The sequence below is a fragment of the Verrucomicrobiia bacterium genome (assembly GCA_035946615.1).
In the GTDB taxonomy this organism is placed as follows: domain Bacteria; phylum Verrucomicrobiota; class Verrucomicrobiia; order Limisphaerales; family UBA8199; genus DASYZB01.
The window spans coordinates 1-57,671 of sequence record DASYZB010000072.1 but is presented as its reverse complement, the minus strand read 5'-3'; the positions used below and the strand labels follow the sequence as shown (position 1 = coordinate 57,671).

At 58.8% G+C, this 57,671-nt stretch carries 47 protein-coding genes, 2 pseudogenes and 1 riboswitch (1 of these 50 running past the window's edge); of the genes and pseudogenes, 24 read left to right on the top strand and 25 right to left on the bottom strand.

The window, feature by feature from the left end; genetic code table 11:
• Together VG146_10805 and VG146_10800 are read right to left on the bottom strand one after the other, a co-directional pair.
• Positions 1-898, bottom strand: partial view of a UbiA-like polyprenyltransferase gene (locus VG146_10805; GenBank protein HEV2392838.1) — the 5' portion only. Its footprint begins 23 nt before the window's first position; only the first 898 of its 921 coding nucleotides appear in the window; the start codon lies at positions 896-898; the stop codon falls past the left edge of the window.
• Positions 895-1,452, bottom strand: a complete 558-nt coding sequence (locus VG146_10800) for a UbiX family flavin prenyltransferase (protein HEV2392837.1) — start codon at positions 1,450-1,452, stop codon at positions 895-897. The genes VG146_10805 and VG146_10800 overlap by 4 nt, the downstream gene beginning before the upstream one ends.
• Positions 1,453-1,555: 103 nt before the next feature.
• On the opposite strand from VG146_10800, the gene VG146_10795 reads away from it, so the two are divergent.
• The 7 genes from VG146_10795 to VG146_10765 all read left to right on the top strand — a co-directional run bounded on the left by VG146_10795 (position 1,556) and on the right by VG146_10765 (position 9,676).
• Entirely contained in the window at positions 1,556-2,968 is a 1,413-nt protein-coding gene (locus VG146_10795; protein HEV2392836.1) for an N-acetylmuramoyl-L-alanine amidase, read from the top strand.
• 21 nt (positions 2,969-2,989) lie between these two features.
• Entirely contained in the window at positions 2,990-3,874 is an 885-nt protein-coding gene (locus VG146_10790; GenBank protein HEV2392835.1) for a hypothetical protein, read from the top strand.
• A gap of 106 nt (positions 3,875-3,980) precedes the next feature.
• Positions 3,981-4,114: riboswitch (TPP riboswitch) on the top strand.
• Positions 4,115-4,150: 36 nt separating this feature from the next.
• Positions 4,151-6,007 (top strand): phosphomethylpyrimidine synthase ThiC, encoded by a 1,857-nt coding sequence (thiC, locus tag VG146_10785; protein ID HEV2392834.1) that lies wholly within the window; start codon positions 4,151-4,153, stop codon positions 6,005-6,007.
• A gap of 79 nt (positions 6,008-6,086) precedes the next feature.
• Positions 6,087-6,860 carry a glucose-1-phosphate cytidylyltransferase gene (gene rfbF, locus VG146_10780; GenBank protein HEV2392833.1) on the top strand — a complete coding sequence of 258 codons (774 nt, stop codon included), beginning with the start codon at positions 6,087-6,089 and terminating at the stop codon, positions 6,858-6,860.
• Between the two features lie 135 nt (positions 6,861-6,995).
• Positions 6,996-8,225: a class I SAM-dependent methyltransferase gene (locus tag VG146_10775; protein HEV2392832.1), complete on the top strand. Its 1,230-nt coding sequence runs from the start codon at positions 6,996-6,998 to the stop codon at positions 8,223-8,225.
• 9 nt (positions 8,226-8,234) lie between these two features.
• Positions 8,235-8,786: a dTDP-4-dehydrorhamnose 3,5-epimerase gene (gene rfbC, locus VG146_10770; protein HEV2392831.1), complete on the top strand. Its 552-nt coding sequence runs from the start codon at positions 8,235-8,237 to the stop codon at positions 8,784-8,786.
• Positions 8,783-9,676 carry an NAD(P)-dependent oxidoreductase gene (locus tag VG146_10765; GenBank protein ID HEV2392830.1) on the top strand — a complete coding sequence of 298 codons (894 nt, stop codon included), beginning with the start codon at positions 8,783-8,785 and terminating at the stop codon, positions 9,674-9,676. Before rfbC ends, VG146_10765 begins: the two co-directional genes overlap by 4 nt.
• A 338-nt stretch (positions 9,677-10,014) precedes the next feature.
• On the opposite strand, the gene VG146_10760 is transcribed toward VG146_10765, so the two are convergent.
• Entirely contained in the window at positions 10,015-10,275 is a 261-nt protein-coding gene (locus tag VG146_10760; protein HEV2392829.1) for a hypothetical protein, read from the bottom strand.
• 27 nt (positions 10,276-10,302) lie between these two features.
• Positions 10,303-11,409, bottom strand: a complete 1,107-nt coding sequence (gene dprA / locus VG146_10755) for a DNA-processing protein DprA (GenBank protein HEV2392828.1) — start codon at positions 11,407-11,409, stop codon at positions 10,303-10,305.
• A gap of 228 nt (positions 11,410-11,637) precedes the next feature.
• On the opposite strand from dprA, the gene VG146_10750 reads away from it, so the two are divergent.
• Positions 11,638-11,952: a S26 family signal peptidase gene (locus tag VG146_10750; GenBank protein HEV2392827.1), complete on the top strand. Its 315-nt coding sequence runs from the start codon at positions 11,638-11,640 to the stop codon at positions 11,950-11,952.
• Here the strand turns inward: VG146_10750 and mutS are convergent.
• The 7 genes and pseudogenes from mutS to VG146_10715 all read right to left on the bottom strand — a co-directional run bounded on the left by mutS (position 11,942) and on the right by VG146_10715 (position 18,761).
• Positions 11,942-14,665, bottom strand: a complete 2,724-nt coding sequence (gene mutS, locus VG146_10745) for a DNA mismatch repair protein MutS (protein HEV2392826.1) — start codon at positions 14,663-14,665, stop codon at positions 11,942-11,944. The genes VG146_10750 and mutS overlap by 11 nt on opposite strands.
• Positions 14,666-15,047: 382 nt before the next feature.
• Positions 15,048-15,236: pseudogene (locus VG146_10740) on the bottom strand (redoxin domain-containing protein).
• A 97-nt stretch (positions 15,237-15,333) separates the two neighbouring features.
• Positions 15,334-15,498, bottom strand: a pseudogene (locus tag VG146_10735) (SDR family NAD(P)-dependent oxidoreductase).
• Between the two features lie 43 nt (positions 15,499-15,541).
• A complete protein-coding gene (locus VG146_10730; protein HEV2392825.1) occupies positions 15,542-16,135 on the bottom strand; it encodes a malonic semialdehyde reductase in 594 nt (197 codons plus the stop codon).
• A 79-nt stretch (positions 16,136-16,214) separates the two neighbouring features.
• On the bottom strand, positions 16,215-16,856 hold the full coding sequence (locus VG146_10725; GenBank protein ID HEV2392824.1) for an isochorismatase family protein: 642 nt from the start codon (positions 16,854-16,856) through the stop codon (positions 16,215-16,217).
• 381 nt (positions 16,857-17,237) lie between these two features.
• On the bottom strand, positions 17,238-18,317 hold the full coding sequence (locus VG146_10720; protein HEV2392823.1) for an NAD(P)-dependent alcohol dehydrogenase: 1,080 nt from the start codon (positions 18,315-18,317) through the stop codon (positions 17,238-17,240).
• Between the two features lie 300 nt (positions 18,318-18,617).
• Positions 18,618-18,761 (bottom strand): LuxR C-terminal-related transcriptional regulator, encoded by a 144-nt coding sequence (locus VG146_10715; GenBank protein HEV2392822.1) that lies wholly within the window; start codon positions 18,759-18,761, stop codon positions 18,618-18,620.
• Positions 18,762-18,934: 173 nt separating this feature from the next.
• On the opposite strand from VG146_10715, the gene VG146_10710 reads away from it, so the two are divergent.
• The 7 genes from VG146_10710 (at position 18,935) to VG146_10680 (ending at position 33,325) form a co-directional block, all read left to right on the top strand.
• Entirely contained in the window at positions 18,935-21,652 is a 2,718-nt protein-coding gene (locus VG146_10710; protein HEV2392821.1) for a tetratricopeptide repeat protein, read from the top strand.
• Between the two features lie 143 nt (positions 21,653-21,795).
• Entirely contained in the window at positions 21,796-22,839 is a 1,044-nt protein-coding gene (locus VG146_10705; GenBank protein HEV2392820.1) for a MoxR family ATPase, read from the top strand.
• A gap of 71 nt (positions 22,840-22,910) precedes the next feature.
• Positions 22,911-23,819 carry a DUF58 domain-containing protein gene (locus VG146_10700; protein HEV2392819.1) on the top strand — a complete coding sequence of 303 codons (909 nt, stop codon included), beginning with the start codon at positions 22,911-22,913 and terminating at the stop codon, positions 23,817-23,819.
• A 13-nt stretch (positions 23,820-23,832) separates the two neighbouring features.
• Positions 23,833-25,974 (top strand): BatA domain-containing protein, encoded by a 2,142-nt coding sequence (locus VG146_10695; GenBank protein HEV2392818.1) that lies wholly within the window; start codon positions 23,833-23,835, stop codon positions 25,972-25,974.
• 5 nt (positions 25,975-25,979) lie between these two features.
• Positions 25,980-29,975, top strand: a complete 3,996-nt coding sequence (locus tag VG146_10690; GenBank protein ID HEV2392817.1) for a hypothetical protein — start codon at positions 25,980-25,982, stop codon at positions 29,973-29,975.
• A gap of 21 nt (positions 29,976-29,996) precedes the next feature.
• On the top strand, positions 29,997-32,360 hold the full coding sequence (locus VG146_10685; GenBank protein HEV2392816.1) for a glutamine amidotransferase: 2,364 nt from the start codon (positions 29,997-29,999) through the stop codon (positions 32,358-32,360).
• Positions 32,357-33,325: a hypothetical protein gene (locus tag VG146_10680; protein HEV2392815.1), complete on the top strand. Its 969-nt coding sequence runs from the start codon at positions 32,357-32,359 to the stop codon at positions 33,323-33,325. The genes VG146_10685 and VG146_10680 overlap by 4 nt, the downstream gene beginning before the upstream one ends.
• Before the next feature lie 193 nt (positions 33,326-33,518).
• On the opposite strand, the gene VG146_10675 is transcribed toward VG146_10680, so the two are convergent.
• Positions 33,519-35,234: a right-handed parallel beta-helix repeat-containing protein gene (locus VG146_10675; GenBank protein HEV2392814.1), complete on the bottom strand. Its 1,716-nt coding sequence runs from the start codon at positions 35,232-35,234 to the stop codon at positions 33,519-33,521.
• A gap of 182 nt (positions 35,235-35,416) precedes the next feature.
• Here VG146_10675 and VG146_10670 point away from each other — a divergent pair, with 182 nt between their 5' ends.
• The 3 genes from VG146_10670 to VG146_10660 all read left to right on the top strand — a co-directional run bounded on the left by VG146_10670 (position 35,417) and on the right by VG146_10660 (position 39,454).
• Complete coding sequence (locus tag VG146_10670; GenBank protein ID HEV2392813.1) at positions 35,417-36,298, top strand: prepilin-type N-terminal cleavage/methylation domain-containing protein; 882 nt, start codon at positions 35,417-35,419, stop codon at positions 36,296-36,298.
• A gap of 160 nt (positions 36,299-36,458) precedes the next feature.
• Positions 36,459-37,778: a hypothetical protein gene (locus tag VG146_10665; protein ID HEV2392812.1), complete on the top strand. Its 1,320-nt coding sequence runs from the start codon at positions 36,459-36,461 to the stop codon at positions 37,776-37,778.
• A gap of 473 nt (positions 37,779-38,251) precedes the next feature.
• Positions 38,252-39,454 (top strand): class I SAM-dependent rRNA methyltransferase, encoded by a 1,203-nt coding sequence (locus VG146_10660; protein ID HEV2392811.1) that lies wholly within the window; start codon positions 38,252-38,254, stop codon positions 39,452-39,454.
• Positions 39,455-39,470: 16 nt separating this feature from the next.
• Here the strand turns inward: VG146_10660 and VG146_10655 are convergent, their stop codons facing one another.
• Both VG146_10655 and VG146_10650 read right to left on the bottom strand, forming a co-directional pair.
• A complete protein-coding gene (locus tag VG146_10655; GenBank protein HEV2392810.1) occupies positions 39,471-40,526 on the bottom strand; it encodes an HRDC domain-containing protein in 1,056 nt (351 codons plus the stop codon).
• A 7-nt stretch (positions 40,527-40,533) separates the two neighbouring features.
• Positions 40,534-41,445 (bottom strand): TIGR00730 family Rossman fold protein, encoded by a 912-nt coding sequence (locus VG146_10650; GenBank protein HEV2392809.1) that lies wholly within the window; start codon positions 41,443-41,445, stop codon positions 40,534-40,536.
• A 5-nt stretch (positions 41,446-41,450) separates the two neighbouring features.
• Between VG146_10650 and VG146_10645 the strand changes: the two genes are divergently transcribed.
• The gene (locus VG146_10645) at positions 41,451-42,002 is read left to right on the top strand and encodes a response regulator (protein HEV2392808.1); all 552 of its coding nucleotides are present in this window, start codon (positions 41,451-41,453) and stop codon (positions 42,000-42,002) included.
• Here VG146_10645 and VG146_10640 read toward each other — a convergent pair.
• The 4 genes from VG146_10640 to VG146_10625 all read right to left on the bottom strand — a co-directional run bounded on the left by VG146_10640 (position 41,999) and on the right by VG146_10625 (position 45,786).
• The gene (locus tag VG146_10640) at positions 41,999-42,685 is read right to left on the bottom strand and encodes a hypothetical protein (GenBank protein HEV2392807.1); all 687 of its coding nucleotides are present in this window, start codon (positions 42,683-42,685) and stop codon (positions 41,999-42,001) included. The two genes, VG146_10645 and VG146_10640, sit on opposite strands and share 4 nt — an antisense overlap.
• A 14-nt stretch (positions 42,686-42,699) precedes the next feature.
• Positions 42,700-43,155, bottom strand: a complete 456-nt coding sequence (locus tag VG146_10635) for a response regulator (protein ID HEV2392806.1) — start codon at positions 43,153-43,155, stop codon at positions 42,700-42,702.
• A gap of 174 nt (positions 43,156-43,329) precedes the next feature.
• Positions 43,330-44,166 carry a Fic family protein gene (locus VG146_10630; protein HEV2392805.1) on the bottom strand — a complete coding sequence of 279 codons (837 nt, stop codon included), beginning with the start codon at positions 44,164-44,166 and terminating at the stop codon, positions 43,330-43,332.
• 15 nt (positions 44,167-44,181) lie between these two features.
• Entirely contained in the window at positions 44,182-45,786 is a 1,605-nt protein-coding gene (locus VG146_10625; GenBank protein ID HEV2392804.1) for a YhjD/YihY/BrkB family envelope integrity protein, read from the bottom strand.
• 239 nt (positions 45,787-46,025) lie between these two features.
• Here VG146_10625 and VG146_10620 point away from each other — a divergent pair, with 239 nt between their 5' ends.
• Entirely contained in the window at positions 46,026-47,141 is a 1,116-nt protein-coding gene (locus VG146_10620) for a hypothetical protein (protein HEV2392803.1), read from the top strand.
• A gap of 105 nt (positions 47,142-47,246) precedes the next feature.
• Here the strand turns inward: VG146_10620 and VG146_10615 are convergent, their stop codons facing one another.
• Together VG146_10615 and VG146_10610 are read right to left on the bottom strand one after the other, a co-directional pair.
• Entirely contained in the window at positions 47,247-47,399 is a 153-nt protein-coding gene (locus tag VG146_10615) for a hypothetical protein (protein HEV2392802.1), read from the bottom strand.
• Between the two features lie 315 nt (positions 47,400-47,714).
• A complete protein-coding gene (locus tag VG146_10610) occupies positions 47,715-47,882 on the bottom strand; it encodes a hypothetical protein (GenBank protein ID HEV2392801.1) in 168 nt (55 codons plus the stop codon).
• 28 nt (positions 47,883-47,910) lie between these two features.
• Between VG146_10610 and VG146_10605 the strand changes: the two genes are divergently transcribed.
• A complete protein-coding gene (locus VG146_10605) occupies positions 47,911-48,672 on the top strand; it encodes a ThuA domain-containing protein (protein HEV2392800.1) in 762 nt (253 codons plus the stop codon).
• Positions 48,673-48,695: 23 nt separating this feature from the next.
• Entirely contained in the window at positions 48,696-50,453 is a 1,758-nt protein-coding gene (locus tag VG146_10600) for a DUF1565 domain-containing protein (GenBank protein ID HEV2392799.1), read from the top strand.
• Between the two features lie 22 nt (positions 50,454-50,475).
• On the opposite strand, the gene VG146_10595 is transcribed toward VG146_10600, so the two are convergent.
• From VG146_10595 to VG146_10575, 5 genes are all read right to left on the bottom strand, one after another.
• Positions 50,476-51,738, bottom strand: a complete 1,263-nt coding sequence (locus VG146_10595; GenBank protein ID HEV2392798.1) for an ABC transporter permease — start codon at positions 51,736-51,738, stop codon at positions 50,476-50,478.
• Between the two features lie 6 nt (positions 51,739-51,744).
• Positions 51,745-52,974 (bottom strand): ABC transporter permease, encoded by a 1,230-nt coding sequence (locus VG146_10590; GenBank protein ID HEV2392797.1) that lies wholly within the window; start codon positions 52,972-52,974, stop codon positions 51,745-51,747.
• Positions 52,975-53,221: 247 nt separating this feature from the next.
• A complete protein-coding gene (locus VG146_10585; protein ID HEV2392796.1) occupies positions 53,222-53,974 on the bottom strand; it encodes an ABC transporter ATP-binding protein in 753 nt (250 codons plus the stop codon).
• A gap of 11 nt (positions 53,975-53,985) precedes the next feature.
• Positions 53,986-55,353, bottom strand: a complete 1,368-nt coding sequence (locus VG146_10580; GenBank protein HEV2392795.1) for an efflux RND transporter periplasmic adaptor subunit — start codon at positions 55,351-55,353, stop codon at positions 53,986-53,988.
• A 55-nt stretch (positions 55,354-55,408) separates the two neighbouring features.
• Positions 55,409-56,218, bottom strand: a complete 810-nt coding sequence (locus tag VG146_10575; protein ID HEV2392794.1) for a YIP1 family protein — start codon at positions 56,216-56,218, stop codon at positions 55,409-55,411.
• Positions 56,219-56,617: 399 nt separating this feature from the next.
• On the opposite strand from VG146_10575, the gene VG146_10570 reads away from it, so the two are divergent.
• Complete coding sequence (locus tag VG146_10570; protein HEV2392793.1) at positions 56,618-56,800, top strand: hypothetical protein; 183 nt, start codon at positions 56,618-56,620, stop codon at positions 56,798-56,800.
• 602 nt (positions 56,801-57,402) lie between these two features.
• Positions 57,403-57,671, top strand: a 269-nt coding sequence (locus VG146_10565; protein ID HEV2392792.1) for a hypothetical protein, incomplete at its 3' end; no start/stop codon positions are given.

Genomic DNA, 57,671 nt, shown 5'->3' with positions numbered 1-57,671 from the left:
GGAACACTACCTCGGCTACCGTAACGGCCAGGAACACACAGCTTACCACGGCATTCAAGCGGAAAAAGGCCACATTAATCCAAGCCAGGCTGCGGCGCCGGGCAATCCAATGTTCGAGCACAAGGCACCCCACGATAATGAACCACCCCACCACGAACGCGATGCGAAATCGGCAAAGGATTCCGAACGCCAAGAGAAAGCCGCACATAAACATGTGCGCGAGAAATGCGGCTTTCAAAGCATTGGCGGGCCCCCAGGCGACCACCAACGAGCGCGAGCCATGAGCGCGGTCGAACTCGTAATCCTGCAAAGCGTAGATGATGTCAAAGCCGACCAGCCACAACACGACAGCGGCTGCCAGAACCAGCATTTGAACAATATCGAGCAGCGCCAGATGCCCGCCCTTGACTGCCAGCCATGCTCCCACTGGGGCCAGTGCCAGCGCAACACCCAGGTAAACGTGCGTATAATCGGTAAAGCGTTTGGTGAGTGAATAGAAACAAATCACCAATAACGCCAGAGGCGACAGGTAAAAGCAGAGGCGGTTGAGAAAAAAACTCGCGGCAACCAAGCCGGCCGCTGCCAGCACACACAGGCAAACGGCCCCAGCCAGACTGACTTGGCCGGCCGGCAGGTGGCGCCTGGCCGTGCGCGGGTTGAGCGCATCGAATTTGCGGTCCACGATTCGATTGAAGGCCATGGCGCAAGTGCGCGCGCAGACCATCGCCGCCAGGATGAGTCCAAAAACCCGTCCGCCAGGCCAACCCCGGTTATCCCGAGCCGCAACCACCATGGCGGCCAGCGCAAAAGGAAGAGCAAAGGCCGTATGGGAAAACTTAACAAACCCAGCCCATTTGCGCACCACGGCTGCAGGGGATTGTTGGGCGGCTGCGGTCACATTTCCTCCTGACCCCACCTGCCGACGAGCTGATGCGCGACCCCTAAATGGTCCAACACCCGCGCCACCACCGTGTCGGCCACTTGCTCGACAGTTTGGGGGCGGGAATAAAAGGAAGGATTGGCCGGAAGAATGAGCGCCCCGGCCAGGAGCAGCAACTCGATATTTCGGATATGAACCAGGTTGAGCGGGGCCTCGCGCGGGACCAGTATCAACTTCCGCTTTTCCTTTAACACGACGTCGGCTGCCCGCAGCAGAGCATCTTCGCTGGAGCCGTGGGCGATGCGCCCCAAGGTGCCCATGCTGCAAGGAATGACTACCATGGCGTCCGGTGGATTGGAGCCGCTGGCGAATGGGGCGTTCATGCTCTTGAGGTTGTGCGAGCGAACACCCGGCGGCAAACGCAAGCCATCAGCTAATTCCTCGGCAATGACGGTATGGGCGTAATTGCTCAGAATCACGTGGACCTCGTGCTGGGCGGGGTCAAGATTATCGAGCAGCCGCTGGGCATAAAGCGCGCCGCTGGCCCCTGTAATCGCAACCAGAAATCTCATTAGGCAAAGGATGATGGATGAAAGATGAAGGATGAAGCCTAAACTGAAGTGTTCAACACTTCCTCCTTTCCCAATCGCGTTTTGTTGGGCAAACTGCGTCCGCGTGTGGAGAGTTGCGAGAGCGCTGGCAGGTCTGTTGGCTATTGGTTTGGCGGGATGCACGAGCAGTTCCCATCCGAATGTGGCCCATGTGCCGGACTGGGAAGATGGAAATGCCCTATCTGCCCGGAACACCCCTTCAGCTTCCAATGGCTTCCAAGTCCATTCTCAATCAAACCTCCCGTTCTCTTCACAAACCACCAGCACAGCAACCTCCACCAAGTCTTCCGCGGAATCCTGGATTCCGCTCGCGCGCTGGGCGCATGAGAACACCTGGGCTAATATCGTCTCGCTGGGCACGGCCTCGGCGCCCAGTTTCGCCGTTCATTCGAGTAACGGCGTGCTGGTTCTGAGCGCAGGGAATGTGGTCGCGCACTGGAACGGGATTGAACTGCACCTGGGCTTTGCTCCGCAAATGATTAATGAGGAGCCGTTCATCCATGCAGTCGATTTGAACAAAACCATTCTTCCCCTTTTAAAGACGCCCCCGGAGGCGAGTGGTCCGGATAACCCGGTGATTGTCATCGATCCGGGGCATGGGGGCGAGAATGCCGGCACCAAGAGCGTTTTGAACGAACAATACGAGAAAGAGTTCACTCTCGATTGGGCATTGCGCCTGCAGAAGCTCCTTGCGGCCCGTGGTTGCCGCGTCTGGCTGACGCGCTCCAATGATATGGACCTGGCCATATCCAATCGCGTGGCGTTTGCCGCCAGCCACAAAGCGGATTTGTTCCTTAGTCTGCATTTCAATTCCGCTGCTCCCAACCAAAATGAGGCCGGGCTGGAGACCTATTGCCTCACCCCGCCTGGTATGCCATCGAGCATCACGCGCGGGTACATGGACCAAACCGATGCGGTCTTTCCCAATAACGCCTTTGACGAGCAGAACCTTCTTTTTGCGGCTCGAATCCACGGAGCATTGTTACAGGTCAACGGCCACCTGGATCGCGGGGTGCGCCGCGCGCGCTTCCTGGGGGTGCTCCGGGGACAGCAGTGCCCTGCGATTCTGATTGAAGCGGGTTACCTGTCGAACCCTGAGGAAGCCCGGCTGATTGCCGAGGCCGATTACCGGCAAAAGCTGGCAGAGGCCGTCGCCGGTGTTTTGTTAATCAGCCCCAGCCACGATCGGCTCAACAGCGGCCCATCGCCCGGAGCGGCTCATCGCGTGCCGGGTCATCGCGGGTGTGCCAAGGCATGCCAAGAAAAGTCAGCGGGACACATTTCTTGCTCCTGCTCTTCCTCGCTCGGTACTCCCCCGACAATCGAGCAAGAGCAAGAGCAAGAGCAGGAGCAGGAGCAGGAGCAGGAGCAGGGGAGGGCGCTGTTCATGGCAGATGGGTCAAAACAAGAGCCTCGCAGCCGCATTTTCGGCATCGCATTTGCTCCGCTTTTTAGTCCGTGTGGCAAATGCCGGTAACTCAACAATGATCTTGTGACCATGAAAACCGCCAAAAACCTGGCCAAAACTTATCTGTTCGTCCTCCTGACCCTCCCGGTTAGCGCGGACGCGCAATCCCGCGACAAATCCCAGACACCCCTTCGCGCCAGTGTCGGCGAGGTGAGCGACAACCGCACCACGGGCGCTTTTAATTCCGAGTGCAAAATCGAACTGAAATTCACCGGCGACCCTGCGGCCGATGCCGGCAGCGTCAGACGTGTCCGCGTCACTGAGGCCACCGACGAACTGGGCCGCGACCTCATCATCAAAAACGAGGACGAGTTGTCTTCCGCCTCGTTCAACTCAGGGCATTCGAGCGGCGCCCTCAAGACTGACGTGAAGCTGCGCAATCCTTCCCGGAATGCCACGACCATCAAAATCATCAAGGGCGAGGTCGAGCTGTTCAACCCCACGGAAGCCAATGGCGGGCTGCTGACTATCAAGAACGTCCTGCAACACCCCGCCGAGCCAATCCGCAACCCTGGCCTGGCAAAACTCGGCATCCAGGTGATGTACCTTACCAAGGAAACTTACGAAGCCAAAAAAAAAGAAATTGACCAAAAAGCTGCCGGCGATCCTGCCGGGCAAAAGCTGGCCGAGGCCTTTGGCGGCTTGTTTAAGGGCATGTTCGGAGGAATGATGTCCGATTCTAAAAACTCAATTCAACTCTACATCCAGGACCCGCAAAAGCGCGTCATGGACCTGAAGTTTATCGACGGACAGGGCAAGCCCTTGAAGAGCCGCGAGCGCTGGAGTTCCGGCGATTTCAACACCACCGGCCTCGACGCGCCGCCGCCGCAGGACACCCAGTTGGTTATCCAGCTCGCCACGCCTGAGTCCGTCAAGTCCTACCCCTTTGTGGTCGAGAACATCCCTCTGCCGTAAGTGGGCAGTCGTTTGAAGCGGTTCATCGGCTGTTTTGCGCTGCAGCCGGAACACAATATAGCGCCAGGGCATCCGCTTGACCGCCCCTTACCCCCGGTTTAAAGTCTTCTCATTACAGGGGAGCCAACCGGCTGCCGGTGTATCCGGAGCAAAGGCTGAGAGTGCTGTGCGGGAGCCCGGCAGACCCGTCGAACCTGATCCAGGTAATGCTGGCGAAGGGACAGTACTTCACCACGCCCTGGCTGGTTCCGTTAGTTCAGAAATCCTTTATCATTTATGAGCCAGACCAGCACGCTGCCTTCCAGCAGGGAACCCTTGCCTCGTTCGCGCAGGATTTACATCTCAGGCAAAATCCATCCCTCCGTCCAGGCCCCTTTGCGCGAGGTGGGCATGAGCGCCGTCGGCAAAAGCAACGGCGCGCCTGCACCCGCTCAATACGTGCGCTTGTACGATTGCTCGGGCCCCTGGGGCGACCCCGCATTCGAAGGCGATGTTCTTCACGGCCTGCCGCCGCTGCGCCGGCGCTGGATTCTGGACCGCGCCGATGTCGAGGAGGTCGAGCCCTCCTATCGGCCCATCCCCGGGCGTTCCGATGCGCCCTTGCCACCCTCACTGCGCCGCAAAGCCCTTCGGGCGCGCAGCGGCAACGTCGTTACCCAACTCGAATATGCCCGCCGGGGAATGATCACGCCCGAAATGGAATTCATTGCCCTGCGCGAGAACCTCGGACGCGAACGTCCGGCCTCTGGCTTCTCGAAGCCGATGCCGGGTTATCGTCCGCTGGGCGGTGAATCGTTCGGGGCCGCTATCCCGGAACAAATCACGCCGGAATTTGTGCGGGCCGAAGTCGCCCGCGGCCGTGCCATCATCCCCGCCAACATCAACCATCCCGAATCCGAGCCGATGATCATTGGGCGCAATTTCCTGGTAAAAATAAACGCCAACATCGGCAACTCGGCGGTGGCGTCGAGCATCGAGGAGGAGGTCGAAAAGATGCGCTGGGCCTCCAAATGGGGCGCCGACACCGTGATGGACCTTTCCACGGGCAAAAACATCCACGAAACCCGCGAATGGATTCTACGCAATTCACCCGTGCCCATCGGCACCGTTCCCATTTACCAGGCGCTCGAAAAGGTCGATGGCAAGGCCGAGGAATTGACCTGGGAGATTTACCGGGACACGCTGATCGAGCAGGCCGAACAAGGGGTGGATTATTTCACAGTGCATGCGGGCGTCCTGCTGCGCTATGTGCCGCTAACGGCGCGCAGGGTAACGGGCATCGTGTCGCGCGGCGGCTCGATTATGGCCAAGTGGTGTCTGGCCCATCACCAGGAGAGCTTTCTCTACACCCACTTCCGCGAGATTTGCGAGGTCATGCGCGCTTACGACGTGAGCTTCAGTCTCGGCGATGGCCTCCGCCCCGGGTCGATTGCCGATGCCAACGACGAGGCCCAATTCGCCGAACTGCGCACGCAGGGTGAGTTGACGAAGATAGCGTGGGAAATGGGCTGCCAGGTCATGAACGAGGGTCCGGGCCATATCCCCATGCACCTGATCAAAGAGAACATGGACAAGCAACTCGCCTGGTGCGATGAGGCCCCGTTCTATACCCTCGGCCCCCTCACGACTGATATCGCGCCCGGCTACGACCATATCACCAGCGCCATCGGCGCCGCGATGATCGGCTGGTACGGCTGCGCCATGCTCTGCTATGTGACCCCCAAAGAGCACCTGGGCTTGCCCAACAAAAAGGATGTCAAAGACGGAGTCATTGCCTACAAAATCGCCGCCCATGCCGCAGACCTTGCCAAAGGGCATCCTTCCGCCCGCCAGCGCGATGACGCCTTGAGCCAGGCCAGGTTCGAGTTCCGCTGGGAAGACCAGTTTAACCTCAGCCTCGACCCGGTCACAGCGCGCGAGTTTCACGATGAAACTCTGCCCCAGGAAGCGGCCAAGGTCGCCCATTTCTGCAGCATGTGCGGCCCGCATTTCTGCTCGATGAAGATCACCGAGGAGGTGCGCCAATACGCCGCCTCCCAGGGCCTCAGCGACGCCGCCGCCATCCAGCATGGCCTTGAAGAAAAGGCCCAGGAATTCCTCGAAAAAGGCGCCGAAGTTTACAATCCCGGCTAATCCGTGTTGTGTCACGTTTTCCGAAACGGTATTAAAACGGGGCCGGCCGGAATAGGTCTGGTCGAAGTTTTAATCATCGATGAAAGTCGTTATTTTTTGTGGTGGTTTGGGCACCCGCCTGCGCGAGGAGACGGAGTTTCGTCCCAAACCGATGGTGCCCATCGGCGAGCGGCCAATCTTGTGGCATATCATGAAGACTTACGCCCACTTCGGGCATAAGGATTTTGTCCTGTGCCTCGGGTACAAGGGCGACGTTATAAAAGAGTACTTCCGGAATTATCATTGGAACACCAGCGACGTGACGCTGAAGCTGGGGCCGCGGCCACAAATCAAGTACCACAACCAGCATGGCGAGGAGGACTGGAGCGTCACGCTGGTAGATACCGGCCAGGCCACCATGACAGGCGGCCGGCTCAAGCGTGTCCTGCGCTTTATTGATGAGGACAATTTTCTGGTCACCTATGGCGACGGTCTCACCAACAGCAACATCAACGACTCAATTGCCTTTCACCGCGCCCAGGGCAAAATGGTGACCATCACGGCCGTCCGCCCCGCCGGGCGGTTCGGTGATTTGGAAATCGCGGGTGATACTGTCACGGCTTTTAAGGAAAAGGCCGAGGAACAAACGGGATTTATCAACGGCGGTTTCTTTGTCATGAACAAACGAATCGGGGATTACCTCACCGGCGACAAATGCGTTCTGGAGCAGGAACCGCTCAACCGCCTGGCGGCTGAGGGCCAAATTGCGGCCTATTGCCACGCCGGTTTCTGGCAATGCATGGACACCTTCCGCGAGCAGCAGCTCCTGGCCAATCTTTGGAATAGCGGTCATGCCCCTTGGAAGGTCTGGTAAGCGGCTCACCTACAAAGGAGCCTGCAACATGCGCTACAACCGTAAGCTGTCGAGGATTCCCCCTCTCCCCTTCCGAATGGGAGAGGGCCGGGGGAGAGGGGTTCCTCTGTGCCTAGTCCATCCCACGCTCCCAATATGAGCCTTTCATTCCAATGCCGTTCCTGCGGCAGCCCGCACGGCACATTAATCCTCGACCTCGGTGTCCAGCCTCTCGCCAATAACCTCCTGCGCGAACAAGACCTCCTCAAACCGGAGCCCAAGTTCCCGCTGCGCCTGGCCCTCTGCCAGACCTGCTGGCTGCTCCAGATTCTCGACCTTGTCCCGCCCGTCCAGCTTTTCTCCGAGTATCTCTATTTCTCGTCGTTTTCGGACGTGGCATTGCGCCATGCCCGCGAGGCGCAAGCTCGCTATGTGAAGGAATTTGCCTTGGACAAGAACAGCCTGGTGGTCGAGGTGGCCAGCAATGACGGCTACCTGCTGCAGTATTTCGGCGCAGCCGGTGTTCCCTGCCTGGGCATCGAACCGGCAGCCAATATCGCCAAGGTCGCCACCCAAAAGGGCATCGAGACGCTTGTCGAGTTTTTCGGCCAACACCTTGCCCGCAGCCTTGCCCAAAAGGGGCGGCAGGCGGATTTAATCCTGGGCAACAATGTCTTTGCGCATGCGCCAAATCCGAACGATTTCGTGGCCGGCCTCGCGGCCTTGCTCAAGCCGCGCGGGCGCATCATCCTGGAATTCCCCTATGCAGCGGATTTCATCGAGAAGAGCGAGTTCGATACGATTTATCACGAGCACGTTTTTTACTTCAGCCTGACGGCGCTCGAACCGCTCTTCCGCCGCCATGGCATCGAGACTTATCATGTCGAGCAGTTGCGGATTCACGGCGGGTCCCTGCGGCTGTTTGCCGGCCATGCCGGCGCTCACGCGAGGCAACGCTCGGTCGAGCAGTTGCTGACCCAGGAGAAGCGCAAGGGCATGGACGCTCCGGCTTACTACGAAGGTTTTGCGCAACGTGTGCTGGAACTCAAACGATCGCTCCTGGACCTGCTGCTCCAGGCCCGCCAGCAAGGCAAATCCATTGCCGCCTATGGCGCCTCGGCCAAAGGGAGCACCTTGCTCAATTTCTTCGGCCTGGACAAAGCGGCGCTGGAATTTGTGGCGGACCGCAGCACCTATAAACAGGGCCGGCTGACACCCGGCACGCATATACCCATTGTGCCAGCGGAACGGCTGCTCGAACGGCGCCCGGATTACACGCTGCTGCTGACCTGGAACTTCGCTGATGAAATTCTCGAGCAACAAAGCGCTTATCGGGAAAAAGGCGGGAAATTCATCATCCCCATCCCAGCCGTCTCGGTCGTGTGACACAAGGGCATGAAATTCTTTATGACCACCTTGCCCAGTGTTTGGCGGCTCGAACTCGAATTGCGCGAGGATGACCGCGGATTCCTGGCGCGCACTTACTGTGAAAATGAGTTCAGCGCCCGCGCCCTGAACACCCGCTGGCCCCAGACCAATCTGACGCTTACCAAAAAACGCGGAATGCTCCGCGGAATGCACTACCAGGCTGACCCTAAGCCGGAGACAAAACTGATTAGCTGCACAGCCGGCGCCATCTTCGACGTGCTGGTCGATATCCGACCCAAGTCCTCCTCCTTTGGTCGCTGGGAGGCCTTTGAACTCACAGCCGCAAATCGCTCCTGCCTTTATGTCCCGGGAGGTTTCGCCCACGGCTTCCAGTGCCTCACCGATGACTGCGAGGTCTTTTACATGATGTCGGATTTCTATTTCCCCGACATGGCGCGCGGGTTGCGCTGGAACGATCCGCAGGTCGCAATTCAATGGCCTATCCCTAACCCGGTCGTGTCCGAGCGTGACAAAAATCTCGCGCTGCTTGAAGAGATAGCAAAGGGCAAAGAACGATGAAGCTGCTGCTGACCGGGCCAACCGGCTTTATTGGTTCGGCTTTTGTCCGCCTGGCCCTGAGTCGTGGACACGAGATCGCCGGCCTGCTTATTCCTGCTGAAGACATTCCCGCGTCACTGCCGCCAAATCCCAACCTGCACTGGCTCCGCGGGACCCTCGAACAAGCCCCTTGGCGAGAGATTGAGGCCTTTGGCCCGGAGGCCTGCATTCACATGGCCTGGATCACCACGCCCGGTATGTACCTCGAATCGCCCGAAAACGACCGCTTCCGTGATGCCAGCCTCAGTTTCCTGCGCAGGATGCCCGAGGCCGGCGCCAGATACCTGCTCGGCCTGGGCTCGTGCATTGAATACCAGATCGGCAGCGAGCCCCTCTCCGAAGAGCGCACCCCTCTTTTCCCTACGACCCGCTATGCGCGTTGCAAGAATCAACTCCGCCTCGCCCTCGAAAGGGATGCCGGCGATTTCGGCTTCGGCTGGGCCAGGGTTTTCTATCCCTATGGCCCGGGAGAGCATCCCTCCCGGCTCTGCAGTTCGATTGCCCAAAAGTTCGAGCGCGGCGAGAAGGTCCTGCTCAAAACTCCATCGAGCACCAAGGATTATATTTTCATTGAGGATTTGGCGGCCGCCCTTCTCGCAGTCGTTGAGAACAAAGTCCGTGGCCCGATCAACGTTGGGACCGGGACCGGCTCTTCCGTGCGTGAAATCGCCGGTCGGCTGGCATGCCTGATGGGAAAACCCCGCCTGGTCGAAGAAGCGGACCCGCCGGAACCGGACCCCTTCCCGTTCGTGGTGGCGGACGCCACAAAACTGCGCTCGCTTGGCTGGGAACCTCAGTTCACGATGGAGCAAGGATTGAAACGACTCGTGGAAGTCTTGATGAGGTCATGATCGCCGGGGGAATCGAACGGGCCGGAGAGGGCGAAGACCTGGCTGCCCTATCTGTCAGGCTGCGGGAGTCTGTCGGTGCGATAAGAGTCCAAAATCCGCTGCATGCGGCCCATCTGTTCGAGGGCTTGCTGGAGTTGCGGCGTGTTCTCAATCATAGCCTTAGCCTTAAAATGCCCTTCTGCCAAGCAGGCTGGTGGCGCACCTGCTGGAAGAAAGCGACCGCTTCATCATACTCCACTGTGTTCTCACGCTCAGCAACTATATCAAAACCGTAGCGCCTTGGCACGTTTTTTTTCGACACCAGATTGTATTGGGACGGCGGCAGGTCACCGCACACATCATGCGTCGGAGGCAGCACGAGGACCAAGGTCAATGTCATTGGGATTTGGCTGCGCGGTTACGAAGCTGCCATCGATGAGCAGACTGCGCGCAAATTGTGCTGCTTGAGCTTCGGCGATCAATCGTTCGAGTTTTCGGAACAGCTCAAGCCGTCGATCCGTGGCTTGAAATGAGGCGAACCGACTTTTCAGCTCGGCGAGTGTGCAGTCGTGGATGCCGACGGGAAGCAATCCGTGCTGGTTGAGTGCCGGGATAGCCATAGCGCGAAAAAGGGGGAGACCTCCGGGTCAGGTATTCCGCGCAAACATCTTTCCCGGCAATTGCCGAATCAGCCGTTTCATTTCCAGGCTCAGCAGCACCGCCGAAACGGCTGAAACCGGCAGCGCGCTTTTGCGGGTCACCTCGTCGATGCCGATCTCCTCGGCGCTCAAGGCGTCATACACTTGCTGCTCTTTTTGGCTGAGTTCGAGGGCCGGCAGCACACCGCTCTCTGCCGGTGTGGGCGGTTTATTGCTGGGCGGAAAGAGATACTCGAATTCGCTCAGGATGTCCTCAGCCCCCTCGCAGAGCTTCGCGCCTTTCTTGATCAAGTCGTGGCACCCCTTGCTGCGGGGCGAATCGATTCGGCCAGGCACGGCGAAAACCTGGCGCCCGTATTCATTGGCAAAGTTGGCGGTGATGAGCGCCCCGCTGGTCAGGTTCGCCTCGACCACCACCGTGCCCAGCGTCATTCCCGCCACAAGCCGGTTGCGGATCGGGAACGACTGCTTGGTCCCTGGCTGATTGAATGGGAATTGCGTGATGAGCGCGCCATTCGAGGCGATCCGGTCGAACAAATCCTTGTTCTCGGGCGGCCAGACCAGATTGATCCCCGTACCGAGCACAGCGATGGTCCGCCCTTTGGCGCTGAGAGCGCCCTGGTGTGCGGCTGAATCGATCCCGCGGGCGCCGCCGCTCACTACCGTGACCCCAAGATACCCCAGTTGGTAGGCCAGCTTGCGCGCCGTCTCGATCCCATAATGCGTTGTCATCCGCGAGCCAACCATCGCCACGGCATTTTTGTCCTTGGCCTGCAGCTCCCCCTTGACGTACAGCACGATGGGCGGGTCATAAATCTGGCGCAGCAGCTCGGGATACTCCGGGTCCGCTTCCGTGAGAACGCGGCAGCCAAAATCGGCGATGCGCTTCAGTTCGGCGTTTAAGTCGATTGTTTTCTCCCACCCTGCGATTGAATCGGCGGTTTCCTCTCCGATGCCTTTGGCCTGCAGCAGTTGCGAGCGCGAGGCGCGCAGGATGTTTTGAGGTTCGCCGAAACAGTCGAGCAGTTGCCGCACGCGCACCGGGCCGACGTGCTCGATAAGGTTCAGCGCCACCAGGGCCTCCCGCGAATCCATGACATGAGGGATAACGCTTTACCAAGCACCTCGCAAGCACAAAGTAAAGTAACAGATCGTTAGGGACTCCTCAGGCTCCTCAGGGTAATGTGGCTTCTCCCTCTCCCCTTCCGAGGGGGAGAGGGGTCCCTCTACAAGTCGCTCCCTGGAGTCTATGCCACGGCGCTGGGAGTAACACCCCGCGTCAGCTTGAACAGTTCGTTACACAGCCGGTCAAAAGAAAGCAAAATGACAAACCAAAACCCTGAAAGCCGTCTCCGCCGGTTGTGGCGGAAGGAACTTCGTCCGCTGCTCATCACGGCCCTGGTGCTGTTCTCGCTGCGTTCTTCGCTGGCCGATTGGAGCGACGTGCCCACCGGGTCGATGAAGCCAACCATGATGGGTGATAACCGGGATGACAGCTTCGACTCGCGGTATTACGGCACGGTCGAGCGGAACCGGATTGTGGGTCGTGCGACCGCCGTGGCGCTCTCATTTGACCGGAAGCGTTACTGGTTGCCGCGGTGGGACAGATTCTTCACTTCACTAGAACCTAAGTCCTGAACAAATCCATCTGCGGTGGGGGCGCCAGTTGCTTGAGTTTCTCCCGGTCCTTTTGCCTGCGGTTGGATTGCCGAACATTTCCATCGGGGGTTAATTCGGATTCCTCCAAATTGCGCAGGATTTCTTTCGCGCGTTCCAGGACCGGTTTGGGCACGCCGGCCAATCGCGCGACCTGGATGCCATAGCTCTTATCCGTGCCGCCTTCGAGGATTTTGCGCAGGAACACGACCTGGTCGCGCCATTCGCGGACGGCTACGTTAAAGTTCTTCACGCGAGGCAAGCGCGCGGCCAGCTCGGTCAGCTCATGGTAATGGGTGGCAAAGAGTGTCTTGGCCCCAACCTGGTTATGCACGTGTTCCAGGATGGACCAGGCCAAACTTAACCCATCGAACGTGCTGGTGCCGCGCCCGATTTCATCGAGAATGATCAAACTGCGCGGCGTCGCATTGTTCAGGATATTGGCCGTTTCGCACATCTCGACCATGAAAGTGGACTGGCCGCGCGCCAGGTCGTCGCTGGCGCCAATCCGCGTGAAAATCCGGTCCACCAGGTCGATGCGGGCCTCGGCGGCGGGTATGAAGGAGCCGGTGTGGGCGAGCAAGGTCAGCAAGGCTACCTGGCGGATGAAGGTGCTCTTGCCAGCCATATTGGGTCCGGTGATGAGAACGACTTGCGTCGTGCTGTTCAGGTGAGTGTCGTTCGGCACAAATCGCTCCTCGGAGAGGTTTTGTTCGAGAACCGGATGTCTGCCGTCGCGAATGAAAAGCACCCCTTCATCGCCGATTTGGGGCCGGCAATATCCGAAGAGCTGCGCGGTTTCAGCAAAGGTCCCCAGAACATCGAGTTGCGCCACAGCGCCCGCCGTTTCCTGGATTACGGCGAGCCGGCCCAGGACCTCTTCCCGAACACGCTGGAACAACTCGTATTCGAGCTTCATGCTGCGCTCCTCCGCCCCAAGAATCTTGCCTTCCATCTCCTTTAGTTCGGGCGTGATGAACCGCTCGCCGTTGGCTATCGTTTGTTTGCGCACGTAATGGACCGGCACTTTTTCGAGATTCGCCTTGGTCACCTCGATGTAATAGCCAAAGACCGAGTTGAAGCGCACCTTGAGCGATTGGATGCCAGTCCGCGAGATTTCGTCCTGCTGCAGCTTGGCAATCCAATCTTTGCCGCCGCGCATCGCCACGCGCAATTCGTCCAGGGCCGGATCGAAACCGTCCCGAATCAAACCGCCCTCCTTCAGCGCGAGCGGCGGTTCATCCACTATGGCCCTTGCGATTAACTCGACTACCTCCGGCAGCTCAACCAAACGCGAGAGCAGCATGGACAGGAGCCCTGGCTCGGGCGCCGGCTCCTCGTGCAGCGGCTCGGTTCGCGGCGGGGTCAGGAGGGTTTTCTCCCGGCCTTGTGAACCCAGTCCGTCATTAATGAAACCGCCAAGAAGCTGTCTGACGCCGGGTATTTGTTCGAGGGCCATCTTGAGCGCAACCAGATCGCGGGCATTGCCCGTGCCGGCGCTTAAGCGGCCAAGGGTGCGTTCCAAGTCCCGCACCTGGGCAAGTTTAGTTCTTAACTCGGTCGCTGTTGTCGAGTTTTCCCGGAGGGCCTGGACCGCCTCCTGGCGGAGTCGGATGGGTTCCATGGCGGCCAGCGGTTGGGAGAGCCAATCGCGCAAGCGCCGCGCGCCCATCGGTGTGACCGTGCGGTTGAGGGCGCCATACAGGCAGGCCGTTCGGGCGGCATCCTGGTGCAATGGTTCAAGAATTTCCAGATGCCGCAGGGTTGTCAGATCGACGCCCAAAAACTCACTTCGCAGATAAAAAGTGATGCGCGTCAAAGTCCCTGCGTCCCGCCTGAGGTGCTGGGTCAGGTAATGCAGCACCGCCCCGGCGGCCCCTATCGCCGCTGTTCGGTCTTTAAGGCCGAAACCGTCAAGGGCGGCGACTTTAAAGTGGTCTTTAACCGTGAACAGGGCTGTTTCGGGCGCAAACACCCAATCCTCATAGCCATTGAGCATCCAGCCGTATGCGACTGGAGGAGTCGCCGCGTTAGGCCGTCCATCACTGGTCGGCGCCGGGGACGAGGACCGAGCCGCACGTGTGGACAAGGTCGAAACGTTTGCATCAAATCTGTCGCCTCGCAACAATTCGCGCACGCTCACGGCTTCGCCCGGGTAAATGATCTCAGCGGGCCGCACCCGGTGCAATTCGGCCATGACCGCAGCTTCGCCCTCCAGCTCTGTTGTAAGAAAATCTCCCGTCGTCAGGTCGGCAAAGGCCAGGCCGAAGCCCTTCCCAAACGGGCAAATGGCAGCCAGGAAATTGTTGCGCTCCGCCGCAAGAATCCGCTCATCGAAATGAGTGCCCGGGCTGAGGATTTGTGTCACTTCCCGTTTGACCAGTTGACCGGGTCGGGCGTCCTCGATCTGGTCGCAGATAGCCACCTTGCGCCCCGCTTTGAGCAAGCGCCCCACGTATGCATTGGCGGCATGAAACGGGATACCGCACATGGGGATTGTCCCACGCCGGGTCAGCGCCACGTTGAGCAACTGCGCCCCGGTCTGGGCGTCTTCGAAGAACATCTCGTAGAAATCGCCCAACCGGAAGAGCAGCAGCGCGTCTTTGGGCAGTTCGCTTTTAATGCGGCGGTACTGCGCCATCATCGGGGTGAGTTGGCTATCGCTGGCCATCGGGGCCAGATTAGTGCCGAGCACAGCCCCATCGCAAGCCCGGCTCGATTGGGATGGGGTTTAACCCGGGCGAATTCAAACGACTTTGTGTTGGGGCCTCTGTTTTGTGAGCTGTGTTCCGCGACAAAACACGTCCTTTGACTGACGGGACTCTGATGAGGGTCCGGCCAGGGTTGTTGGCGACGGTTGGCCCGAATCTCATATACGAGTGAAAAAATTACCCAGATTTACTCAGATTTAGTCAGATGGCCGGTTGGAGAGGGGTGAGCAATGGGAGTGGCAGCATCGGGCGGATGATTACGTAAGTGCCATTTTTGACCGGATAGAATCGGATGGGCTCGGATGAATTCGGATAGGCACGGAGCGTAACGAGTCAAAAACGAGGTTATCCAAGCTTATCCGATGCGAATTCCGCGAACTCCGGCTGGAGCTCGTTATAAAGGGCCAATTGATCGCTGCACACCGGGCTCCCGTCCGCCGGGTAGAAGACAAGGACCACCGGTCTGCCCCGCAAATCTGAAAGCGAGACCCGTTGATCGGGTGTGCTGTGGAGCCCGAAATCGGGAGCGGCCGTGCCTGGTTTAAGAGCGTTCATAGTACTTCTTCGGGTTGGGAATATTGTTTTGGCGTAAGTTGTCTTGCTAGCGATAACCTCCCGAGACCACAAAGGTCTCGCCGGTAATCCAGGAAGCAATCTCCTTTGCCACTTTCTGCCCTCCTGCTTTGCTGGAGGAGTAATTGACGACAATCGCTGCCCCTTCGGCAGCAAGCTTCTTGGCGATGGCCGCTCCGATGCCTTTGGAGGCGCCGGTCACCACGGCCACTTTGCCAGCGAGTTTGTTGGAACTTTTATTCATAAATATCTTCTTTCACGTTGCCACTGAGCTGCCGTTTAGGGTGTCAGATTACTTTGCATGCCTCTTCAAAGGTGAGTCGCGGCGAACGTGGATGAAGCTTGCTCTGATCGCCGTAGCCTAGACTGCAAAGGAAATTGGACTTGATGCTTGTGCCCGCGAAGAACGCCGCGTCCACTTTGGCGTTGTCGAATCCCGACATCGGGCCGCAGTCAAGCCCGAGTGCCCGGGCGGCCAGCATGAAATAGGCGCCCTGGAGTGAGGAATTCCGCAACGCGATGTATTCGAGTGCATTCTCGGGTAGGTCCTTAAACCATGCCCTGGCGTCCACGTGCGGGAACAACCGCGGCAGTTTGTCATAGAAGTGGACGTCCATGCCGAGAATTGCGGTGACCGGCGCGGTCATCGCTTTGGTTACATTGCCTGCATTGAGGGCCGGTTTCAGTCGCTCCTTTGCTTCCGTCGATTTCACGAAGACGATCCGCAGCGGGCACATGTTGGCGGAGGTCGGTCCGAATTTTGCCAGATCATAAACCTGCTCAAGCAGGGCGTCGTCCACTGCCTGGTCCAGCCAAACGCTGTGTGAGCGAGCGCTTCGAAAAATGAGGTCCTGGCCTTCCTTGCTAAGTGCGTCTTTCATCTTGATCATAGTCATCGAATGTTTGTCGTCTGGTTTGGTTTCATACAAATCCTGTCAGTGAGAAAAGCGAGATTTCACCTCAAAAGAGCCAACGGGAATGACCGTTACGGCGAAGAAAGTTTTCTTCCTGGCCGTTCATCCCGCAGCAAGGCTTGATCATCGCCATTACCTGCTCGTAGTGGTCTGTTTTTGCCCAATCTCGCTGGAATTCCAGCAGAACCTGTAGTGCGCTCAAAGAAACCCCGCCGGCCTGTTCGACCCGGCGCAAGGCCATTTCATGCGCTGCCGGATTGGTTCCTGACGACGCGTCCCTGACCACGTAAATGCCGTAACCTTCTTCCAACATCTGCAAAGCCGGGAACACCAGACACGCCTCGCTCCACAACGCGGCCAGGAGGAAGTTCCTCCGACCGCTTTGCTTTACAGCCGCTGCGAACCGCGCATCGTCCCACGCATTCAAACTGGTGCGTTTCAGGGGTTTCTGTTCGGGGAACTCCTCGATCAGTTGTGGGGTCAGATTGCCGGTGAACTCTTTGCATTCGATCACACTTAAAATCACCGGAACACCGAATAGCTTCGCCGCTCGGGCTAAAACCAGAACGCTTTCCAGCAGGTCCTTGCGCTGCTGACCCGATACCGCCGCCAGCATCTGTTCCTGGTGATCCAGAAAAACCACCGCACAATTCTGCGGCGTTAATAACCCTTTGTCGGTTGAACCCATGCTCATACAACAGTGCTCCAGCTACTGGAAAACATGGGCAAAACATGCATCTCGAAGCATTCAAACGCCATTGCCCGTGCGGATGAACTTTTTGTGCTGCCAACGAACGGCCCGGCCCTCGTTCTTTCGAAGGGGGCGGGATGGTTTGACTCTGTTTAGGGGTGCTTCCCTATTATCGCCCAAACAGGATTTGGCTTAACAGGACCACTGCCAGCGCGCCGAGCACGCCTGCCGCGAAGCAGATCGCTGCGCGTTGGCTGACGCTCATGCTGACCTCATTGCCTGGTTGTCGTTACCACCTGCATCTATTTTGACTCCTGCGGACGTTGTCGTCGCATTCATTCCATCCTCCTTAGTTGAGTTTGCTTTGTATATTTCGATTCATGCGGCAGTGAGCGCGGCCTTGGGCTGCTTCTCCGGGCCGGAAGTGTCCGCACTATGGGCTTTGGCAAAGTCATTGATGAGCACAATACGATAACGCGCTTTGCCCGAGCGCAATCGCTCCAGCGCGTCGTTTACCTTTGACATGGGGAAGAACTCGACTACAGGGGCTACCGAGTGACGCGCGCTGAAGGCCAGCATGTGGTCGATGGCTGCGGGACTTCCTGATGGTGAGCCCGAGACGGATTTCTGGCCCACGATCAAACTGAACGCAGGCACTTCCAACGGTTTAAGGACCGCGCCGACGTTGTGAAAACGACCTTTGGGCGCGAGCGTATCGAGGAAGCCGGCCATGTCCAACGGTGCGTTAATGGTGGAAAGGATCATGTCCAGGCTTCTGGAAAGCTTCTTGAGCACGCCGTCCTGCCGAGTGTTGTGTACGTAATGAGCGCCTAATCTTCGCGCTTCTGCCTCCTTGCTGTCACTGGTCGTGAAGGCATGAACTTCGCAACCCCATTTGTTGGCGAATTGGAGCGCCATGTGTCCCAATCCACCGATACCAATGATCCCCACGCGCGCGGTGGGCCGCGCGTTCTGCGTCAGGAAAGGCGTAAATACAGTAATACCGCCGCACAAGAGCGGTCCCGTTGTTGCCTCGTCCAAAGCCTCAGGCAAAGGCCGAACCCATGTCCACTGGGCGCGAACACGATCCGCAAAGCCTCCGTGGCGCCCGGCAATGGTGCCCTGCGCGGTGGCGCAAAGGTGTTGCTCGCCGGAAAGGCACTCAGGGCACGCCAGACAGCTATGCGAGAACCAGCCAAGCCCCACGCGTTGTCCGATCTTGAGGCCTTTGGCATCATCACCCAGCGCCGCCACCGTCCCGGTCACCTCATGTCCGGGCACGAACGGGTATTGCGACATGCCCCATTCGTTATCGAGCATTGAGAGGTCCGAGTGGCACAGCCCGCAGTGGCTGACTTTGATTTCCACCTCTTCCGGGCCCAACGGACCTGGGTCAAAACTAAAGGGCTCCAAGGAGCCATTGGCACGAGAGGCAGCGTAAGCTTTGAATTCTTGCATAATGAATATTCCCTTTTTGGTTACGAGTTGTTGCTGATTATAATAACGAGAATTCCGCTCAGAATGGCCAACTGTATCCGTGGCGGCGGATTCTCCTTCGAGAAGCTGCGCTTTCGACTGAGCCCGCGCTATTGACCAAGGGAGTGAATTGCTGGTCCGCCAAAGGATCAAGCTGCTCCTCCTTCTTTCGAACGAGGTCTCGGTTCTTGCGTCTAGCGTCCATTTCGATTCATTACCAACCCCGCCACCGGATCGGTTGGCCAACAGGTCCTTCGGATAATTCCGCCGCGCGGCGGGGGTCTAAAGCACCGGCGGGGTATCTTCCGGCACTGCCTCCTGCAGACGACCTGCCATTTGAACCAATGCCGCCAGAGAATTAACCTCCATTTTGTTCATGACGTGAGCGCGATGGAACTTCACGGTCTTCTCCGTGGTTCCGAGCATTTCATCCTGCAAATCGAGTCCATAAACTGCGCGTTTGCCATGAACCTCCCTGTTGGCTTTACAGTTCCCTCACCAATGGCGCAAAACTTGAACAGGTGAACAGGTGCATGTTCAGATTGAGAACGGCAGGGAATGGTTTAGATTGCGCCATTCGCTTGATAAGTTTTGGTACCATGAAAGGCCCGCGCCGCATTGCCGCGCGGGTCTGGATACTCGGTTGCATGCTGCTGTCTCTAGGCGCCTGGCTGGCAGCAGGGGCTGATCTTCAGGAGGCCCGGGACAGTTACTTGAGCGGCGATTACGCCCAATGCATCGCGCGGGTTCGAGAAGCCCTGCAAAAGAACAAAGGGGACCAGGATTGGCAGTTGCTCCTGACTGAGGGGTTGCTGGCGACCGGCCAATATCCGCAGGCTCTGACCGTCGTTACCAACGCTGTGGCGCGGGACCGCTGGAATATCCAGTTGCGCTGGGAGGCGCGAAAGGTCTTGCTGGCCAACGGCCAGCCGGCAGCCGCAAACGACGCCGTCGATGGGATTGTCGGAATGATCTCAAGGCATCCGGCTGATTATACGGACCCGCGGGACCTCGTGGTGGCGGGGCAGGTAGCGCTCCTGGCCGGGGAGGACCCCAAATTGGTGCTGAACCGGTTGTTTGCCGGAGCCAAACGCGAAGACCCAAAGGTCCGCGAGGTCTATTTGGCCTCCGGCGGTGTGGCCTTGGATAAGCATGATTATGCCCTGGCCGCAAAGACCTTCGAGGAGGGCCTCAAGGAATTGCCCGCCGACCCCGACCTCGAATATGGACTGGCGCAAGCCTACGCCCCAAGCGATCCGAGCCTTATGTCCGCTGCCCTCGAAGCCGCCCTGGACCGCAACAGCAATCATGTCGGCTGCCTTTTGTTGCTCGCTGAACATAGCATCGACGCCGAGCAGTACGCTGAAGCGCTGGACTTGCTGGACCATGTCAAATCGGTAAATCCTAATGCGCCCGAGGCTTGGGCTTACCGCGCCGTGGTGGCCCATCTTCAGAACCAGCCCAAGGTCGAGGAACAGGCGCGCCAAACCGCCCTCAAATTCTGGGCCACCAACCCCCGTGTCGATTTTTTGATCGGGCAAAAGCTCTCACAAAACTACCGCTTCTCCGAAGGGGCCGCCCACCAGCGCCAGGCCCTCGAGTTCGACCCGCAATATTTGCCGGCCAAGGCCCAGCTTGCCGAGGACCTGCTGCGCCTGGGCCAGGAAACCCAAGGGTGGCGCCTTGCCCAGGAAGTGCAAAAGGAAGACGGCTATGATGTCGAGGCCTACAACCTCACGACGTTGCACGATACCATGAGCAAATTCTCGACCCTTGCAAACGAGAACTTCCTGTTGCGCATGGAACATCATGAAGCCGAGGTCTATGGCCAATCCGCTCTGAACCTGCTCGAACGGGCCCGCACAAATTTATGCGCCAAATATGACGTTGAGTTGCAGAAACCGACCATAGTCGAAGTATTCCCTGATCAGAAGGATTTCGCAGTGCGCACCTTTGGTTCGCCGGGCGACCCGGGCTATTTGGGTGTGTGTTTTGGGCGGGTCATTACGGCCAACAGCCCCGTCTCACACCCTGGGGCAGTCAATTGGGAATCGGTGCTTTGGCATGAGTTTTGTCACGTGGTAACTTTGCAAAAGACACATAATAAAATGCCGCGGTGGCTCAGTGAAGGCATCTCAGTTTATGAGGAAGGACAGGCCAATCCTTCCTGGGGGCAACATATGAATCCGCGTTACCGGGAGATGATTTTAGGCGATGATCTCACGCCCATCTCGAAGCTCAGTGGGGCCTTTCTGGCCCCGGAATCCGATTTGGCCCTTCTCTTTGCCTATTACGAATCATCTTTGGTGGTGCAATTCCTCATCGAGCATTATGGTTTGGAGCCCTTGAAAGCGATTTTGAATGATCTGGCCCATGGAACGCAAATCAATGTGGCCATTGCCGCCCACACCGAGCCGATCGATAAGCTTGACGATGATTTCGCGGCTTATGCTCGCCAGAAAGCGCAGGGCTTGGCCCCCGGCCTTGATTTCGAGCGACCGGCCCTGGCAGGCTCAGCCCTCCCCGGCTCTGGGCAGGCCCCTTCCAGCGTCATCCAAACCAACCAGGCCAGCACCCGGCTCAAACTTCCTCCTCCCTTGCCCCCAAAGACCGATCGGCAAAGGAAGAATCAGCAAATTGCCCAGGACAGCCATGCGTTGAGCGAAACCGACTTGGCCAATTGGATAGCCGCGCACCCAACAAACTTTTATGCCTTAAGCGAACAGGCCCGCAGATTGCTGGAACAGAAGAAGTTCGAGGAAGCAAAAGCGCCCCTGGAAAAGCTGGCCAGCCTCTACCCGGCAGAGACCGGGCCTGACAGTTCATGGGCGCTGTTGGCTCTGGCGCACCAGGAATTGGATGAAACAAACGCCGAACGCGAGGTCCTGGGCCGGTTGGCGGTAATTGATGACCAGGCAACGCCGGCCTATCTGCGTTTGATGCTACTCGACGCTGCCGCGCAGGATTGGCCCGCTGTCGAACGAAACGCCCAACGCTATTTGGCTGTCAATCCCCTCGTTGCCGCGCCCTACGGCTTTTTGGCTCAGTCAAGCGAAAGGTTGGGGGATGACCAGAAAGCGATTGGCGCGTATCGCGTGCTCTTGTTGCTGGACCCGGCGGACCCATCGGAAGTCCATTTCCAATTGGGTCGGTTGCTTTACAAGGCCGGACAACCCGAGGCCCGACGCCAGGTGCTCGAGGCCCTGGAGGAAGCCCCGCGCTTTAAGGTAGCCTTAAAGCTTTTGCTGGATATGAACACGCCCAAGCCGCAGGCCAATGCGGCCAGTCCTGGTATCACTGGGGAGGCGCGCCAATGAGCGCGAGAGTTGCCTCTTTAGGCAATTATTGAGGAGTTTGTAACATGAACTACATCTTTAACTTACCAATGCTTCTCCCTCTATGAGTAGTCCATCCCACGGTGCTCCCAGTATATCCCTTTTTAACCGATGACACATTGACCATGAGCTCACTTATCGAACCACCACAAACCGAAGCAACCGTTTCGGAATCTCTCCGCACAGAACGTGAATTGGTTGGCCGCTTGGCCGCAGGCCGCGGGCAAATCGAGTCCGAACTGGCCAAGGTCATTATCGGGCAGAAGGAGGTCATCGAGCAAATCCTCATCGCCTTATTCGCGGGAGGCCATTGCCTGATTACTGGCGCCCCCGGCCTTGCCAAAACCCTCCTGGTCAAAACCATCGCCCGGATTTTTCATCTCAAATTCCAGCGCATTCAGTTCACGCCCGACCTGATGCCGGCCGACATCACCGGCACCGAGATTCTCCAGGACACCAGCGAAGGGCGAAAGATGATGTTCGTGCCCGGCCCGGTTTTCGCCAACATCATCCTGGCCGATGAGATTAACCGCACACCGCCCAAGACCCAGGCTGCGCTACTCGAGGCGATGCAGGAGCACCAGGTCACGGCGGCCGGTATTCGTCACCCGTTGGCGGAGCCGTTTTTCGTCCTGGCAACCCAAAACCCCATCGAAATGGAAGGCACTTACGCTTTGCCCGAGGCGCAACTGGATCGCTTCATGTTCAATGTGGTGATGGATTACTTGCCCGAGGATGAAGAAGTTGCCGTCGTTATGCGCACCACGGCCGAGACGGCTTCGACGATCGAACCGCTGTTTACGGGCGAAGACGTGTTGAATTTTCATCGCCTGGTGCGCCGTGTGCCCGTGGCCGAAGAGATGGTTCGTTACGCCGTCAAGCTCGCCGCCGCTTCCAGGCCGCACCAGAACGGCACGCCTGATTTCATGAATGAATGGGCCAGTTGGGGCGCCGGCACTCGCGCCGGGCAATTCCTGGTCCTCGGCGCCAAGGCCCGGGCCCTCCTCAACGGCCGGGCGCATGTCAGCCTCGACGACCTCAGGATGCTGGCTTATCCCACGTTGCGTCATCGGATTCTGCTCAACTACAGGGCAGAGGCCGAAGGCGTTAGCGTCGAATCCGTCATCAAACGGCTCCTGGAGACCGTTCGCTCCCCGGTTGGGTTATGACTGACCGCTCGCTTTCTTCAGCACCGAATCCCCTTGGGGCAGACCACGGGTTCGTTGATCCTCGAGCCCTCATGAGCATCCGCAACCTCGAGTTGCGCGCCCGCTTGGTCGTCGAGGGCTTCTGGAACGGGATTCACCGCAGCCCCTATCACGGCTTCTCTGTCGAGTTCACCGAATATCGGCAATATACGCCCGGTGACGACCCGCGTTACCTGGATTGGCGTGTCTTTGGGAGGAGCGACCGGTTTTTCATCAAGAAATTCGAGGACGAAACCAATCTGCGTTGCTATTTGCTGGCGGATATGAGCCGTTCGATGACCTTCGGTTCGCTCGGCTACACCAAGGCCCAATATGCCGCCACACTGGCTGCCACCCTGGGCTACTTCCTCTATCTCCAAGGCGATGCCGTCGGCTTGCTCACTTTCGACGAACAGATCAGCCAATTCGTCCCCGCCCGGCACCGGACTGGCCATCTGCGTCACTTGATGCTCGCGCTCGACAAGCCCGCCGGCGGCCGCGCCACAGACCTGGCTGCCCCTCTGCGGCGCATCGTAGAAGTGGTTCGCAAACGAAGCCTGATGGTGTTGCTGTCGGATTTTCTTGCCCCGCAGGAACAGGTTGCCCCTCAAATCCAGGCCCTGGCGGCCTCCGGTCATGAGATCGTTCTATTTCAACTGCTCGATCCGGCCGAGCTGACCTTCAGTTTCACCGAACCGGCGATGTTTCAGGATGTGGAATCGGGGCGCACTCTCTTCATTGATCCTCAGTCCGCGCGCCGTGAATACCTGGATAAACTCGAGGCCCACTGTGCCGGGCTGCGCAACACTTGTGAGCGGCTCGGCATCGCTTATCACCAACTCTCCATCGATCACTCCCTGGAACTCGCCTTATTCCAGTTTTTGCGGGAGCGGGCTCAACGCAATCGCCGCGTGAAACGCTTTGCGCCCAGCCACGGCCCCAGGCCGGCTTTGGCCGGTTGACCCTCTGTTGTTTATGAATTTCCTGGCCCCACTTTTTTTGCTCGGAACGCTGGCAGTGGGGTTTCCTATCGTCTTTCACCTGATCCGACGCACAACGCGCGAGCGCCGGGTCTTCAGCTCGCTCATGTTCCTAAGGCCCTCGCCTCCGCGCCTGACCCAACGCAGCCGCCTCGAGCACATCCTCCTGCTAATACTGCGTTGTGCCGCGGTCTGCCTGCTGGCCTTTGCCTTTGCGCGCCCCTTTTGGCGCAAACCCCTCATCAACCCATCGAGTGCCGGCGCGCGGCGTCTGGTGCTCCTCGTAGATACCAGCGCCAGCATGCGGCGGGCTAACCTCTGGGATGATGTCCGCCAGCACGTTCGGTCCCTCCTGGCAACAACTTCACCCGCAGACCAGGTCGAGTTGATGACCTTTGCTCGCCAAACCCATCCGATGGTCACCTTTGCTCAGTGGAATGCTGCCGCTCCCGGCGCGCGCCCGGCGCTCATCGACCAGGCCCTGGCCACTTGCTCGCCGGGTTGGGCCGCTACCCGCCTGGGAGACGCCCTTATCGATGCTGCCGAGGCCCTCGCAGATACCGGGGCCAGAGCAACACCTGTCCCGGGCCAGATCGTTTTGATCAGCGACCTCCAAGAGGGCAGCCGCCCCGATTCCTTGCAGGGCTACGAATGGCCTAAAAACGTCAGCTTAACTATTGATGCCTTGAAGGCCAAACACCTGTCCAATGCATCCCTTCAATTGCTCGCCGAGGCCGATGATGGAAGCGTCAATCCAACTGATCACGTGCGCCTCCGAGTTTCTAACGGCCCAACTTCCCGCCGGGACGAATTCCAAGTCGGTTGGGCGGCATCAGACGCCCCGCGCTTCGTTGGCGTACCGCTAAAGGTTTATGTCCCTCCTGGCCAAAGCCGCACCCTGTTGCTTCCGATGCCTGCCGGCAAGTCCGGTCCAGGCCGCATTCTACTCGATGGCGATGAAGAGGATTTTGACAATTCTGCGTTTAATGTCCCGCCCGAGCGGGTGCAGTTGAAGGTCCTTTATTGCGGCTCTGAATCCGCAAACGATTCGAAACAGCCTCTCTACTTCCTCGAACGCGCCTTCGAGCCGACGCGGCGCCAGGCCGTTCAGGTGCTGGTCCGCTCCCCTGGGACGCCTCTGAGTGACGTCGAGGCCACATCGGCCTCGCTGCTGATTGTTACTGCTCCTTTGCCTCCGCAACAAGCCCGTGCCATGCACGATCGAGTCGCCGCAGGCCAGACGTTGCTGTTCGTCCTCAGCACTCCCGCTGCCGCAGAAACCCTCGCGGCTATCGCCGGTCGCGACCAGGTCACTCTCGACGAGGCGCCCGTCAGCAATTATGCGATGTTGGCTGACATTGATTTCCGGGACCCTCTCTTCGCGCCCTTTGCCGACCCGCGGTTCAGCGATTTTACCAAAATCCATTTCTGGAAGTACCGCCGGATTGCCCCTGACGCCATCCCGGGCGCTCGGGCTATAGCGAAGTTCGATGGCGGCGACCCGGCGTTGCTTGAAGCGCGCCTGGGCAAGGGGCGCTTGCTGGTCCTCTCGTCCGGCTGGCAGCCCCAAGACAGCCAGCTCGCCCTCTCGACGAAATTCGTTCCCATGCTTTATGCGTTGCTCGATGAAAGCGTGGGAGCAACGCCCCAGCCGGCACAGTACCGCGTTGCAGATGTTATCCCGCTCGGCGTCGCAGCGGCTCAGGGCCAAACGCCGGTCGTAATCGGGATGCCTGACGGCACTCAGCTAAGGATTGACCCGGGTCAGACGAATTTAACGCAGACGCTTATTCCCGGCATTTACACGATAACCTCAGCCGGCAGGTCCCGGCAAGTTGCCGTGAACCTGGACCCCACCGAGAGCCGCACCACGCCCTTAACTTCTGATGAACTCGAACGATTGGGCGCCCCTTTGACCCCGCAGAAGCCCATCCTCATACGCCAGGCCGAGAGGAAAACCCAACTACGCAATGCCGAAATTGAGAACCGTCAAAAGTTCTGGCGCTGGTGCCTGATCGCCGCCCTTGGAGTGCTGCTGTGCGAAACCTGGCTTGCTGGGCGCGCGTCCAAAGAGGCAACGGCAACGCACACTGTCTCCACTGGGAACGCGGCGGCCGCCACAGCGAAAGCGAGCTAAAACCAATGAACGAGTTGCTGAAAAATAAACTCCTTAAGCACAGCCGGTGTGAAAGGCGGCTACGGCTTTGGATTGAACTGGCGCTCTGCTGGGCTGGAGCGGCTTTGCTGGCTTGGGCCTTGATTGCGCTCGAAAGCCAAACCGGCTGGGCTGCGTGGGCTGCGGCCCCCGCGGTAGCTGTTTTGGCCGTTATCGCCGCAGTCCTCATCTTTTTGCGCGCCCGCCGATTTAAGCCCAATTGGAACGAGGTCGCCCGGCGCATCGAGGCGCAACATCCCAGCCTTGATGGGCGGTTGCTCACAGCAATCCAACAGCGCCCCAGGGACGCCGAGGAGATGGGTTTTCTCCAGCAGCGAGTCATTGGCGAGGCCCTCCTGCACGGCGAACAGGCCAACTGGGCGTTGGCCTTTCCCTCCTGGCGTCTGGCATTGGCCCAGGCAGCGCATTGGGGTTGCCTCCTGCTTTTGGTTTTTACTCTGATGGGCCTCCGAACACACAGCACGCAGGCTCTTTTGGCTTTAGGCCGTCCGGCGCATATCGAGGTGAGCCCTGGCGATGCGCTGATTGAAAAAGGAAACAGCCTGGTTGTTCTTGCGCGCTTTACCGGCACTCTGCCCGCAATAGTGGACATGGTTGTCGATTCATCGCCCAGCGCTACCCATCGCATTGCCTTGGTCAAAAGCCTGGCCGATCCGATGTTCGGCGGGAGCGTCCCAGAGGTCAGCAGCAATCTGGTGTATCACATCGAGTATGGTGGCCGGCGCACTCGAGACTTCAAGGTCCAGGTCTTCGAGCATCCCCGCCTCGAACGCGCCGACGCCGACCTGACCTTTCCCAAATACACAGGGCAGGCTCCGCAACATATTCCCGATACGCGCCGGCTCAGCGCGGTGGAAGGCGCCCACGTGAATCTTGCGCTGCGACTCAATAAGCCGGTCGTTTCGGCGGAATTGGTGGCTCGAGATAAGAACGCCACTGCTATTCCGCTCTCGATTGAAACCAATCACCCCGCCGCTTCTTTGAATCATTTCGTGCTGGCATCAAGCCAAACCTACGAGCTGCGCCTGGTGGATGCCGATGGGCGCACCAACAAAGCCCCCGCGCTATTTGTCTTCGAGGTGCTCAAGGACCGGCCTCCTGAAATCCGGATTACCTGGCCGCGCGGCGATGTGCGCCCATCCCCACTCGAGGAACTCGCCTTTGACGGCACCGTTTGGGACGACTTCGGTGTGACCGCCTATGGGCTGGGTTACGAGGTCGCCGGCGGCGACACGCGCTTTGTTGAGTTGGGCCGCAGTGTGCCGGGCAAGGAAAAGCGCCCTTTCAAATACCTGCTCCGGCTTGAAGACCTGCAGGTCTCTCCGGATGAGCTGCTCTCCTGGTTCATTTGGGCCGATGACATTGGGCCGGATGGGAATCAACGGCGAACGACCAGCGATCTGTTTTTCGCCGAAGTGCGCCCATTCGAGGAGGTATTTCGCCAGGGCCAATCTATGGATGGCCAATCGTCCGGAGGCGCAGCAGGCCAGCAGGGCAATGGCACTCGCCTGGCCCAATTGCAAAAGAAAATCATGATTGCCACCTGGAAACTGCAGAATGCTCACACCGTAGCTCCACAAAAGGAACGCTCCACCCCGGTCCTGCATGAGCATGAGTCGATGAACACCCATCCCAGGGGGCCCTCCTTGCTGGCTGGCAGCTATTACAGCGCAGGGGCCTCAAAGCAGTCGGCCGCCCGCCCGAATCGCTATCGAGTGGCGATGGCCGCCCTGCCCGCCCGATGGATGGCGCAAGTCCAGGACACCCCCACCGGCCCGGATGTTGCCCCCCCGGATAATCTGCCCCCGAGCCCTTCTGGCTCCAAACCGCCCCAGGATGACATTTCCGTTCTGATCGAATCGCAGGCCCAGGCCCTTGAACAGGCCAAGGCCAGCCTCCAGCGCCAGCGAGACCCCCGCTTGGCCCCTCTCTGGTCGGCTGCGGTCCGGAACATGGAGCAGGCCCTGGACCGGCTGAAAGATTGCGGCAAATCACCCGCCGAACTCAGCGCTGCTTTGACCGCCGAACGAGCCGCTTACCAGGCCCTGTTAAAAGTGCAGCAGCACGAATTTCAGGTCATGCGCAACAGCAATCGCAGCCAAAACGGCGGCGCCAGCAGCCAGCAGATGCAGCGCGAACTCGAACAGTTGGACCTCACGCAACCGGACAACCGTTATGAAACCGAGCGCCAGGCTCAGACGCCACAAACGGCCCAGCGCCGCGAACAGCTCGCGGTGTTGAATCGTCTCGATGAACTCTCGCGGCGTCAGCAGGATTTGAATGATCGCCTCAAGGAGCTGCAGACAGCTCTCCAGGAAGCGCGCACAGAGGCCGAGAAGGCTGAAATCCAGCGCAGGTTAAAACGCCTGCAGGAAGAAGAGCAGCAGATGCTGGCCGACGTCGATCAACTCCGCCAGCGCATGGACCGGCCCGAAAACCAGTCCCAGATGAGCCAGGAACGACAACAGTTGGACCAGACCCGCCAGGACATTCAACGCGCTTCAGAGGCGGCAGGACAGGGCGCTGCTTCCCAGGCCCTGGCCTCTGGAACCCGCGCCCAAAGACAGCTCCAGCAAATGCGCCAGCAAATGCGCAAAGAAACCGAATTTTCCGATGACCTGCGCCAGCTTCGAAATCAGGCCCGCGACTTGGCAAATCAACAACAGGATTTAATGCAAAAACTGTCCAGCGCTCAGGCCCAGGACCACCACAGCCTTTCCGATGCCCCTGCACGCCAGCCGATGTTGGACCAACTCGAACACGAAAAACAGCTCATGACAAATCTCGTGGACCGCGCCTCCCGTCTCTCCCAGGAGGCCGAACAACCCGAGCCGCTCCTGTCTCATCAGCTTTACGATACCGTTCGCAAGTTCAGCCAGGACAGCGCCAAGGATGTCAATGACCTCCAGGACCAACTCCTCAAACATGGCCAGATGCCCCGCAGCCTCTATCGCGAACTCAAAGATGGCGCCGCCCCCGATGGCGCCAAGCTTTTGGATATCCAATCCGAGATGTTGCGTCAGGATTTTCTCCCGCAGGCCGGCCAGGCCGCCCAACGCAGCAGCGCCGGCATCGACCAACTCAAGAGCGGCATCGAACAAGCTGCCAATGATGTGCTCGGTGACGATACCGAAGCCCTCCGCCAAGCACAAAAGGCCCTCGACCAGGCCACCGACCAGATACAGCGGGAAATGAACCAGGCCAACTCTCAGGCAGGCCAAACCAATGGGCTGGCAGGGCAACTCGCCCAAGGCCAGGCGCAGCCCGCAGGAACGCCGCCTCAGCGCTCCGCTCAAGCGCGGGCCGGGCAGGAGCAGGGACGTTCCGGGCAAACTCCTGGACAGCCCAATCAAGGCCAGGAGCAAGCAAGCGCCAATGGCAGACAACCTGGCCAGGGCCAACGCAACGGAGGCGGGGAGCAGCAACAATCGGGAGCTGACGCCAACGAATCTCAAACGGACCAAGCAAGCGCCCAAGGCGCAACCCGCCGCCAAGCCGGCTCGGATACCGGCGGATTCGACCGCGCGGGCGCCAACTCGAGTTTGGCCGGCGGCGCACACGGCGCAGGAGGCTGGCGCGGGGGTGTGGATCGGTTCCTTAACGGACAGGACCTTCGCCGGTACGGCCCGCTCACAGGCGAGGATTTCCTGCCCTGGTCGGATTCGCTGCGCGATGTCGAGGATGTGCTCGATCAACCGGATTTGCGCGATGAGGTCGCCCGCGTACGGGACCGCGCCCGCGTTATCCGTGAGGAGTTCAAGCGCGACCAAAAAAGGCCCGATTGGGCCGTCGTCCGGCTGCAACTGCTCGACCCCCTGACACAAGTCCGCGATCGCATCGCCGATGAACTGGCCCGGCGCCAATCCCGCGAGGCGCTGGTCCCCATCGACCGCGACCCGGTGCCCAATCAATACTCGGACCTCGTCCGGCGTTATTACGAAGAACTGGGCAAGCAGAAGTAGATTTACCGCGCGCTGAAGCTCATGTTCCTCGCCTCGCTGCTCTTTTCCTCCTGGAACTGGCTCTGGTTCGCCGGGGCGGTTTTCGCCTTGGCCCTCCTGTTGCTGTTTGGCAGCTACCGCGCGGCCCCTCCTGGAGTGGCTCGATGGCTCTGCCCCTTGTTCAAGGCCCTGGGGCTGGCTGCTCTCGCTCTTTGCCTTCTCGAACCGCTTTGGTCGGGGCAACGGGCACAGCCCGGCGCCAATCTGTTCGCCGTTGTCGCCGATAACAGCCAGGGCTTGCAGATCAAAGACCGCAATGCTTTGCAAACTCGCGGCGAGTTCCTCAGAGGCCTTCTGGACCCTCAACGCGCCTCCTGGCAGGGAACACTCGAAGAAAACTTCGATCTGCGCCGTTACTTTTTTGACGCCCGCCTTCACCCAACTCATGACTTTGCCGAACTGGATTTCTCTGGCCGCTCGTCTGGCATTGGGACAGCCCTGCGCACCCTGGCCGAGCGCTATCGAGGGCGACCGCTGGCCGGTGTGTTGCTCCTGACGGATGGCAACGCCACCGATATCCGCGGAAATCCCGACCTGACCGGTCTGCCGCCCGTTTATCCGGTGGTCATCGGCAGCCCGGAACCCATCAAGGATATCGCCATCCAGCAGGTCCACACCACGCAAACCGACTTCGAGGACGCACCGGTCTCCATCCAAGCCGATGTTAGCGCTTCCGGCTTTAGCGGCCTGCCTATCGTTGCCCGCCTGCTCGATAGCGCCGGCAAAACTGTCTCCGAGCAAACGCTCACGGCGCGCAAAGACGGCGGCCTGCTGGCCTTCCGTTTTCAATTGCGTCCCGAGAGGCAGGGCTTGTCCTTCTACCAAGTGCGCGTTGGGGCAAAGGGCCAATTGGAATCAGGAGCCAACTCGGGAGAGGCAACCTTGGCCAACAACAAGACCGTGGTCGTGGTCGATCGCGGCCACGGCCCTTATCGAATTCTCTATGTCTCGGGCCGGCCCAATTGGGAATTCAAGTTCCTCAACCGGGCGCTCGAAGAAGATGATCAACTCCAGCTTGTGGGCCTTATCCGTGTGGCCAAGCGCGAGCCTAAATTCAATTTCCTTGGCCGCTCCGGCGAATCGAGCAACCCCCTCTTTCGCGGGTTCGGTAATCAATCGGCCGAGGAGGTCGAAAGTTACGATCAACCCGTGCTGGTGCGGGTCAATACCCGGGATGAATTCGAGTTGCGCGGCGGCTTTCCGCGCACCGCCGAAGAATTGTATCAATACCACGCCGTTGTTTTGGGTGATGTCGAAGAGCAATTCTTCACACCCGACCAAGCGGTGCTCCTGCAGAAATTCGTCTCCGAACGCGGCGGCGGTTTCCTCATGCTCGGTGGTATGGAATCTTTCCAGCAGGGCAAATACCAGCGAACACCTCTCGGGGACATGCTGCCCGTTTATCTGGATTCGGTGGCTGATACGAACGCGCCCGGGCCGGCGCACTGGGCCTTGACCCGCGAGGGCTTTCTGCAGTCCTGGGCCCGCTTGCGCGATACCGAGGCCGACGAAAAGGCGCGCCTGCAGGGGATGGCCTCTTTTCAAGTGTTGAACCGCGTGCGCGAGGTCAAGCCGGGCGCCAGCGTCGTCGCAACCGTCACCGATGCAGATGGCAGAACATACCCCGGCCTGGTTGTCCAGCGGTTCGGACGCGGGCGAACCGCGGCGATGACGGTAGGTGATGTCTGGCGCTGGGGTCTGCACGATGCCAACGCGCACAAAGATATGGACAAGGCTTGGCGGCAGTTGATGCGCTGGCTGGTCACTGATGTGCCCAATCGCGTCGAACTCGCCGCAACAGCGCAGCCCGACGACCCCAATGGCGCCGTGCTGCTCCAAGTGCGCGTGCGCGACCCCAAATTCCAGGCCTTGGACAACGCTAATGTCACTCTCGAGGTTCAGCCCGTCTTTGCTGAGGGCGCTGCCGGCCCCCAGACCAATGCGGTTCGTCTCCAGACCGAGCCCTCAGCCGATGAACCCGGGCTGTACCAGGCCAGCTATGTGCCCCGGTTCACTGGCGGCTACAAGGCCGGCGTCTGCGTCACGAACGCCGAAGAGGTCGAGGTCGGACGGGCTGCCGCCGGTTGGAGCAGCGACTTGGCCGCCGAAGAGTTCCGTTCCCTTGTCCCTAATGTGTCTCTCTTGGAAACCATCGCGCAAAAGACCGGTGGCCAAATCATTCCCGCCGATAAGCTGAATCAATTCGCCCGCGACCTGCCCCATCGCCATGCCCCTGTCATGGAGGGATGGACTTTCCCGCTCTGGCACACCCCGGCCTTGTTCGCGTTCGCGACCGCCTGCCTCCTGGCCGAATGGGGCTTGAGACGGTGGAAAGGCCTGCCGTGAGGCCCGTCCTGCTGCTCCTGACCGCGCTTCTGTTTGATGCCACAGCAGGCGCAGCCCAGCCAACAGACCGGCCGGCAGTGCTGCTTGTCCTCGGGGCGCCGGGCGAACCGGAGTTTGGCAGCAACTTTTTGCACCAGGCCTCTCTTTGGCAACAAGCCTGCACCGATTGCCGCTGCCTGACCGTTGGTTTGGAAAGCACCAATGGAACCACTGATTTTGACCGGCTCAAATCTCTAATCAATGCCGAGTCAAAGGAAGGATTGGACCCGCTCTGGATAGTGCTGATCGGTCACGGCACATTTGATGGCAAAGAGGCTCGCTTCAATTTACGCGGGCCGGACCTGACGGCTGGCGATCTTGCCCAGTGGCTGCAGCCCTTTCGCCGGCCCCTGGTGGTCATCAACACCGCCTCCGCAAGCGCCCCTTTCCTCAAGCCGTTAGCCGGCACTAATCGTGTCGTCATTACCGCCACCCGCAGCGGTTACGAGCAGAACTTTGCGCATTTTGGTCAGTATTTCGCCGAGGCCCTCACCGACCCGCAGGCAGACCTCGATAAGGACGGCCAAATCTCCGTGCTCGAGGCCTTCTTGACCGCCTCGCGCCGCGTGGCTGATTTCTATAAGGCCGATGGGCGCTTGGCGACCGAGCACGCGTTGCTCGATGATAACGGCGACGGCCTTGGGACCCCGATGGATTGGTTCAAGGGATTGCGCGCCATAAAAAAAGCGCAGGGCGGCGCATCAGTCGATGGCCTGTTGGCCGGGCAATTCCACCTCGTCCCCAGCCCGAGCGAACGCAACCTCACCGCCGAGCAACGCGCCCGGCGTGATTCCCTGGAACGCGCCGTTCTGTTGTTTCGCGAGAAAAAAAACCAAATGTCCCCTGACGATTATTATCGCCAACTCGAACAGCGTCTCCTGGAACTGGCGCGCTTCTACGCCTCAATCGGGGGCCTTCCAAAATGACTCTTCAGCACAGCGCCGTGCGAAGCACTCATCGTGTCCCAGAGGAGTCTGAAACATGCGCACAACCGTAATCTGCCAAGGATTCTCTCTCTCCCCCTCCGACTCGCCGCGCTGTCGCGCCGTCGCAGCGGGAGGGGAGAGGGTTCCCTCGCGCCCCTCCCAGTAATCAAACGCAAAGCCAGGTTTGGCCGGGCTATCGACGGTCTTGCAAACCAAAAATAACCCCCGGCACCGGGCCGCGCGGCGCATTTTCCATTGCCTGCTGATTCATCCGGAAATCGCGCCCGGCGATGTTGGCAAAACCGGGGTCCAAAACCCGGCTGCCCGCGTCAATCCCGAGCGCGCTCTGAAATTGCGGCAGCGTCTCGTAACTCGCATGACGACCCCAGGGCACACCCCACTTGAAGGCGCCCTCGTCTGGCCTGAAGAAATAGATATTCCTCTCAAAGCGCAGGTTCAGTTTTTCAAGGGAGAGGTCCCTTGCTTGGTTCTTTTCCCCAGCCGATCTCGAGGTGCCGGAAGTTTCCCCTGCCGGCCACTGCCGGTTGTCCCTTGTATCAAACCAGCCCCAGATTTGCGCATCCCGATTGAAGGCGATGATATTGTGCCGGATAATTTCGTCGTGGTTCCATACCGGGCGCTCGGCGCGATCGCCAATGGTCGGCGTCGTGCGCGTTTGCTCACGGAAATCGAACCCCTCCCGGTTTCCCACAATGACATTATGCTCGATAACAGAGCCTGGACTGCTCGAGAGCGAAATGCCCGCCTGGGCGCCCCACGCGCCGGGCGTCTCGGCAAAGCCGTTGCCGGTGATCACATTGTCCTGCGCCCGCAGCCCGAACGAAATCTCGTCAAAAATCCCGCTGTCCTCGTTATCGGCAATCAGGCATTGGCGCACCGTGCAATCCTGGTTGCCGATGTCAAACCAGATGCCATTGCCCCGATTCTGCACAAAACGGCTTCGCTCGAGCACTGCTTCGCGCGTGAGCACCAGCTTATTGCCGCCAGCCTCCCAACCGCGATCGAATCCTTTGGTGTTGTTGTTCTCGACCAAACATTTTGTAAAGAGCAGGTAATGGGCGCCGTTGGCGCCAAAACCGATCTGGCCGTTGTCGCGAAAGACACAGCGCCGGACGGTCATGTTCTGGCCGGTGAATGTCGCTCCGCTGGCATTCATCTCGTCCAGAACGCAATCCTCCATGACATCGTGATTGCCCGCCAACACCACCGCCCCGTGCTGTGCCGCGTTGGCCGCAAACCGGAAATGAAACCCGCGCAACTCGACAAAATCCCCATCCACGCGCAGGATTTCCTGCCGCACGGAAGCCTCGACAGAAACCTTGTTGAGGTCGCGGTTGGCGAAGTCCCATACCATCACCATTTGATTGGTGACATCGGCGAAGAAAGCGCCCGGAGCCAGTGCGGCTGGGTCGAGCACCTGCCGCAGTAAATATCCTTCGACGGCGACCTGCTCGCAGCGGCCAATTAGCCGGTGGTACGCATCATCGGGGTGCGTCATGTTTTTAGACCAGGCATTGAACCGATGCGGCCACGGCACGCGATAGAGTGGCCGGGTGCCCTCGACCTTTTGCCAGCCGGTAAGGTGATCGGCGCCAGTTAGGATGACATGCGCCCCCGGAGCGGCCTCAAATCGGATTGCGCCAGTGGCCGTTCCGGATGTCTTCTCCACGATACCTTCGCGGTAAACCCCATCCAGCACGAGCACCGCGTCCCCGGGTCGCGCCGTCTCCGCCCCCTTGCCGATGGTTTTCCAGGGACGTTCCTCCGTCCCCGGTCCCGAGTCATCCGCCTGGGTGCTGCGCTGGGCGACGTAGTAAGTGGCGGCATGGACCGAAACGCTCATCGCAAGGAGCACCCAACCGGCCTGAATCAAAAGCGGCCTCTGCATATCCCCAGTCAAACAGAAGGCCCCCTCGAAAGCCAGCGAGCCTCGCTGTGAGTTGGTGTTTGTCAAGGGCGCGACGAGGCCCTCGTTTCCGGCTGAGCGTCTTGGACGCGCCGTGGCGCCGTGGCTGACCAGCCGTGTTCGGTGGACAGACCGCCCCACTGGGGTTAACCTACCCGGCAGCCATGAACAGCCAGGTCGCAGGCGGTGGAGCGAAGGCGCGTTGGTATAAACGTGGAGCGCGGGGGAAAGGTGCGTTCACCTTGATTGAGCTGCTGGTAGTGATTGCCATCATCGCCATTCTCGCGGCCATGCTTCTTCCGGCCCTCTCCAGGAGCAAGGAAAAAGCCAAACAGGCTTCCTGCATAAACAATTTGAAGCAGATCGATATGGCCAGTTTAATGTACGTCACTGATTACGGCCAATTCACCGGGGGGTTATGGACCAGTCCCCCTGGGCTTGGGCACTATTATGCCTGGCCCCCGCGCTTGCTTAGGTATATGGGAAATAACCGCAAGTCCTTCATGTGTCCTTCCGCGCAGGCCGATATGGCCTGGGATACTAACGTAAACCATACGCTGGGCGCTTTGGACCCGAATGGTGTGTTTGATCCCTATGGCATCGGCGTGATCTCCCGTTTTTCAATGGCCATTAACGATTGGGGTATCGACAGTCCTCATTTCACCAGGCTGCAACTGGGCATGGGAGGGGATATCAATGGCCAGTGGTACCGGGGGCCGGTTAAGGAGTCCTCGGTCCGAGCCCCCAGCCAGTTCATTTCCTTTGGTGAGACGTGCTACGCCGAGAATCTCGAACTCGTCACGAGAAACGCCAGCTTGGACCCAACCGACATCACCACCGGCCATACCTCGTGTCCGGCAAATCGCCACACTTACCACACAGACCTGGCGTTCTGCGATGGGCACGTCGAATCGCCCATCAGAAATCAGGTGCGCGACCCCGCTAACATGCTCTGGCGCGCGCGCTGGGACAACGATAACAATCCTCACCCTGAGGACCCTTATTGGTGGGGGGGTGCGCCCTGGCTAAACCAGCTCGATCAGTAATTGCTTGGTGTTGGCCCATATTGTTTCACTCCCGGCGTTATCCCCAAAAACCCCTTTGGGGTGGCCTGTCTATGGAACGCGTCACCCCATCCGATTACTTTTTGTTTTTCAACGGCGCAGCCCTCATGCGCCAGATGACAACAAACGCCGACACCGGCCTATGAACAACACGCAAAGACAATTCTTGCGCGCCAACGCTGCTCCTCCGTTCGGGGCTGCCTTGCTGGCGCTGGGTTTGGCCCTCACCGCTTCGGCCCAAACCATCGGCAATCACCGCGCCGTGTACGAGCCCGACGGCCAGTTGCGCCCGTGGACTTCCTGGCGCGATGCGCTCGAACGCGAAGTGAATTGGTACCTGAACTGTCCCGCCGACCACGGCTACCCCCGCTTCGTGGCGATGACCTTTATGGACGGGAATTACCGGCCTATCCCGAACAGGCCCTCCTTCATCCCGGCGATGCAGGACGGCATGGGCATCATTTCTTATTTGAAGTATTACGCATTCACTGGCCGGAAGGACCCGCGCGTGCTTCACACCGCCCGGGCCATGGGCGATTATCTCGTAAAGGAGGCCGTGACCCCGGACACCGGCAAGTATCCGCGTTTCTCACGCTCCACCGGCGCGCATCTGCGCTTCCCGCAACCGCCGGATTGTGGCTCGCAGGACGACCTGCCTTACGAGGTCGAGCCGGACAAGGGCGGCATCGCCGGTTACGCGCTGGTGCTGCTTTACGAGGAAACGCGCGACGAAATGTATTTGAACCAGGCGCTGCAAAACGCCCGAGTCCTGGCAACCAACATGATCGCCGGCTCGGCCAGCCAGTCGCCGTGGCCCTTTCGCGTCGATTACCGCACCGGCGCCTCGCGCGGTCCGGTATCCGGCAACATGAGTTTCATCCTGCGCCTCTACGACAAGCTGATCGAGCTCGGCTACTCCCAGTTTGGACCGCCCCGGGACCGGTTGTGGACATGGATCAAGCGACAGCAGATTCCCAATGCGGCAAAGGACGGGCTGCTCTGGGCGAATTTCTTCGAAGACCACAGCGAGCCCACGGACCGCTCGGCCTGGGCTCCGCTCAACCTGGCGCGCTACCTCGTCGAACGCCGCGAGCAGCTCGATCCGGACTGGGAAAAGGACGCGCGGACGCTCATCGAATTCGTCAACCGTCAATACGTTCACGTCATCGACGGCGTGGCGAGCTGCGGCGAACAGGACTTTGATCAACACCCGTGGGGCGGCATCGCCACAACCTACGGCGCGGTGCTGGCGGTGTTCGCCCGCGCAACCGGTTCGCCGGAGTTCGAACTGCTGGCCCACCAGACGCTGAACTGGGCCCTTTACGGCATCAACGACGACGGCTGTCCGTACGACGGCCCCTGGAAAGGCGCCGGTCGCGGCGGCTGGCAGGAAGACGCGCACACGGACAAACTTCACAATTATGTGGACGCCATGAACGCGTTTCCCCAATGGGCGCAATAGCATGCCGCCTGCTCCGGCGCTCACGTCCGCCAAAACGGTCTAATGCTGGTGATATGCACCAAATCGACGATCCCCACTGCCCCAGCCTCGTCAGCCACCCCTTTCGTGCGGCCTCCCGGCGTTGGTTGCCCCGGCTCATTCGCCTTTCCAGCGCCCTAAAAGGGCAGCCTTATAGCAGCTCAGGGCAAGGCCGCTGAGGTCGTCGCCCCGGGTACGGAAGGAAAAAAGAGGAGACCATTTTTGGTCCGCAACCCAGGGCGGCGCTCGTTCCTCACTTGCCCTGGGCTGGTATGCGTTGCCCCTTCAGGGCATTGGATTTGGCTCGCTCTGTCCGCATTTTTGGCGAACACACTATAGGTCAGGCACCTGCCCCAGGAAGTGACTGAAGCCGCGAACCGGCGGACAAGTGATCAATCTCGTTGTGAATGCTTTTGCCCAGGGCGCCTGTGGGCCTTATGTTGCCTGCGAAAATTATGGTATCACTGCCCACTGTTCTGCTCAAACCGGGAGAAGCCGACCGCATTCTGGCCGGCCATCCCTGGGTCTATCGGAGTTCCGTCCTGCGCCTGACTCACCCGGCGGCTGATGGAGACCTTGTGCAGGTAAAGGACCATCGGCAGCGGTTCCTGGGCACGGGGTTCTTTAACTCGAAATCAAAAATCAATGTCCGTGTCCTGTCCCCTGACCGCATCGAAGCGAATTCAGCCTTCTTCGAAGAGCGGGTTCGAGCAGCTTTGGCGGTGCGCCAAAGACATTTGCCGGGGGCGACCTCGTTCCGAGCCGTCAATGCGGAGAGCGACTTTTTGAGCGGACTGATCGTCGATAAGTATGAAGACGTTCTGGTCAGCCAGTTTTCTTCTTTGGGCATGGATATGAGGAAGGAGCAAATCGTCGCTGCCCTGCAGAGGGTTTTTGGGCCTCGCGCCGTAATCGAACGCAGCGATGTGGCGTCGCGTAAATTCGAAGGGCTCGATGCGACCCAAGGCGTTCTGGTTGGTGAACTGCAAGGCCCGATGATGGTGACCTTGAACGGCCTGAAATTCGAGACCGATTTGATGAGTGGACACAAAACCGGGCTGTACTTGGACCAGCAGATGAACTATCAACGGGTTGCGCCATTGGCTGCAGGGGCGCAGGTCCTGGATGCTTTCTGCTTTGTGGGCGGGTTCGGTCTGCACGCAGCCCGGGCCGGGGCGGCGCGCGTGCACCTGCTTGATCAAAGCGCCGAGGCCATTGCTCAAGCCCAACGCAATGCCACAGCCAATGGCCTGGCCGAGAAATGCTCGTTTGAGGCGGTGAATGTCTTCGACTGGCTCAAGGCGCAGACAGCCGCAAAACTCCACGAAAAAATCGTTCCGCGCTGGGACTTGATCATTTTGGACCCGCCCTCCTTCACGCGCATCCGGGCGTCAGTGCCGGATGCCTTGCGCGGCTACAAGGAGATTCATCTGCGCGCCCTGAAGCTGCTGAGGGCGGGTGGGACGCTGGTGACTTTTTGTTGCTCGCATCACGTGGACCAGGATTTGTTCCAGGATTCAGTGCTCTCTGCCGCGTTTGATGCCCGGCGTATCCTGCGGCGCGTGGCGACTTATTCGCAAGGCCCGGATCATCCCATTATCCCAATGATACCCGAGACAGAATACTTGAAGGGCTTCGCGTTTGAAGTGGTGAGGTGAACCGCATGGTTGCGGTTTAACTGAGCAGCTCTCTTTGCCAGCTCATCAGGGCCGGGGCGTGTTTGTCCCAATTATGTGCCAGATCAGAGAGGGAGCCCCGGCTGGCAATCAGGGTAGGGTCGATGTCCAGATCGGCCGCCCCGGCGTCTCGGCGTTTTTGCAATTCGAGAAATCGGCGGCGTTCGGCTTCATTAGGACGCCGCCCTATCACGCGCAGTATCTCCGGGTGCTCCTGCGCTGGTATCTTCAAACCACACGCGATCGCTTTGAGCAAGGTTCCCCGCCTTCTTTCGGAAAAATGCCTCGGTAGCAACGGCTGGATGGCGCGGCCTGTGGCGGAGGCGGCGGCGATTTCCACCAAGGTCTGATGGCTCAGGACGAAAAACGGGGGCTTGTTCGATGCCAGGGCCTCGGTCTCACGCCACTGCCAGAGCTCGCGCAAAATCGCCAGAGCCGGACGCCCCAAGGCATGGCTGCCTTTGATGCGCCAAACCGAGTCCAAGTCCGTCGGGCGGGTTTGAGTCGAATCGGCAATAAGGCGGACGCAGGATTCCCGGTGCCAGCCCAGGCGTCCTTTGGCCGCCAGCTCGGTTGAAAGCTGATCAGCCAGGGGTTTGAGATAATGGGTGTCGTTGCGGGCATAGCGTTCCATCCGCTCGGTAAGCGGGCGCATAGCCCAATTGGCCTTTTGCGCCCCTTTCTCGAGCTTGATTCCGAGCCACTTCTCAACCAGGTGGCCCAAGCTGAACTGGCGCACCCCCAGCAGCCGGGCGGCCAGCATGGTATCGAAAACGGCCCTGGGCACAAACTCATGATGCTTGCGCAACAGCCGCAGGTCGTAATCGGCCCCGTGCATGATCAATTCGTGCGCGGAAAGGGCGTCAAGCAATGGTCCCAGGCTGAACCCGGCCAGCGGATCAATGAGCTTGTCGCTCCCGGTGGTGCTGATTTGGATCAGGCAAACCTTTTCCGGATACGCGTGCAGGCTGTCGGCTTCCGTATCCACCGCAACCCAGGTCGCCGCGCGTAATGTGGACAGGAAACAATCCAGTTTCTCTTCAGTATCGACCATGGAGCTGCTAGGAAAATGCCTTGGGCACAATCTCCGGCGGCCCGACTCGCCGCTCATAATCCAGGATAATGTCCACCGCTTCCTGAGGATTGTCGGTCAGATGAAACAGGTCAAGGTCTCCCGGGCTGATGAATTGAGACGACTCCAGCCGTTCCTTCATCCAACGGATCAGCCCTTTCCAGTGGTCTTTGCCAAAAAGAATCAGCGGAAACTCCGGGATGCGCTGGGTCTGGACCAGGGTCAGTATCTCGAAAAATTCGTCCAGAGTGCCGAAGCCGCCGGGCATAAAAACAAAGCCGATGCTGTACTTGACGAAGCAGACTTTGCGGGAAAAGAAATAATGGAAATGAATGGGGATATTGGCGAAGCGATTACCTTTTTGCTCATGAGGCAGTTCGATATTCAACCCCACCGAGCGGCCCTTGGCCAGGCCAGCCCCTTTGTTGGCCGCCTCCATCACCCCAGGGCCGCCCCCGGTAATAATGGCCAAGTTGTGTTTAGCCAACCCCTTCGCCAGGTCCACCGACGCCTGGTAATAGGGGTTGCTGGGCTTCATTCGCGCGGAACCGAAAACCGTTACCCCCGGTCCAACGGCTGAAAGCGCCTCGAACGAATCCACGAACTCGGCCATAATCCGGAAGATGCGCCAGGGATCTTCCTTGATGAAGGAGATTCTCGTGCTGTTGTTCATTCCGCCAGCATACCAAGGCCGATTGCGGACACAAGCTGGAGAAGATTTGTGGCATGAGATCGGCTTAATGAGCGGCAAATCGGTTTGTTCTTTGGCCGGGAGCGCCTTGCGCGCCGCCACGGGACCGGTTCCAGCAGAGTTGGGCGGGGCGCTTTGACGGACCGCCGGCGCCTTGCTGGACCGAAATGATGCAGTTGTCTGAGTTTGGAACAGTTCGAAACGCAACATGGCTTATGCCTATTTCCTTGCAATTAGTCGATAAGAGCGGCAAGGCCCCCAGACCGGGACCGTCGCCCAAGGAGAAGGACCCCTTCTTGCCTGAGGAGCCGCCGGCCTCTCCGCCGCCAGTCACCCTGGGCCGCCAGCGGAGCATCCTGGTGGTGGACGACAACCCCGTCGTCTTAAAGGCCTTTGAACTCAAGCTCAAGGCCAGTGGCTTTAAGGTGACCACCATCTCCAACGGGGCGGCCGTCGCTGCGAGCGCCGAGCAGATAAATGCCGAGTTGATCATTCTCGATATTAATTTTCCCCCGGGCGGCGGCGGCGGTGGCATGCAGTGGAGCGGCTTCACTATCGTCCAATGGGTGCGGAGGTTCCCCGAGTTGGCAGCAATCCCTGTCATCCTTATCACCGGCGAAGATGTGGCCAAACACAGAGAAAAAGCCCGCGACGCGGGAGTGGTCGCCATTTTTCAAAAACCGATTAACGCCAAAGAACTGCTCGAGGCCATCCTTCAGACTTTGGGGGACAAACCCATTTCCACACCTCTCCCTGCAAAGGCTTAATGTAATGCCGAGCCGTAGTCGTAAATTCGCATGCCGTCAGATTCCAGTCCCCGGTCCAACGCGAAGCAGTCCACCTCGTAATGGTCCGAATTGGGATAGAGCGCCAATTGCTTTTTGAGATTCTGGATTTGCTTATCGATCGGCTTTAGCTCATCGCGCAACTGGTTTTGAGTCTGCTGAAGTTGCCGGTTTTCCAATGCCACCAGCCGGGAACGATAGCCGGAATGCCTGTTTGTGTTCTGCTGGTTCTTAGCCGCAGCCTCCTCCCCGGCCAGCGTCGCGCGTTGCTGCTGCAAGTCCTTCAACTGACCGCTTAATTTTTCAAAGTCGTTGAGGTCCTGAATCGGCGGATTTTTGAGCAGGATTTTTGCGCGTTCCGCGGTGCGGCTGTTTTTGCCCTCCGATTTGTCCTTCGCCAAGCCGCCCTCAACGCGAGCCTCGAGCACCCAGCTCCAGCCGTTGGTGCCTACAATGTTCCCTTGAACGCGCGCCCATGCGCTCAGTGGACGCGGCCCCTCCTGTTTGGACCACCATCGAAAGAGAGGCGCCAACTCGACCACCTGCCCGTTGATAACGCGTTTTGGGTCTTTCAGGGGGCTCGATTGGACCGGGGGTGCTGCGAGGATGAACAGTGCAATACTGCTCAAAGCTGTGGAAGCCAAGCGGCGGGGTTTCAAGCTCATCCAGCCAACCACCGTTATGCCAGCTCGAGTTGCGGTTTGGCGCATTCCAGGCCCCAGTAATGCGTGATCGATTCGAAAAGGTGTTCTACCGCCCGGAAGTTGACCGGCTTGACCATGTAGGCGTTGGCGCCCAACTCGTAAGCGCGGTTAATGTGGTCCGGATTATCCGAAGAAGACACGATGACTACCGGGATGCGCCGCAGCGATGAGTGAATCCCTTTGACCCATTCCAGAACCTCGAAACCAGTCCGGCGCGGCATTTTAATGTCCATGACAATCAACTTGGGCAATGGGTGGGCCTGCCTGTCCCCGTATTTGCCTTCTCCTCGCAGGTAGTTGATAGCCTCCTGGCCGTCCGTGACGACCTGGAGGGGGTTGGTGATGTGGGCCATTTTGAAAGCGCGTTTGACCAGGAAGATGTCGTTGAGGTCATCCTCAACCAGCAAAACGCAAAAATTTTGGATTTCCATAGTAAGCTACACCGTTCATTGATAATTTACCTAGAAATCATCCAAACGCCAACAAGGAAACAAGCGGGGGTGGTAAGCGTGTCGGTTGGTGACGGCAGGCGCTGCCGCCTAAAGGCGGCGTTCCGCGCGTCCGGAACGCCGGCTTCAGCCGGCAGCCCCGTAGTCACTGAGGCATTACGCGGGGGTGTTGTCAAGAGTCAGGCTTTCTCGATCTTTTGGCCGTAGATCTACACGTTCGACCTGCAGGTAGCGGTCCATGCGTTTGGCAAGAACATCGAACTGGAAGAGGCCGGACATGAACTCGATTTGGTCGAGTATGATTTTCAGAATAAACGAACAGAAATCACCCAAGGCTTTATCTGAGAGGTTCCCGCGCCCATCGAGATCGTTCCACCTGCTCTGATCAGCCAATCGGAGGAATTTATAATAAGCCTCGCGCTCTCGTGCCAAGCCGCGTGAAAGGGTCCATAATCCAAAACTGTCAAGCTTGACTCGCACGAGCCAGGCATGGGAATGAAGCCTTGTGACGCGGCCATTCCCATCCCCAAAAGGGTGAATCCATGCCAAACGATGATGGGCAGCAGCCAACGCCACAAGTTGCTCAGTGGCGAGGATGTCCTTTTTTTGATAGGCCTGCTGAAAGCGGCGCATGAACTGTGGCAAGGCCTCGTGGTGCGGCGGTTGATGCGTGCCGACATCCACTTCAAAAGTGCGCAAGACACCAAGTTCTATCTTGTAGCTTTTGCCGCCCCGATCGCGACTCGATTGCAGCTCAGGCGGTAGTCGATGATAAAACTCCCCGTGCAACCAGCATATAAACTCCGCCGAATGAATGGACAAGTCAGGCTCGTGATGCAGCCGATCAACCATCAACTTCTCGACTTCAATGTGAGCCTTATTCAGATATTGATTTGCACAGACTGTGCAGGCGAATGCGGAGGGAAAATCGAGCCAAACCTTTTCTGGAAACCAGAACCTTAAGCCGCCGAAACGAAGTCCATTGGCGACCATTAGTTCCTTCTGTTGCTACTCTGCCAGCGTCTGCTGCTCAGTGGAGGATTTGCCATGCTCGCCATTGGCAGGCTGTTCCTGGGGTTCGAGATTGCGCAGGCCGGCTTTCGAGATTTCCGCCAGGTCACGGAGAGTGATGGCTGAGGCGGCCTGTTGCTCGATCGATTCGAGGCGGCGGAAGGTCTCATAGATTCGGCTGGCAGCCAGTTCCTGGCGCGCGGCCAATTGGCCGCCGCGGCCGGCGCGCACGGCCATGAGAATATCGCAGCACGTTATCCGTTCGAGGGGTCGGCCCGGCAGATAGGCCGGTTCATGGCCGCTGATTTCGGAGGTCAATCCGGCGGCTGCGAGGGTTTGCATTAATTGCTGGGTGAGCCGGGTGGGCAGGCCCAGCTCGTGTCCCATCTCAAAGACTGTCGGCGGAGCCTGGCCGCGGAGAAAGCGGCGGCCAATCCAGGCCATCAATCGGAAGGCGATGATTTCGCGCCCGCGTTGATCGATGTTTTCGACCTGTTTTTGTTCGAGATAGCTGGCGCGGTTTTGGAAGGCGTAGGCCACCTGCGCGCCAAACAGAAGAATCCACCACGAAAAATAGAGCCCGATCATAAACACCGGCACCAGGCCCAGCCCGCCGTATATCTGGCTGTACGAAACGACGCGCGAAACGTACAGGACACTCACGAGGCTATTGAGGTGCCAAAGAATCCCTCCGACCAATCCGCCCACCAGGGCGGCGTCCCAGTGGACTTTGGTGTTAGGCATCAACCGATAAAACAGGCTCAGGCCGAGGCACAGCAACACGATGGGCAAGAGCTCGAAAAAGAGGTTTCCCAAGACAGGCGTAATAGTCAACAGCCGCCGGGTGGCATCCCAGTGCGGCCCGGTTGTGAGTCCCACCGCCACGACAATGAGCAGTGGCGCCAGGGTGATCACCGTCCAATACAGCACAATCCGCATGAACCAGCCGCGTCCGTGGGCGACGCCCCAGATGTCGTTGAACATATTCTCTATTTGGCTGAGCATCGAGATGGCCACAAAGATCAGCGCCGCGCTGCCCGTGACGCCCAGGGTGCCGCTGCGCGTGTTCTGAATGAACTGATGAATGCGACGGGTAATGGCCTGCCGCGCGCGCAGAGCCTCCTGCTCTTGAGCGGGCGTGGGCATGAATTTATGGTTGGTCTGGCCGGGGCTGGCAGCCGCAGTTGAATTGGTTTCGTTACTCGAGCCGGCCAGGACTTCTGTGTTGGTTCCGGCAGCCTTCACTGTCATGTTGGTCATCGCCGCGACGACGTTGGTGTTGACCATGGCGCGCGGCGTGACGCTGGCGACGAATTTGACGATAAATTGGTCGATGCTCGTTTCGCCTTCGGTTTTAAGAAAGCTGCTCGTCACAGCCACCACCACCGCCAGCATCGGGATCAAAGCCAAAAGGGCGGCGTACGCAAGGGAGGCTGCGCGAACGGGACACCGATTGCGGCTGAAACTGGTCCACACCAGAATCCAGAAGTGCAAAAAGCGGCGCAGTTTTGAAATCTCTCGCCCGGGGCGCCAGGCATTCTCGTCGAATAACTCGATGGTTTGCTGGCGGATTTTTCCGAAATTCAAAAACCTCTGTCGCATAAAGGCCCTTATCTACGCTAAGGCGCGGCTTCTTCCGGTCAATTGGGGCAAATGCATACGGCAGGCCCGGAAAATCCCCTGGACCATTTCCGGCATCGCCCCGGATTGAAAGGGGCGCATCAGGACGCGAGACTTCGAGTCAGATGTGCGCGCGTTTGTTTGATAGGGTGTTTGATAGGGATTGGGAGCCGGCCCCCGGCAGGAAATTTCGAGACCTTCTGTTTTGGAATTGGTTCCTGATGGCCGCGACGTTTCTGGCCTGCGCCAACGCCCGCGCCGGCAGCCGGCTGCTCGCTTGGGGCGATCTCAAGTACGACATGAGCTTTAGCAGCCCTTCATTAACCGGCCCGACCCTGGCGCAGGTTGCCGCCGGGGATTTCCACTCCGTCGCTCTCCAAGGCGACGGAACTGTCCTGGCTTGGGGCGACGATCAATTCAGCCAGACAAATATGCCGGGCGCCTTGGCCGTAAATCCCGCAACCCAAATCGCCGCCGGCAACGTTCACAGCCTGGCGCTCCTGCAGGATGGAACAGTTTTGGCCTGGGGACCGCCTCCGGGCCAAAATGGCGATTACGGCCAGTGCCTGGTTCCCGGGGGTTTGCGCTCAGTGGTGCAGGTGGCGGCCGGCGCGGCGCACAGCCTGGCATTGAAGAGCGACGGCACCCTCGCCGCTTGGGGTCTTAATTGGAACGGACAGTGTAATGTCCCGACCGGGTTGAGCAATGTGATCGCGGTGGCCGGCGGCATGTATCATACACTCGCGCTGCGGAGCGACGGCACGGTGGTGGCCTGGGGCGATAATCGGCAGGGCGAATCCAGTGTTCCGGAAGGTTTGGGTCACGTGATAGCAATTGCAGCGGGCGGGTTCCACAGCCTGGCCCTGCGCGATGATGGAACGGTAGTGTCCTGGGGCACCTATGGCCTGGCTCAATGCGTTGTCCCGGCCGGGCTGAGCAATGTCGTGGCAATTGCCACTGGCGATTTTCATAGCCTGGCGCTGAAAAATGACGGGACACTCGTGGCTTGGGGTTTCGACACGGCGGGCCAATGCGATGTGCCCTCCGGCTTGACCAACGTGGTTGCCATTGCAGCTCGCGGCAGCCACAGCATCGCCCTTATCGACCAATCTTCGATGGTTTCGATTCAGCCTCCCTCCCTTAGCCTTGCCGTCTCTGGCGCAAACGTTGTAGTTTCCTGGCCAGCCTCCGCGAGCGGTTTCATGCTCCAGCAGAATCCCGACCTGGACCCAGCCCACTGGACTTCCGTCACGAACCTTATCAGCGTTCTGAATGGCCAAAACCAAGTCACACTGCCGGCATCTGCAAAAATGTTCTTCCAATTGATTGGCCAATAAGCTCAATTCCAGCGTCTGGATAAACTCACCGCTTTGCCCGCGCCCAGCCTTCCTTTCTATAGAACAGCTTGCGCAATTCCGCTTTGGCCTTTTCCAAACGGGCCTTCACCCTCTGCGCTTGAAGAATTGAACGGCGCGCTCATGCCGTTTGGCGGCCACGAGCGTCCGGAAGGTCCCGAGGTTCCGGCGCTTGCCTGTCCCCGGATTCTTTTTGCGCGAATAAAGGCGATACTCGCCAGATTTCAATTTCTTGATCATTTGGCTCGGCTGGTTTGCCCCAATTCACTGCTTAAAAATCGGACGTCTCCTGTGCGTTGGCCAGTAGGCGCTGAACCCATTCCTGGGAGAGAGATTCAGGAGGAGAAATTGTCGCTTGACTGCTTTGGACCATTCAGCCAGAATCTGAACTCGGGCGCAGCGCGGCCCAAGGCGCACTTTTTTCGCGCCGCACGTCCGAATGGCGTCCGGCCATCAGAGATCAAAAAATGCGGAAGCACCCTCGAAAAGAGGGTGTGCTGACCGGCGGTTGAAAAACAATGCCCAACAGGAATGTATAATGAAAAAGAATCCTTTTCACAGATCACAATCTTTGTTGAGGTCCTCCGGCGAGAGGCGGCCAATCACTGCAAGACGTGCCAGCCACGCATTGCTTTTTCGATTCATCGCTTCTCTCGTGTTGGCGCTCGCTTCGATTTTTTTCACGGTTTCCCTTTCCGCCGCTCCAATTAAGACGCTCATCATTGAGGGGCAAAGCAATCCTGCTCACAACATGCCCGCGGTGACTGTCGAACTGAAACGAATACTGGAAAGCGCCGGGCTTTTTAGCGTGGAGATTGCCACCACGCCCGCCAAAGGCCAGGACATGAGTGGATTCAGCCCAAACTTCTCCGCCTACGATCTGGTGGTATTGAATTATGATGGCGACCCCTGGCCTGCGGAGACCCAGAGGGCTTTCGTAACATTTATGCAGAACGGCGGCGGGTTGGTGGTGGTCCATTCGACCGATAACGCTTTTGGGAATTGGAAAGAATATAATGAAATGATAGGGGTTGGCGGCTGGGGTGGACGCACGGCGAAGTCAGGTTCTTGCCTCCGGTTGCGCGATGGGAAATGGGTGGCCCTCGAACTGCCGGGCCCGGGAGGCAGCCATGGCAAACCGCATCCTTACGTGGTGACAACGCGCGAACCCAACCATCCGATCATGCAAGGGTTGCCAGCCGGGTGGTTGCACGTTTCCGATGAGCTGTACGACCGGCTGCGCGGTCCGGCAAAGAACGTAACGGTGCTGGCGTCCGCGATGACTGACCCGAAGACCGGTGGCTCGGGAGAAGAGGAGCCGGTTTTGATGGCGATTTCCTACGGGAAGGGCCGCGTCTTTCATTCGACAATGGGCCACAGCGTTGACCAGTTGAAATGCGTTGGCTTCATTGTCACCCTGCAGCGCGGGGCCGAATGGGCCGCCACAGGAAAAGTCAGCCAAAAGGCGCCTGCGGATTTTCCTACGGCGACTGAAACCAAGACACGATTGTAATTCTCTGCGCTCCCGCGCCTGTCATGAAAAGAAGGGTTTTAGCTCTGGCGCCGATAGTGATGGCCTGCGCAGCCAGCATGACTCTGCAAGCACACGCCACAACTTTCGTGGTGGACCAGGCGGCGCCCGGGGCTGCGGACACCAACCCCGGCACACAAAGCAGGCCATTTAAAACGGTCCAGCACGCCGCCGACCTGGCGCAACCGGGTGACAGCGTCTTTGTCATGGCCGGCGAGTATGACGAGCGTGTCAAGCTCCGGACGAGCGGGGAAGAGGGGCGGCCAATTACGGTGCAAGCCGTGCCGAGGCGCTCGGTGGTTATCGGCGGATTCGACCTGGAAGCTTCCTACATCCGCGTCGAGGGCTTCGAGATAACGAGCGCCAGGCCGGCAGTGGCGGTGCAGTTGGGCGGGAAGCATTGCGAGGTGCTGGACAATTACATCCACGATATGATGGTGGGGATCGCCGGGACAGTGGGCAAGCTGGGCCCTGATGGCAACACGCGAGATTACTCGGCTGTCGCGCACAACCACATTGCCTACAACAAGGTTTACCACAGTGAATACGGCTTCATGTTGGGAGGGGACGACTGGCTAGTGGAGAACAACGAGGTGAATCGATTGTTCATGTACGCCCCCGGCAATAAATACGATGATTGCGATTACTCACGGTTCTTCGGCAAGGGCTGCATCGAGCGCAACAATTACTATCATGGCAGCACCGCCTCGGAGATTCGGGTCGCCCACGTGGATTGCCTCCAGACCTTCACCGTCAATGGCGAGATAGCTCAGGACCTTATCTTTGTAAACAACACCTGCTTCGACTTTCACCAGTTGTGCATGGTGGAAAGCGCGCCGCACATAGGCAGCGTCAGCAACTGGACGTTCGAACGTAATATTATTTGCGCCAATTCGCCCACCATGAGCGGGGGCTGGGGCCCGGACATAATCCAGACCCTCGACGTGACGATTGCCAACAACACCATCTGGACTGTGCGGTGGGCCACCATTGGCCTGCGCGGCAAAGAATCCACCCACGGCCAAATCCGTAATAACATCCTCGCTAACGCCGAACGCGCCATTATCGATGGAGACCAGGATTTCTCCGCCTCCCATCCGCTGATCGAGTATAATCTTACATTCGCCACGTCGCCGGCGAGTGGAGAGAAGAACATTAATGGCAAGGACCCGCTGTTTGTGGATGGGGCCAAGCGCAATTTCCGGCTGCGCAAAGGCAGCCCGGCCATCGGGGCAGGTCCGGGGGGAGTGACGATTGGGGCGCTGGAATACCCGAACGTGTATTACGTGGACCCGCATCATCCTGCGGCCAGCGATGAGCCTGCTTGGGGTTACGCGGCCGTGCCTTTGGCCAGCCTGGCCAAAGCGTGTGCTATCGCGCAACCGGGCGAGACAATCGTGTTGCGCGCAGGGTTGTATCGCGAGACCCTGCGGCCCAAAGGTGATCGGATCAAGATCAGCGCCATGCAGGGTGAGAATGTTGTAATCAGCGGGGCGGACCTGATCGAGGGCTGGAGGCGGGAAGCGGATGGAAGCTGGTCAGCGCCCCTGGCCTCGGCGCCCAAGCAGGTCTTGCGCGACGGCAGGCCCTGGGATGGGTTCACTTATAACCCTGACACTAAGCGCATCTTGACCAAGAACGGTGACCCAAGGCTGCATCTGTTCGAGACAATCGTACGGGCGGAGGGGATCGATTTGGCGAACGGGAACGGCGTAAAGGTTGAGTCGATCACGGTGACCAACACGCTCCAACAGTCCCGGTAGCCAACCTTCTCACGGCGCGCAGCTACTCGTACCGGAGCGATTCGATCGGGTCGAGGTTGGCTGCTTTCACAGCGGGGTAGGTCCCGAAAACGATGCCGACGACCGAGCAGATAACCAGCCCAATGATAACCCAATCGACCGGCACCACCGGCGTGAGCTTGAGGTACAGCGCCGCCCCGTTGCCGCCCAAAATGCCCAGCAACACCCCAATACCTCCGCCCAACTCACAAATCACAATCGCTTCGACAATGAATTGGGTTAGGATGTTGCGCTTTTTGGCCCCCACGGCGCGGCGGATGCCAATCTCGCGGGTGCGCTCCGTGACCGAAACCAGCATGATATTCATGATGCCAATCCCGGCCGCCAGCAAAGAAATCGAGCTAACGGCAGCCACCCCAACCCGCACCGCGCGGGTAAATGAATCGAATTGGGCGATCATCGAGTCATTTGAGAAGAGCTCGAAATCATCTTCCTTGCCCGGAGGCACCTTGCGGATGACGCGCAATGCGCCGCGCACCTGCTCGACTGTATCGTCATAGCTCTCCTGATTACGGGCCTGGACCAGGATGCTCAGGCTGCGATTCCAGCGTCCGAACCGGCTCATCCCGGTCGTAATGGGCACGACAGCGAAGTTATCCTGATCGCCCCCAAGCGAACCGCCTTTGGGCGCAAGCACCCCAACCACTGCGTAGTTGATGCCGTTGATTTTGAGCCGCTCGCCCAGAGGTGAGGAGTACGGGAAGACGGATTTGGCCAGACTGTTGCCCAGCACGCAGACATCACGCGCGCCGTCCACATCCATGTCCAACAATAAACGCCCCTCGGCCAGAATCCAATTGTGCGCCGGGAAGCTTCCGGGGGTCTCTCCAAAAAGCTGAACATTTGGCGCAGTCTTTTTGAAACGTGTCTCGACCTGCCCGCCCCAAAAGGTGGTTTCCAAGCCGATGCTGCCGGCCAATGTGGCCCGCTCTTCCACTTGCGTTCCCTGCAATAGGGTGATGTTCTTGCGCCGCCAGAATTTTTCGAACCCTTCAGGCCCGCCGAAATAGACTGCCGGCCATTTGCGAATCATGAAGGTCTGGCTGCCGAGCTGGCTCATTTGCGTTTCCACGTCGCTCTGCATCACCCGCATCGTCGTCATCACCACGATAATGGAAAAGACGCCCACCAGCACACCCACCAGAGTGAGGGCGGAACGCAGCTTGTGCGCCGCCAGCGCGCTCATGGCCATCAGGAAACTCTCTTTGATTTCGGCCAGAAGTATCGTTGTGGGTTTGCCTGCCATAGCGCCTCATTCGTTGCGCAAGGCATCCACCGGGTCCATCCGCGCCGCGCGCCAGGCTGGAAAGAATCCTGCTAGAACCCCGGTTACCAGTGAGACCGAAAGCGCGATGGCGACAATGACAGGGGACATGGTCGCCGGGAAGAATCGCTGAATGAGCAACGTAATCGGCCAGGCGATTCCCAATCCTATCGCTCCGCCTAGCAAGCAGATGCTGGCCGCCTCGATCAGAAATTGCATCAGAATCGTCCGACGCTTGGCTCCAATCGCTTTGCGAATTCCAATCTCACGCGTCCGCTCTGCTACCGAGACAAACATGATATTCATGATGCCGATCCCGCCGACAAATAGCGACAGACCGGTGATGAAAATTCCTACTGCGGCAATGGTCCCCCCAAGCCGGTGAAACATTTTCACAAACTGGTCCTGCTGGTTAATGGTAAAATCGTCCGGGGCGCTCGGGGTAAGCCGGCGGACGCGGCGCATTGCGGCGCGTAATTCCTCTTTGGCCTCATCGAGTTGTTCCAATTGCTTGATCTTGACCTGGATTTGGTAATCGGGATCGCGCCAGAAAGCGGCCGTGAACTGGGGCAGCGGAATGATCACTTGGTTATCGAGGCTGAAGAGGCCCAGAAAAGTGCCTTGCTTTTCGAGCACGCCAATGACTTCAAAGGTCTGCCCCCCAATCGTGACCCGGTGGCCTAAGGGCGACTCGCGCTGGAACAGATTCAACGCCACTTCCCAGCCCAATATGCACACTGGCCGCCCACCCGTTGCCTCGCCGGCTGTCATGAAACGCCCCTCCGCTACCCCAACGCTGCTCGTATAGAGATAATCATCGGTGGTGCCGATGATATGGACGCTGTTCGAGTTGCGCCTTCGGTAACGCACGGGCCCATCCGTGTCTGCTGCGGGAGCCACGGCTCGCGCCATGGTGAGGTGCTCGCGCAGAGCGTTGACCTCCAGCAGGGTGATTGGGTGCCGTTTTTGCATCTTCACCCATTCTTCATGCGAATCGACAAACCAACCGAAGCGCTGCACATACAACACATCGGCGCCGATGGTGGAGATGTTTTTAAGAAACGCGCGGTCCAATCCCGTTATCGCGCTGCCCATGAGCGTCACGGTAACGATGCCGATGACAATCCCCAGGGTCGTCAGAATTGACCGCAGTTTATTGCCGCGAATGGCACTCCAGGAGATGCCCACTCCCTCCCTGAATTCGGCCAGGAGGTTCATGGATTTGTTCTCATTCCGGAGGGATGATTGACAATAGCCCAACGCTTCAGCGGTGGGGAGAGGTTTGAGGCCGCGAGTCCCGGAGGGACGGCTGAAAGGAGAACGCAGGCGCCTGTGTTCAGCCGTCCCTCCGGGACTAACGACTGCAACATCCCCTCCCCAACGCTGAAGTGTTGGGCTATTGTCGGATGTCCCTCCGGGACAGCCAGTTCACTGGTTTTGATCATGGCGAACTGAAGCGCAAATCCTAGGTCACATTGCTTTTTAAGGCTCCCGGCGGTGCCACTTCGGCGTTCACCGTCTCCTCCGCCCATTCCGCATCCCGTGTGTCGTCGCTGGCTATCAGTCCGTCGCGAATACGGATGATTCGGCGCGCATGGCGGGCGACGTCCTCTTCATGAGTGACAATGATCAGCGTGTTGCCTCGGCTGGAAAGCTCTTCAAATAGCGACAGGATTTCCATGCCGGTCTTCGTATCGAGGTTGCCGGTCGGTTCGTCGGCCAGCAAAATGGAAGGGCGGTTGACCAGCGCCCGGGCCACGGCGACGCGCTGGCGCTGGCCGCCGGACAGTTCGTTGGGTTTGTGGTGGATACGGTCGCCGAGCCCCACCTGGTTAAGAGCGTCCAACGCCACCTGGCGCCGCTCGTCCGAGGGCACGCCGGCATAAATCAAAGGCAATTCCACATTCCGCAACGCGTCCGAGCGCGGCAGCAGATTGAATGTTTGAAAAATGAATCCAATCTCCTTATTGCGGATTTCAGCCAGATGATTGTCATCCATTTCACTGACTTGCACGCCGTTGAGTTCATAGCGTCCCGAACTGGGTGTGTCCAGGCAGCCAATCAGATTCATCAGAGTCGATTTGCCCGAGCCGGAAGGCCCCATGATGGCCACATACTCACTGCGTTGGATTGCCAGGGATACCTCACGCAATGCGTGGATGGTCTCAGCCCCCATCTGGTAGCAGCGCGAGATTTTTTCCAGCCGGATGAGGGACATAAAAACGCCTTTTACGTCCCTTTGCCAACGTCCTGTTCCTTGTCCTTCTCCCCCGCAGGAGGTCCTATTCTAACGCGTTTATCGTCCTCAAGGTCCCTGCCAATAGCCCGATAGCCGCCTGAGACCACTTCTTGTCCTTCCTTCAACCCGTCCGTTATCTCCCAGTAATTGTCATCAAAAATGCCGATCTTGACTGGCACCATTTTAACGCGGTCCCCATTCCGGACGAACACCACGTCGATTGGTTTAGGGGCTTCTTTGGATTTTTTGGCCGCAGAGTCGCTGTTGGATGCCGCATTGGTGCTGGCGAGGGTATTGGTGCCCCCCGGCGGACAGTTGGTCGCGGGCGGGTCCAGGGCCACTTGATTCGCTTTTTTGTCCTTTTCCTTGGGCAAGCGGGTTGTGACGCTGGCAATTGGAACTGTCAGCACGTTGGTCCGGTAGCGGGTCTCGATTTCAGCCGTCACGGACATCCCGGGGCGGAATTGCTCCTTTTCCTGGATGCGGATGCGCACCTGGAATTTGGTGGCTTCCTGGCTGGTACTGGAGCTGGCACTGCCGGCATCGTTCGAGGAGTTGGCAATCTCAGTCACGATTCCATTGAACTTGCGGTCTTTGAACGCGTCCACCTCGAGGCGCGCCTTTTGGCCCGGCTTGATCAGCACGACATCGTCCTCTCCGAGATCCACCTGGGCCTCCATCTCATTGAGGTCGGCGATCGTCATAATCTCCGTGCCGACGTTTTGGACGGTGCCCAAAACGCGCTCGCCCAATCGTGAGTTGAGCTTGCTAATCGTCCCGCTCAGGGGCGCCAGGATGGTGGTCCGGTCCAGGGCATCCTGCGCACTGGCGACGGTGGCCTTCGAGCTTTCCGCCTGGTCCTTGGCGCTTTCCACCTGCGCGTTGGCTACATCGAAAGCGGCTTTAAAACCGACGAAGTCGGCTTCGGAAATCAGTTTGTGCTCAAATAAATCCTTATTGCGTTTGTAATCGGCTTGAGCCTTCTCGAGGTTGGCTTGGGCCTGGGCCTTGCCTGCCAGAGCGGCCTCGTAGCCCGCCTGGCACTGATGAAGCTGCGCGATGTAATAGTCGGGCCTGATCTTCACGATCAAATCCCCTTTATGAACGAATTGGCCCTCCTTTACCGGCAGGTCGGTGATTTCGCCGCTGACTTCCGGGTTGATTTTAACCTGGAGGACCGGTTGGACTTTGCCATTGGCAACGACTTTCTCGATTAAGTCGCGCCGGGCGACCTTTTCGGTTTGAATCGTAATGATCGCTTCGCGTTTGCGCAAAAAAGCGCCCACGGTCAGGCCCGCCACGACAAGCCCGATTACTGAGAAAATAAGGATTCTCCTGCCCTTTTTTGCTTTGGCCATCTTGCTTATAGATTAAGACACAGCTCGACCCAATTTGTTTCACCGAACTCATGAGCTACAGGGCCATTTGGCCCAAACCAATCCCGATGAGGAGCGATTCCTGCACTAACCAAAACCCAAAAACCAGCCAGGCGGCTCGCAGAAAAGGGACATTGGCCACCTTGGCTAAGCCCAGGGAGAGCACACCGATAAGCCAAAAGGAGAATATATTGGCAGCGCCCATGGCCAGGTGGCTCTTGCGATGCACATCGAAATCTTTCACCGCAAGGGCCAGACTCGGGCTGGCGCCCATTGTTTGGAGATTCACCATCAGCAGCATGCCCACGATCGTTCCCAGCACGACAATCATCATGGACAACCCCGCAATCTCGAGGGTCTTGGGAAAGCCGACCGCGGCCTTGAAAAATAACCGGCCAAACACCCACAAAACAAAACCCCACCACAGCACGCGCAGAAAACTGACCGTGATCGCGCCGAAAGCGCCGGCCACTTTGATTACGGTTGGCGTGCTGAATTTATCGACCATCGCCATAGCCTTATCTGCATCGTCCTGGCTCATCTTGCCGGCCTTGACCTTTTGCTCGAAGACCTGGCTCTGCTGTTCGCGCACCTGCTGAAGAATATTGGGTTGCGAAAACAAAACGAACACCGAAACAGCCCCTACAAGGGCCAGGATCAGCGCCGGCACCAGCCAGTTTGCCGCTGAGCTTCGCGACCCCTTAATGTCCTCGAAGACCTCCCCCGGAATGGCGAATACGTTGAGCAACCGCGCGCCCAAGGACATCGTGGGCGCCTTGGCTTCAGGCGCCAACGTGGGAGTTGGCGGGGGCGTTTGGCCTGTTGGGATGGGAGGTGGACCTTCCATAATAATATTAGCCAGGGTTTAGTATGAACTGACTCGAACAAGACGGAGAGTGCTGTAACCGGTCTGCCATGTCCAGAGCATAACGCGCATGGCACCCACAGTCTGCCCTGATAATGGACACTTCACCGGGTTCTTTTGGTGACCGTGCTTAGAGAATCCCGAGGTAAATTTTGCGCAATGCCCTGTTTTGACAATCGTCAGGGCTCCCTTTGTCCTCGTTGTCGTCCTCGTCCTCGAAACCCCTGGAAATCGACAACGAGGCCGAGGCGGGTGGCGGCAATCTATTCTAAAATGTGGATGGCTTGGCTTTTGCTCCTTTTGCGGCAAAACAGGCTGAAAGCGGTGCACAGCCGAGAATGGACGCGGCCATGCTAGCCGGCGCAGCCCAAAACGCTGTTTATGACTGCCAATACTTTAGTAGGGCTATTTGAAGAAATGATGGACCTCAAAATCCAGCAATACGCGGAGTCTCAGGTCAAACTGGCCCCGGAAGTCGCCCGAATCCTGCAGGACAAACGGGAAACTGATCGGCGGCGGCTGGACCAAATCAAGACCGAGTTGGTGCGGTTTCTCGAAAGCTAAGAAGCTCATAGGCGGGTCTTGAGCCGCCCAAAGCGGCTGATCAGAAGGTGGACGCCCACTGGAGTTCTACGCTTTTCCACGGCGCACCAAAACACGCTCTGATAGGGGGAGCGGGGGGCGCAACCTGAAAGTGCGCACCCCCGCTGGGGCGGCGGCGGCCTGAGCAGCGATTGGAATCCGAGTAGTTATGTCAAAGAGCGGGGCACGTCCGAGGCCGCGCACGGCCTGGAGAGCCAGAAGCGGGGAGGATAACAGGATTATGGCATGGTTTTGAAAGGAGCTGGAAAGCGGAGGGCAAGGCTGCGTGGAATTGGGCTTTCTGGAGTAACAGTTGGAGTCAAAATGTGCGAAGTGTGATTTGGCGTGAGCAGGTGTTAGTAACCGTGATTAGGTGTTAGCAGGCGTTATTGGCGGGGGGTGGCGCCGGATGGGTGATGCGGGGGTGGATTTGCGCTTTTCGCATAGGCCTTCTGCAGCGGGCAGTTCGATTGAAGGAAGTGGAAGTGAGGGGGTTCATTTTTATACGCGAATTGGTGTCTATTGGTGTCTGTTGGTTACTTTTGGTGGCCGGGGCGGCTGGGAGTGATGGGAGGAATGGAGACATGGGATGGGGCGATGGAGTGATGGAGGACGGCGTGATGGAGTGGTGGGAAAGCCAATACTCCAGCAAAACTCCAGCACTCCGGTTTGAGATCATGCCAGTGCCCCGCACGCGGCAGAACTCCGAACCGGGATCAGGTGTTCTGAACCTGTTCCCGAGGCAACAAGGGCCAAATTTCCGACTATTTCGCATTTTCGACATTTCAGTTGTGGCGGCTGTGATCGCACAATCGCTCTATATAGTACGGACCATCAGAAAGGCGATTTTCCC

Coding starts and splice junctions, on each gene's coding strand:
- VG146_10800 (HEV2392837.1), bottom strand. CDS start 1,452: ATGAGATTTCTGGTTGCGATTACAGGGGCCAGCGGCGCGCTTTATGCC.
- VG146_10790 (HEV2392835.1), top strand. CDS start 2,990: ATGAAAACCGCCAAAAACCTGGCCAAAACTTATCTGTTCGTCCTCCTG.
- thiC (HEV2392834.1), top strand. CDS start 4,151: ATGAGCCAGACCAGCACGCTGCCTTCCAGCAGGGAACCCTTGCCTCGT.
- rfbF (HEV2392833.1), top strand. CDS start 6,087: ATGAAAGTCGTTATTTTTTGTGGTGGTTTGGGCACCCGCCTGCGCGAG.
- VG146_10775 (HEV2392832.1), top strand. CDS start 6,996: ATGAGCCTTTCATTCCAATGCCGTTCCTGCGGCAGCCCGCACGGCACA.
- rfbC (HEV2392831.1), top strand. CDS start 8,235: ATGAAATTCTTTATGACCACCTTGCCCAGTGTTTGGCGGCTCGAACTC.
- VG146_10765 (HEV2392830.1), top strand. CDS start 8,783: ATGAAGCTGCTGCTGACCGGGCCAACCGGCTTTATTGGTTCGGCTTTT.
- VG146_10760 (HEV2392829.1), bottom strand. CDS start 10,275: ATGGCTATCCCGGCACTCAACCAGCACGGATTGCTTCCCGTCGGCATC.
- dprA (HEV2392828.1), bottom strand. CDS start 11,409: ATGGATTCGCGGGAGGCCCTGGTGGCGCTGAACCTTATCGAGCACGTC.
- VG146_10750 (HEV2392827.1), top strand. CDS start 11,638: ATGACAAACCAAAACCCTGAAAGCCGTCTCCGCCGGTTGTGGCGGAAG.
- VG146_10730 (HEV2392825.1), bottom strand. CDS start 16,135: ATGAAAGACGCACTTAGCAAGGAAGGCCAGGACCTCATTTTTCGAAGC.
- VG146_10725 (HEV2392824.1), bottom strand. CDS start 16,856: ATGGGTTCAACCGACAAAGGGTTATTAACGCCGCAGAATTGTGCGGTG.
- VG146_10720 (HEV2392823.1), bottom strand. CDS start 18,317: ATGCAAGAATTCAAAGCTTACGCTGCCTCTCGTGCCAATGGCTCCTTG.
- VG146_10715 (HEV2392822.1), bottom strand. CDS start 18,761: ATGCTCGGAACCACGGAGAAGACCGTGAAGTTCCATCGCGCTCACGTC.
- VG146_10710 (HEV2392821.1), top strand. CDS start 18,935: ATGAAAGGCCCGCGCCGCATTGCCGCGCGGGTCTGGATACTCGGTTGC.
- VG146_10705 (HEV2392820.1), top strand. CDS start 21,796: ATGAGCTCACTTATCGAACCACCACAAACCGAAGCAACCGTTTCGGAA.
- VG146_10700 (HEV2392819.1), top strand. CDS start 22,911: ATGAGCATCCGCAACCTCGAGTTGCGCGCCCGCTTGGTCGTCGAGGGC.
- VG146_10695 (HEV2392818.1), top strand. CDS start 23,833: ATGAATTTCCTGGCCCCACTTTTTTTGCTCGGAACGCTGGCAGTGGGG.
- VG146_10690 (HEV2392817.1), top strand. CDS start 25,980: ATGAACGAGTTGCTGAAAAATAAACTCCTTAAGCACAGCCGGTGTGAA.
- VG146_10685 (HEV2392816.1), top strand. CDS start 29,997: ATGTTCCTCGCCTCGCTGCTCTTTTCCTCCTGGAACTGGCTCTGGTTC.
- VG146_10675 (HEV2392814.1), bottom strand. CDS start 35,234: ATGCAGAGGCCGCTTTTGATTCAGGCCGGTTGGGTGCTCCTTGCGATG.
- VG146_10670 (HEV2392813.1), top strand. CDS start 35,417: ATGAACAGCCAGGTCGCAGGCGGTGGAGCGAAGGCGCGTTGGTATAAA.
- VG146_10665 (HEV2392812.1), top strand. CDS start 36,459: ATGAACAACACGCAAAGACAATTCTTGCGCGCCAACGCTGCTCCTCCG.
- VG146_10660 (HEV2392811.1), top strand. CDS start 38,252: ATGGTATCACTGCCCACTGTTCTGCTCAAACCGGGAGAAGCCGACCGC.
- VG146_10655 (HEV2392810.1), bottom strand. CDS start 40,526: ATGGTCGATACTGAAGAGAAACTGGATTGTTTCCTGTCCACATTACGC.
- VG146_10650 (HEV2392809.1), bottom strand. CDS start 41,445: ATGTTGCGTTTCGAACTGTTCCAAACTCAGACAACTGCATCATTTCGG.
- VG146_10645 (HEV2392808.1), top strand. CDS start 41,451: ATGCCTATTTCCTTGCAATTAGTCGATAAGAGCGGCAAGGCCCCCAGA.
- VG146_10640 (HEV2392807.1), bottom strand. CDS start 42,685: ATGAGCTTGAAACCCCGCCGCTTGGCTTCCACAGCTTTGAGCAGTATT.
- VG146_10635 (HEV2392806.1), bottom strand. CDS start 43,155: ATGGAAATCCAAAATTTTTGCGTTTTGCTGGTTGAGGATGACCTCAAC.
- VG146_10630 (HEV2392805.1), bottom strand. CDS start 44,166: ATGGTCGCCAATGGACTTCGTTTCGGCGGCTTAAGGTTCTGGTTTCCA.
- VG146_10625 (HEV2392804.1), bottom strand. CDS start 45,786: ATGCGACAGAGGTTTTTGAATTTCGGAAAAATCCGCCAGCAAACCATC.
- VG146_10620 (HEV2392803.1), top strand. CDS start 46,026: ATGGCCGCGACGTTTCTGGCCTGCGCCAACGCCCGCGCCGGCAGCCGG.
- VG146_10615 (HEV2392802.1), bottom strand. CDS start 47,399: ATGATCAAGAAATTGAAATCTGGCGAGTATCGCCTTTATTCGCGCAAA.
- VG146_10610 (HEV2392801.1), bottom strand. CDS start 47,882: ATGATGAGCGTCTTAATTGGAGCGGCGGAAAGGGAAACCGTGAAAAAA.
- VG146_10605 (HEV2392800.1), top strand. CDS start 47,911: ATGCCCGCGGTGACTGTCGAACTGAAACGAATACTGGAAAGCGCCGGG.
- VG146_10600 (HEV2392799.1), top strand. CDS start 48,696: ATGAAAAGAAGGGTTTTAGCTCTGGCGCCGATAGTGATGGCCTGCGCA.
- VG146_10595 (HEV2392798.1), bottom strand. CDS start 51,738: ATGGCAGGCAAACCCACAACGATACTTCTGGCCGAAATCAAAGAGAGT.
- VG146_10590 (HEV2392797.1), bottom strand. CDS start 52,974: ATGAACCTCCTGGCCGAATTCAGGGAGGGAGTGGGCATCTCCTGGAGT.
- VG146_10585 (HEV2392796.1), bottom strand. CDS start 53,974: ATGTCCCTCATCCGGCTGGAAAAAATCTCGCGCTGCTACCAGATGGGG.
- VG146_10580 (HEV2392795.1), bottom strand. CDS start 55,353: ATGGCCAAAGCAAAAAAGGGCAGGAGAATCCTTATTTTCTCAGTAATC.
- VG146_10575 (HEV2392794.1), bottom strand. CDS start 56,218: ATGGAAGGTCCACCTCCCATCCCAACAGGCCAAACGCCCCCGCCAACT.
- VG146_10570 (HEV2392793.1), top strand. CDS start 56,618: ATGACTGCCAATACTTTAGTAGGGCTATTTGAAGAAATGATGGACCTC.